General features: G+C 51.9%; 46 protein-coding genes and 1 pseudogene (2 of these 47 running past the window's edge). 8 read left to right on the forward strand and 39 right to left on the reverse strand.

Features of this window, described 5'->3' with window-relative positions:
* The 9 genes from ACE5KN_RS13705 to ACE5KN_RS13745 form a co-directional block, all read right to left on the reverse strand.
* Window positions 1-723: the 5' portion of an ABC transporter permease gene (locus tag ACE5KN_RS13705; RefSeq protein WP_375524815.1), read on the reverse strand. The gene continues 102 nt to the left of window position 1, outside the view; only the first 723 of its 825 coding nucleotides appear in the window; the start codon lies at window positions 721-723; the stop codon falls past the left edge of the window.
* Window positions 724-762: 39 nt separating this feature from the next.
* The gene (locus tag ACE5KN_RS13710; protein ID WP_375524814.1) at window positions 763-1,707 is read right to left on the reverse strand and encodes an ABC transporter permease; all 945 of its coding nucleotides are present in this window, start codon (window positions 1,705-1,707) and stop codon (window positions 763-765) included.
* A complete protein-coding gene (locus ACE5KN_RS13715; protein WP_375524813.1) occupies window positions 1,700-2,707 on the reverse strand; it encodes an ABC transporter ATP-binding protein in 1,008 nt (335 codons plus the stop codon). Before ACE5KN_RS13715 ends, ACE5KN_RS13710 begins: the two co-directional genes overlap by 8 nt.
* Window positions 2,704-3,696: an ABC transporter ATP-binding protein gene (locus ACE5KN_RS13720; protein ID WP_375524812.1), complete on the reverse strand. Its 993-nt coding sequence runs from the start codon at window positions 3,694-3,696 to the stop codon at window positions 2,704-2,706. The genes ACE5KN_RS13715 and ACE5KN_RS13720 overlap by 4 nt, the downstream gene beginning before the upstream one ends.
* A gap of 439 nt (window positions 3,697-4,135) precedes the next feature.
* The gene (locus ACE5KN_RS13725) at window positions 4,136-5,881 is read right to left on the reverse strand and encodes a hydantoinase B/oxoprolinase family protein (protein ID WP_375524811.1); all 1,746 of its coding nucleotides are present in this window, start codon (window positions 5,879-5,881) and stop codon (window positions 4,136-4,138) included.
* Window positions 5,882-5,883: 2 nt separating this feature from the next.
* Window positions 5,884-7,953 (reverse strand): hydantoinase/oxoprolinase family protein, encoded by a 2,070-nt coding sequence (locus ACE5KN_RS13730; protein ID WP_375524810.1) that lies wholly within the window; start codon window positions 7,951-7,953, stop codon window positions 5,884-5,886.
* 32 nt (window positions 7,954-7,985) lie between these two features.
* Complete coding sequence (locus tag ACE5KN_RS13735) at window positions 7,986-8,990, reverse strand: SIS domain-containing protein (RefSeq protein WP_375524809.1); 1,005 nt, start codon at window positions 8,988-8,990, stop codon at window positions 7,986-7,988.
* Between the two features lie 31 nt (window positions 8,991-9,021).
* Entirely contained in the window at window positions 9,022-9,870 is an 849-nt protein-coding gene (locus tag ACE5KN_RS13740; RefSeq protein WP_375524808.1) for a PfkB family carbohydrate kinase, read from the reverse strand.
* A gap of 333 nt (window positions 9,871-10,203) precedes the next feature.
* Complete coding sequence (locus ACE5KN_RS13745) at window positions 10,204-11,076, reverse strand: sugar phosphate isomerase/epimerase family protein (protein WP_375524952.1); 873 nt, start codon at window positions 11,074-11,076, stop codon at window positions 10,204-10,206.
* A 263-nt stretch (window positions 11,077-11,339) separates the two neighbouring features.
* Between ACE5KN_RS13745 and ACE5KN_RS13750 the strand changes: the two genes are divergently transcribed.
* Both ACE5KN_RS13750 and ACE5KN_RS13755 read left to right on the forward strand, forming a co-directional pair.
* Window positions 11,340-12,125, forward strand: coding sequence for a HipA family kinase (locus ACE5KN_RS13750; RefSeq protein WP_375524807.1), 786 nt, complete (start codon window positions 11,340-11,342; stop codon window positions 12,123-12,125).
* A gap of 14 nt (window positions 12,126-12,139) precedes the next feature.
* Window positions 12,140-12,739, forward strand: coding sequence for an AarF/UbiB family protein (locus tag ACE5KN_RS13755; protein ID WP_375524806.1), 600 nt, complete (start codon window positions 12,140-12,142; stop codon window positions 12,737-12,739).
* Between the two features lie 55 nt (window positions 12,740-12,794).
* Here ACE5KN_RS13755 and ACE5KN_RS13760 read toward each other — a convergent pair whose 3' ends face one another.
* From ACE5KN_RS13760 to ACE5KN_RS13795, 8 genes are all read right to left on the reverse strand, one after another.
* Window positions 12,795-14,195: a carboxypeptidase regulatory-like domain-containing protein gene (locus ACE5KN_RS13760; protein ID WP_375524805.1), complete on the reverse strand. Its 1,401-nt coding sequence runs from the start codon at window positions 14,193-14,195 to the stop codon at window positions 12,795-12,797.
* A 214-nt stretch (window positions 14,196-14,409) separates the two neighbouring features.
* Entirely contained in the window at window positions 14,410-15,477 is a 1,068-nt protein-coding gene (locus ACE5KN_RS13765; RefSeq protein ID WP_375524951.1) for an ABC transporter ATP-binding protein, read from the reverse strand.
* A 304-nt stretch (window positions 15,478-15,781) separates the two neighbouring features.
* The gene (gene map, locus ACE5KN_RS13770; protein WP_375524804.1) at window positions 15,782-16,528 is read right to left on the reverse strand and encodes a type I methionyl aminopeptidase; all 747 of its coding nucleotides are present in this window, start codon (window positions 16,526-16,528) and stop codon (window positions 15,782-15,784) included.
* A 223-nt stretch (window positions 16,529-16,751) separates the two neighbouring features.
* Complete coding sequence (locus tag ACE5KN_RS13775) at window positions 16,752-18,773, reverse strand: alpha-L-arabinofuranosidase family protein (RefSeq protein ID WP_375524803.1); 2,022 nt, start codon at window positions 18,771-18,773, stop codon at window positions 16,752-16,754.
* 22 nt (window positions 18,774-18,795) lie between these two features.
* Window positions 18,796-19,701 (reverse strand): carbohydrate ABC transporter permease, encoded by a 906-nt coding sequence (locus tag ACE5KN_RS13780; protein WP_375524802.1) that lies wholly within the window; start codon window positions 19,699-19,701, stop codon window positions 18,796-18,798.
* A gap of 14 nt (window positions 19,702-19,715) precedes the next feature.
* Complete coding sequence (locus tag ACE5KN_RS13785; protein WP_375524801.1) at window positions 19,716-20,672, reverse strand: ABC transporter permease; 957 nt, start codon at window positions 20,670-20,672, stop codon at window positions 19,716-19,718.
* 33 nt (window positions 20,673-20,705) lie between these two features.
* A complete protein-coding gene (locus tag ACE5KN_RS13790; RefSeq protein WP_375524800.1) occupies window positions 20,706-22,292 on the reverse strand; it encodes an extracellular solute-binding protein in 1,587 nt (528 codons plus the stop codon).
* A gap of 112 nt (window positions 22,293-22,404) precedes the next feature.
* Window positions 22,405-23,268, reverse strand: coding sequence for an AraC family transcriptional regulator (locus ACE5KN_RS13795; RefSeq protein ID WP_375524799.1), 864 nt, complete (start codon window positions 23,266-23,268; stop codon window positions 22,405-22,407).
* Window positions 23,269-23,420: 152 nt separating this feature from the next.
* Here ACE5KN_RS13795 and ACE5KN_RS13800 point away from each other — a divergent pair, with 152 nt between their 5' ends.
* The gene (locus tag ACE5KN_RS13800; RefSeq protein ID WP_375524798.1) at window positions 23,421-24,959 is read left to right on the forward strand and encodes a sulfatase family protein; all 1,539 of its coding nucleotides are present in this window, start codon (window positions 23,421-23,423) and stop codon (window positions 24,957-24,959) included.
* Between the two features lie 129 nt (window positions 24,960-25,088).
* On the opposite strand, the gene ACE5KN_RS13805 is transcribed toward ACE5KN_RS13800, so the two are convergent.
* The 7 genes from ACE5KN_RS13805 to ACE5KN_RS13835 all read right to left on the reverse strand — a co-directional run bounded on the left by ACE5KN_RS13805 (window position 25,089) and on the right by ACE5KN_RS13835 (window position 30,246).
* Window positions 25,089-25,745 carry a DUF4310 family protein gene (locus tag ACE5KN_RS13805; protein WP_375524797.1) on the reverse strand — a complete coding sequence of 219 codons (657 nt, stop codon included), beginning with the start codon at window positions 25,743-25,745 and terminating at the stop codon, window positions 25,089-25,091.
* A 2-nt stretch (window positions 25,746-25,747) separates the two neighbouring features.
* A complete protein-coding gene (locus tag ACE5KN_RS13810) occupies window positions 25,748-26,533 on the reverse strand; it encodes a DUF4311 domain-containing protein (protein WP_355326065.1) in 786 nt (261 codons plus the stop codon).
* 26 nt (window positions 26,534-26,559) lie between these two features.
* The gene (locus ACE5KN_RS13815) at window positions 26,560-26,898 is read right to left on the reverse strand and encodes a DUF4312 family protein (RefSeq protein ID WP_375524796.1); all 339 of its coding nucleotides are present in this window, start codon (window positions 26,896-26,898) and stop codon (window positions 26,560-26,562) included.
* Window positions 26,899-26,901: 3 nt separating this feature from the next.
* A complete protein-coding gene (locus ACE5KN_RS13820; protein WP_355326071.1) occupies window positions 26,902-27,267 on the reverse strand; it encodes a glycine-rich SFCGS family protein in 366 nt (121 codons plus the stop codon).
* A gap of 1 nt (window position 27,268) precedes the next feature.
* Complete coding sequence (locus tag ACE5KN_RS13825) at window positions 27,269-27,643, reverse strand: hypothetical protein (protein WP_375524795.1); 375 nt, start codon at window positions 27,641-27,643, stop codon at window positions 27,269-27,271.
* A gap of 393 nt (window positions 27,644-28,036) precedes the next feature.
* Window positions 28,037-29,941, reverse strand: coding sequence for a BglG family transcription antiterminator (locus ACE5KN_RS13830; RefSeq protein ID WP_375524794.1), 1,905 nt, complete (start codon window positions 29,939-29,941; stop codon window positions 28,037-28,039).
* Between the two features lie 47 nt (window positions 29,942-29,988).
* Window positions 29,989-30,246 carry an HPr family phosphocarrier protein gene (locus ACE5KN_RS13835; RefSeq protein ID WP_375524793.1) on the reverse strand — a complete coding sequence of 86 codons (258 nt, stop codon included), beginning with the start codon at window positions 30,244-30,246 and terminating at the stop codon, window positions 29,989-29,991.
* A 417-nt stretch (window positions 30,247-30,663) separates the two neighbouring features.
* Here ACE5KN_RS13835 and ACE5KN_RS13840 point away from each other — a divergent pair, with 417 nt between their 5' ends.
* The gene (locus ACE5KN_RS13840) at window positions 30,664-31,107 is read left to right on the forward strand and encodes an Hsp20/alpha crystallin family protein (RefSeq protein ID WP_375524792.1); all 444 of its coding nucleotides are present in this window, start codon (window positions 30,664-30,666) and stop codon (window positions 31,105-31,107) included.
* 552 nt (window positions 31,108-31,659) lie between these two features.
* On the forward strand, window positions 31,660-31,971 hold the full coding sequence (locus tag ACE5KN_RS13845; protein ID WP_375524791.1) for a hypothetical protein: 312 nt from the start codon (window positions 31,660-31,662) through the stop codon (window positions 31,969-31,971).
* A 181-nt stretch (window positions 31,972-32,152) separates the two neighbouring features.
* Here ACE5KN_RS13845 and ACE5KN_RS13850 read toward each other — a convergent pair whose 3' ends face one another.
* The 4 genes from ACE5KN_RS13850 to ACE5KN_RS13865 all read right to left on the reverse strand — a co-directional run bounded on the left by ACE5KN_RS13850 (window position 32,153) and on the right by ACE5KN_RS13865 (window position 34,502).
* Window positions 32,153-32,716: a dihydrofolate reductase family protein gene (locus ACE5KN_RS13850; RefSeq protein WP_375524790.1), complete on the reverse strand. Its 564-nt coding sequence runs from the start codon at window positions 32,714-32,716 to the stop codon at window positions 32,153-32,155.
* A 30-nt stretch (window positions 32,717-32,746) separates the two neighbouring features.
* The gene (locus ACE5KN_RS13855) at window positions 32,747-33,220 is read right to left on the reverse strand and encodes a VOC family protein (RefSeq protein WP_375524789.1); all 474 of its coding nucleotides are present in this window, start codon (window positions 33,218-33,220) and stop codon (window positions 32,747-32,749) included.
* 91 nt (window positions 33,221-33,311) lie between these two features.
* On the reverse strand, window positions 33,312-33,770 hold the full coding sequence (locus ACE5KN_RS13860) for a winged helix-turn-helix transcriptional regulator (RefSeq protein WP_375524788.1): 459 nt from the start codon (window positions 33,768-33,770) through the stop codon (window positions 33,312-33,314).
* 243 nt (window positions 33,771-34,013) lie between these two features.
* Window positions 34,014-34,502, reverse strand: a complete 489-nt coding sequence (locus ACE5KN_RS13865) for a GNAT family N-acetyltransferase (RefSeq protein ID WP_375524787.1) — start codon at window positions 34,500-34,502, stop codon at window positions 34,014-34,016.
* A gap of 367 nt (window positions 34,503-34,869) precedes the next feature.
* On the opposite strand from ACE5KN_RS13865, the gene fabV reads away from it, so the two are divergent.
* Window positions 34,870-36,057, forward strand: a complete 1,188-nt coding sequence (fabV, locus tag ACE5KN_RS13870) for an enoyl-ACP reductase FabV (RefSeq protein WP_375524786.1) — start codon at window positions 34,870-34,872, stop codon at window positions 36,055-36,057.
* A 152-nt stretch (window positions 36,058-36,209) separates the two neighbouring features.
* Here the strand turns inward: fabV and ACE5KN_RS13875 are convergent, their stop codons facing one another.
* Complete coding sequence (locus ACE5KN_RS13875; protein WP_375524785.1) at window positions 36,210-36,944, reverse strand: MORN repeat-containing protein; 735 nt, start codon at window positions 36,942-36,944, stop codon at window positions 36,210-36,212.
* A gap of 171 nt (window positions 36,945-37,115) precedes the next feature.
* Between ACE5KN_RS13875 and ACE5KN_RS13880 the strand changes: the two genes are divergently transcribed.
* Complete coding sequence (locus ACE5KN_RS13880; protein WP_375533090.1) at window positions 37,116-37,985, forward strand: AraC family transcriptional regulator; 870 nt, start codon at window positions 37,116-37,118, stop codon at window positions 37,983-37,985.
* A gap of 657 nt (window positions 37,986-38,642) precedes the next feature.
* On the opposite strand, the gene ACE5KN_RS13885 is transcribed toward ACE5KN_RS13880, so the two are convergent.
* Entirely contained in the window at window positions 38,643-39,545 is a 903-nt protein-coding gene (locus ACE5KN_RS13885; protein WP_375533091.1) for a transposase, read from the reverse strand.
* A gap of 626 nt (window positions 39,546-40,171) precedes the next feature.
* Here ACE5KN_RS13885 and mgrA point away from each other — a divergent pair.
* A complete protein-coding gene (gene mgrA / locus ACE5KN_RS13890; RefSeq protein ID WP_375528558.1) occupies window positions 40,172-41,161 on the forward strand; it encodes an L-glyceraldehyde 3-phosphate reductase in 990 nt (329 codons plus the stop codon).
* On the opposite strand, the pseudogene ACE5KN_RS13895 reads toward mgrA, so the two are convergent.
* The 9 genes and pseudogenes from ACE5KN_RS13895 to ACE5KN_RS13935 all read right to left on the reverse strand — a co-directional run.
* Window positions 41,151-42,041: pseudogene (locus ACE5KN_RS13895) on the reverse strand (NAD(P)-dependent oxidoreductase); the annotation flags it as partial. The gene mgrA and the pseudogene ACE5KN_RS13895 sit on opposite strands and share 11 nt — an antisense overlap.
* A gap of 44 nt (window positions 42,042-42,085) precedes the next feature.
* Window positions 42,086-44,437 (reverse strand): helix-turn-helix domain-containing protein, encoded by a 2,352-nt coding sequence (locus tag ACE5KN_RS13900; protein ID WP_375528557.1) that lies wholly within the window; start codon window positions 44,435-44,437, stop codon window positions 42,086-42,088.
* Window positions 44,438-44,714: 277 nt separating this feature from the next.
* A complete protein-coding gene (locus ACE5KN_RS13905; protein ID WP_375533092.1) occupies window positions 44,715-46,787 on the reverse strand; it encodes a hypothetical protein in 2,073 nt (690 codons plus the stop codon).
* A gap of 23 nt (window positions 46,788-46,810) precedes the next feature.
* The gene (locus ACE5KN_RS13910) at window positions 46,811-48,322 is read right to left on the reverse strand and encodes an extracellular solute-binding protein (RefSeq protein ID WP_375528555.1); all 1,512 of its coding nucleotides are present in this window, start codon (window positions 48,320-48,322) and stop codon (window positions 46,811-46,813) included.
* 63 nt (window positions 48,323-48,385) lie between these two features.
* Window positions 48,386-49,267, reverse strand: coding sequence for a carbohydrate ABC transporter permease (locus ACE5KN_RS13915; RefSeq protein WP_375528554.1), 882 nt, complete (start codon window positions 49,265-49,267; stop codon window positions 48,386-48,388).
* A gap of 56 nt (window positions 49,268-49,323) precedes the next feature.
* Window positions 49,324-50,277, reverse strand: a complete 954-nt coding sequence (locus ACE5KN_RS13920) for an ABC transporter permease (RefSeq protein ID WP_375528553.1) — start codon at window positions 50,275-50,277, stop codon at window positions 49,324-49,326.
* Entirely contained in the window at window positions 50,274-52,310 is a 2,037-nt protein-coding gene (locus ACE5KN_RS13925) for a family 10 glycosylhydrolase (protein WP_375528552.1), read from the reverse strand. The genes ACE5KN_RS13920 and ACE5KN_RS13925 overlap by 4 nt, the downstream gene beginning before the upstream one ends.
* Window positions 52,311-52,346: 36 nt before the next feature.
* On the reverse strand, window positions 52,347-52,481 hold the full coding sequence (locus ACE5KN_RS13930; protein ID WP_375528551.1) for a hypothetical protein: 135 nt from the start codon (window positions 52,479-52,481) through the stop codon (window positions 52,347-52,349).
* 139 nt (window positions 52,482-52,620) lie between these two features.
* Window positions 52,621-57,671, reverse strand: partial view of a S8 family serine peptidase gene (locus tag ACE5KN_RS13935; protein ID WP_375528550.1) — the 3' portion only. It continues 436 nt past the right edge of the window; only the last 5,051 of its 5,487 coding nucleotides appear in the window; its start codon lies off the right edge, out of view; the stop codon is at window positions 52,621-52,623.

Genomic DNA, 57,671 nt, shown 5'->3' on the forward strand with positions numbered 1-57,671 from the left:
ATACATCGGATTCAGGGTGATATAACCACGTGATTGGCCGATCATCTGTCCCCAGGAAGGCTCTGGCGGAATGACACCCAGCCCGAGAAAGCTGAGCCCGGACTCCAGCAATATGGCTGCTGCAATCGTCAGGCTGATCTGAATAATCAGTGGAGGAAGAATATTAGGCAATATGCAGCCGGTGATAATCCGAGCATGCGAAGCGCCCAGCGACAGCTCGCTCTCCACGAACTCCTGCCTTTTGATCTGCAGGGTGGATGAATAAGCAATACGGGCGAAATGGGGGGCATACACAATACCGATGATGACCATCAAATTGGCAACCCCTGCGCCCCACATCCCGACAACCATCAGAGCAAGCAAAATGGGGGGGAAACATAAGAGGATATCTACGCCCCGCATGACGAGCTTCTCCATGAAACCCCGAAAATAACCCGAAACGATGCCGAATGCAAGACCAAGCATGAAAGCGAGCAGCGTGGAACCAAGAGCCACGGCAAGGGACGGGCGAATACCCAAAATCAGCCGGCTGAGAATATCCCGTCCAAATTCATCGGTGCCCAGCGGATAAGCTGCAGACGACGGACTCAGAACCTGGTTGGGATTAAGCTCAAGCGGGTCATGGGGAATGATCCAGGGTCCGATAGCCGCAATGATCAGAATGGGAAACAGCACAGCAAAGCTAAGAACGAAGGTTTTGTTTTTCAAACACCGTTTTAACATCTATCGTTGCCTCCTTCCTATCCAGCTTCGTTCCATGCCTTACCGCACACGAGGGTCCATGAGACCGTATAAAATATCGACCAGCATGTTGACGACGATGAAAAATGTGGCCATCACGACGATACAACCCTGGATCAAGGGATAATCCCGATTGCCGATGGAATTTACGAGCAGCGTGCTCATTCCCGGCCAGTTGAACAAATATTCGACCAGGACGGTTCCACCGATCAGATTGCCCAGCTGCAAACCGATAATTGTAACTACCGGAATGATCGCGTTGCGAAACGCATGCTTGAACACAACGGACCACTCGGGAAGCCCTTTGGCCCGATGTGTCTGAACATAATCCTTTCCCAGCGTTTCCAGCATGGAGGATCGTGTCATTCTTGCGATGGAGGCCGCAAGGCCGAGCGCCAGCGTGATGGCCGGCAGTGCCAGCCGTTGTATATGCTTCGCCGGGTCCTCCGAGAAAGGGGTAAAACCTCCTGCAGGCAGCAGCTGAAGCTGGAAGCTGAACAATATAATAAGGAACGCCCCAAGAACATACACAGGGAACGAAATGCCCAGTGCGGCCGTGGAAGAGAGCAGCAGATCGAGAAAGCTTTGCCGCTTCAGGGCGGCGGCAATCCCGAGCGGAACTCCGATGATTACTGCAAGAATGATGGAGACCACCGCAAGCTCAATCGTGTTGGGCAGTCTCTGAGCGATAAAGGTGCTTACCGCGGTTTGGTCAAACAGCGAGTTGCCCATGTCCAGCCGGACAAAGCTGGAAATCCAGCTTATGTACTGCTGCAGCAGCGGCTGGTCCAGTCCAAGAGTCTTCCTCATTTCAGCCAGCGCCTGCGCGTCAGCCCCCCGTTCTGTACCCAGCACCAGTGCCGCGGGGTCGCCCGGCATCAGATGAATCAGCATAAAAACGAGTGTCGATACGACCCATACCTGCAAAATCAATGTATACAGCTTCACACCGACAAACCTAGCCATCCTGACTTTCCCCCTCTCCGTTTACCGCCTGATCGGTATATAAATGACAGGCCACCTGATGCTGAGCGGAAATGGATACAAACTCGGGACTTACTTCACTGCACACAGGAAGCGCCTCGGGACACCGCGTACAGAACCTGCAGCCGGACGGAGGGTTGACCGGGCTGGGTACATCGCCGCCGAGCACAATACGTTCTTTCTTGGCATCAGGGTCGGCGATGGGGATAGACGAAAGCAAAGCCCGGGTATACGGATGCTTCGCTCCCGTGTACAGTGACTCGGCACTGGCGATTTCGACGATTTTCCCCAAATACATGACCGCAATGCGATCGCTCATGTATTTGACGACCGAAAGATTGTGGGAGATGAACAGGTAGGTTAACCCGAACTCCTCCTGCAGCGAGTGCAGCAAATTCAATATCTGAGACTGAATGGATACGTCAAGTGCCGACACCGCTTCATCACAGACGATCAGCCTGGGATTGATGGCAATCGCCCGGGCTATTCCAATCCGTTGCCGCTGTCCCCCGGAAAATTCATGCGGATATCTGTCGATATATTGCGGACTAAGCCCTACGAGCTCCAGCAGCCGCCGCACTTCACGCTTCCGGTCACTATGATTCAAGACCCCATGGATTTGAAGAGGAGCACCGATGATGTCTCCGACGGTCTTGCGCGGATTCAAGGATTCAAACGGTTTTTGAAAGACCATTTGAAACTGCTTGCGCTGCCTTCTCAGCGCATTGCCCCTGAGAGAAAGCAAATCCTGTCCGTCGAAAAGAATTTGCCCTTCATCCGCGTCAATCAGACGCATGATCACGCGGGACAATGTGCTTTTGCCGCAGCCAGACTCTCCGACCAGTCCAAAGGTCTCCCCTTTCAGGATGGAGAAATTAACGTTGTCGACAGCCTGGACAAAACTTTTATTCTTGGAGAAGGGGGACTTGTGAAGCGGAAAGTACTTTTTAACCCCTCTTACTTCAAGCAGTGTATCTGTCATCCCACCGTCCCCTCCTTCGACTGTTCTTCTGCTTTCCAGCATCGCACGTTGGTTCCGGCGCCTGAAGTGATTAATCCCGGCTCTTGCTGCCGACAAAGATCGTTTGCCAGCGGACAGCGGGGATGGAATCGGCAGCCGGACGGCATGGATGCGATGCTGGGCACTGATCCGCTAATGCTGTACAATTTCCCGTCTTTCCGGTCCAGATGGGGAATGGATCGAAGCAGGCCCTGGGTATAGGGATGCTGGGGGTTTTTAAAAACCGAACGGACATCGCCTTCTTCCATAACTTTGCCTGCATACATTACCGCTACCCTGTCCGCGACTTCAGCCACCACGCCAAGATCATGAGTGATGAGCAAAATACTCATATCCATCTCGTCCCGGAGCTGTTTGAGAAGCTCCAGAATTTGCGCCTGCACCGTGACATCAAGCGCTGTCGTCGGTTCATCTGCAATAAGCAGCTTCGGGTTGCAGGAAAGCGCCATGGCAATCATGATACGCTGGCACATTCCGCCCGACAGCTCGTGCGGATAAGAATCAAATACACGCTCCGGGTGGGCAATGCCTACCCGCTGCAATAAATCCAGCGCTTTCTCCCGCGCCTGCTTGCGCGGCTGGCGATCATGCATCAGAATCGCCTCGACGATCTGGCTTCCGCAGGTAAATACCGGGTCCAGCGCTACCATCGGGTCCTGAAAAATCATTGCGATTTTTCCGCCCCTGATCTCATTGATCTTTTTCTTGTTTTGCTTAAGCAAGTCACTGCCTTCAAAGCAAATCTCACCTGAGGTGATGCTGGCAAATGACGGAATGAGCTGCATTACAGAAAGGGAGGCGACAGTTTTGCCGCTGCCGCTTTCACCGACGACACACACAATTTCGCGTCTGCCTACGGTTAAGCTCAATTCGCTGACGGCGGGGAACACGCCCTGGTCCGTTTTAAACTGGGTCGTCAAATCACTGATTCGCAGCAGTTCTTTTTCCATAGGCTTCACCTTTCCCTGTAGTACGCTTTCGCCACGCATTGAAGATAACTATAATGACACAATATTTTTGCAAAAGAAGTGAAGCGGCAGTTTCGTGTTATTGATACCGTTTTCTTTTTGCTGATATCTTAAGATGATTATAATAAAGTGTTATATTTTATCCCATGTATGGATGAGCGGTTTTCACGGTAAATTCATACGGTCTTTGAGCGTGGCGCCCTGATCGACGGAGTGATTTCCGTTCTGGCTGCAGTTAAAGGGAAATTTTTATGATTTTTCTGTATTTTTGTCCTGAGATCCTTCTTTCGCATGCCTAAAACCCGCGGTGGCTTATATGGCAAAAGGTCGAGAACAGAAGTAAAATACTCTGTTCTCGACCTTTAAGACTCCATAACCTTACATGTGCAGGCGGATCTAGTCATCCTGAGCAATGTGCCCGTTATGCTCTCACTGCCGTTCTTACGGCTTCGGTTGCAGCTTCGTCCACTTCATAGCCTTCTTCAGTTCGCTTCAGGACGATGCCATATTCATTTCTGCAGGCTGCCAGGGAAATCTTGCCCTCTCTGAGGTCATTTAGAACAAGCTCGGGCTCTCGTTCATAAGGATGCCCATATCCGCCAGCGCCCGGTGAACAGACGGTAACCAGATCTTCATGATTCAAAGTGATGCCCGACACCTTCGAGCCCAATACTTCCGTATTTCCACCCTTTCTTGTCAGCATAAACTGCCCGGGACTGCCGGCTTTACCCTCGCAAAGCCCCCATGGAGCAAATTTATGCCGGTCGCCAAGGCCCGTGTAGCTCAAGCCGTCATGCAGGATGCGAAAGTCCCTCCGAATTCCAAGTCCCCCGCGAAACCTGCCGGCGCCGCCGGAATCCTCGATCAGCTGGTAACGTTCCACCATAACCGGATATTCACGCTCAAGAGCCTCTACAGGCAAATTGGACGTATTCGTCATGTGCACTTGAACACCGCTGAGTCCATCCCCCCTGTGATGAGCCCCCGAACCCCCGGCTATGGTCTCCAGATAAACGAAATATTGATCGGTAGCCGGATTCATTCCGGAAAAAATTGCCGAGGTCACTACACTGTTACATGCGGCTAATACACGTTCCGGCGCGATCTGAGCCAGAGCGCCCAATATGACGTCAACTACCCGTTGAGCCGTATCAATCCGTTGTCCAACCGGAACAGGCAGCTTGCAGTTCACAATGGACCCTTCAGGAGCGGTCACCTGGAGCGCCCGGTAAATCCCGTGATTCGCAAAGATGGTTTGTCCGGCCACTGCCTTAAAGCAATAAAACGCTGTCGTCAAAAGTCCGGAATACGTCATATTCAAAGGGCCCGGCACCTGGGGGCTTGAGCCTGTAAAATCAAGCTTTGCCGTTCCGTCATCAATGGTGACCTGTACACGAATGGGAATCGGTGTCTCGGAGTTTTCCCCCGCATCATCCAAATAATCCTCAAACGTGTACGTTCCGTTTGGAAGCGTGCGGATACCTGCTCGCATGAGCTGCTCGGCGTAATCCAGCAGCGCATTTGTACAAGCCGCAAAGTAATCGGGTTGATACTTTTGTACCGCCTCGGCCATTCGTTTCGCTCCCGCGAGATTGGCGGCGATCTGGGCATTCAAATCTCCGGCCCGTTCATAAGGAGTACGGGTGTTCAGAATAATAAAATCATATGTCTCCTGAACAAGGGTTCCTGCCCGGCAGATTCGTCCGAGCGGAATCCGGAGCCCCTCTTGAAAAATATTGTCCGAATGGGCCGATACGCTTCCCGGCACCATGCCTCCAATATCGGAATGATGAGCGATATTGGCTACAAAGGCCACAAGACGATTCTCCACGAATACCGGCGTAACCATCGTAATGTCCGGCAAATGCGTACCCCCGCCGGCGTACGGGTCATTCGTTACGAAAACATCCCCGTCTTGAAGAGATTCCCTGGGGAACTTGGTCAGCACCTCGGAAACAACACCCAGCATGGAGCCAAGATGCATAGGCACGTATTCCGCCTGGGCAATCATATTGCCCTCTGCATCAAATATGGCAGTAGAGCAATCCTTGCGCTCTTTGATATTCGTGGAGTACGCCGTTTTAACGAGCGTTACCCCCATCTCCTCTGCCACCGAAAGCAACAGATTCGCGACGATCTCCAGTGTGATTGCATCGATCCGTTCCATCGTTAGTCCTCCTCACTGAAGGTATGAATAATCATATTTCGGTACGGGTCCACCTCCATCGTTTGCCCCGGCAAAACGAGGATGGTTGAATCCATCTGTTCTATGATCGCCGGCCCTGTGAGCCGGTCTCCCGGCTGCAGATCGGTCCGGTTGTAGACAGGCGTCGCACAGGTTTCTGCATGACCGTTCTCGGCGAAGTAGACGTCACGGACTACAAAGGGAACAGGCTTGCCTTCGCGATGTTCCTCTGCTCTCTTCAGTGCAGCCTTCGGCAGCATGCCCAATGCCGTCACCCGATAGTTCACAAACTCAATTTGCCCGTTTCGGTTGGAGTAACCGTAATTTTTTTCGTGCATTTCATGAAAGCGTTCGAGAATTGCGGCTATGCCGTTCGGAGTAAGCTCAGACCATTCGACCGGCACAGTCAGCTCATAATTTTGTCCTTTGAAGCGGGTATCCAATCCCAGGACGAATTTTCGGTTCGGTACGGCAATTCCTTCTTTCTCCAGCATCTTGTTCGCTTCCCGTTCCATCTCGGCGTACAATTCCTGGATCACGTCCAGTCCGCTGGCAGTCCCGGGCTGCAGTGAAGAACGCACAAAGTCGAAACGAATATCGGCTACAAGCAGACCAAGCGAGCAGAAGGTGCCGGGAGAAGGCGGAACCAATATGCGCGGAATGCCCAGCTCCCGTGCCAGCGCCCCACAATGCAGGCCTCCGCCGCCACCGAATGACACCAGTGTGAATTCCCGCGGATCATACCCTTTTTCGATGGAAATGAGACGGATAGCACGTGTCATGTTCGCATTAACCACGGACAGGATGCCCATGGTTGCATCCATGAGCGACAAGCCGGTTGGTGTACAGATATGCTCCTCCACCGCTCGTCTGGCGCCTTCCACATCCAATGACATCCGTCCGCCCAGAATGCCGTCAGGGTTGAGTCTGCCCAGAATCGCGTTGGCATCGGTGACGGTCGGCTTTGTACCGCCGCGTCCGTAAGCAGCAGGTCCCGGCAAAGAGCCCGCGCTTTCAGGACCCACCTTTAAGGCACCGCCCGCATCAAGCCAGGCGATCGAACCGCCTCCGGCCCCGCACGCGTGAATGTCCAGCATGGGGATGCGCGCAGGGAAACCTTCCACTTCACGCTCCATGGAAACCTTCGGCTCGCCGTTCTCGATCAGGCTGAAATCCGCCGACGTGCCCCCCATATCAAATGTGATCATATTTTTATAGCCTGTCAGCTCTGCCAGCCGCGCAGCCGCGACGACACCTGCGGCCGGACCCGAAACCGCGGTGCGGACGGGGGCTGCGACCGATTCCTGAATAGAAATAATCCCGCCGCTCGATTGGGTTATGTAAGGATCCACAGGAATCCCTGCTTCCCTGACAGACTGCTGGAAATTTTGCATGTACTGCTGCATAACCGGGCCGAGGTAGGCATTGATAGCTGTTGTGCTCAGCCTGGCATATTCGCGGAATTCAGGCACTACTTCCGACGAGGCGGAAACGTACACTTCAGGGAAAAGACGCCGGATTTCCTCCACGGCTTGCCTTTCATGCTCGGGATTCAGGTATGAAAACAGGAAGCATACGGCGATAGATTGCACACCCGACTGCTTAAGCTCTTCGATCGCCTTGCGCAGACTGTCTTTATTAAGCTCTTTTCGCTTGCTGCCGTCCGCATACAACCTCTCTTCCACTTCCAGACACAGCTGCCCGGGAATGACCTGAACCGGTTTTTCCTTGAAAAAGTCGTACAGACCTGGACGAGTCTGCCGTCCGATCTCCAGCAGATCCCGGAACCCTTCGGTAACGAGCAGGCCTGTGACAGCCCCTTTACGTTCAATGAGCGAATTGGTTGCGACCGTGGTGCCATGTGCCAGATACATTACCTGGTCAAATGGCACGTGGTTCATCTCCAGTATTTGCCTGATGCCCGCCATAATCGCTTGCGAGGGATCAGCCGGAGTCGAAGGTACCTTATGATTCACGATTTCAGCGGTAACCGTATCTACAAGCGTCACGTCCGTAAACGTACCGCCGACGTCCACACCTACCATAAAACGCATTTACATCCCTCCCACAGTTTGGTGTATCCCGATCAGTAAGGAATCTTGAACATGTAGCGTCTCGTTTCCAGCGGGTGGTTTCGTTCCTTGGACAGGGCCAATGCATACATCCGCAGGACAAAGTTGATGGCGAGCGGCGCAATGTAACCTCGAACCTCTTCATCAATGCCTGTCAGATCAAATGTCTTGGCATCCAATACGAGATTTTTTTTGCCATGCTTCTCAAGGAAAGCAAGCGCGCGTTCCTCAAGCGGACGTGTCTCGTCAAGGCCCATAAGCAGAATGAAAGGCACATTTTCATCCAGAATTTCAAAAGGTCCGTGGAAAAATTCCCCTGCATGTATCGCGTGCGAGTGAATCCATTGCATTTCCATAAGTATACAAATGGCGAAAGAATAAGCCATGCCATAGTTGGAGCCCGATGCCATCGTATAGATGATTTTCTCATCTTTAACCTCTTTGGCATAAGCCTTTGCTTTTTCCGCATACGTTTTCATGAGCTTCTCAAACACGGTGTCCAGATGCTGCAGGCTGCTTACGAGCTTTTCATATTTCCGGTTGCCTTCTTTCACATACAGGAGTCCCATTGCAAGCTTATAAAGGATGGCATAGTTCATAATTTCCGGGTTTGGCTCCATGTTGCCGGCCGAGATCCAGCTGTAATTCACGATAAAATCCGATTCCTCCGCAAGCGGGGCCGTTTCCACATACATAAGCGATACCACCAATGCGCCTTTGGCTTTGGCGAATTTGGCTGCTGCGGTCGTTTCAGGCGTTTTCCCTTTATGTGAACAAAGAATGACGAGAGATTTCTCTCCCAATGACATTGGATTACGATGAATAAATTCATTGGAGTTGTAGATTTCTGCGGTAATATTTTTCGATTCCCGATCCAGGAAATATTTACTCGGGTACATGAGGGCCGAAGAGCCGCCGCAGGCGACATAAAAAACCCGCTGAATTTCCCTCTCCTTAAATGCCTCAAAAATACGCTCCAATTGCTCCTCCGCTTTTGTATAAGCTGGTACTTGTGCCATCTGTTCTTCCTCCTCTGTTTTAGTTATGCAGTTACCGGGCCGTTTCTCGAACGGAATCAGCCGCCTGCGTCCCATATCCGAAAGAACCGTAAAATCCGCAGGTGACGGAGGCCGAGTAAGCCGCTTTTCGCAAAGCCTCAACCATATCGCGGTGCCCGTGATACGAAGCGAGAAAGCTACCGATAAATGAATCCCCTGCCCCCATCGTATCCACCACATGTGCAGGCAGCGGCGGCTGCCGATACATTTGTCCATGTTCGAAAAACATTGCGGGTTCACTGCCTTTGGTAATTCCGACCACCTTCACGCCATACACAAGCGTTTCTTCAACAAGGCGAAAGATTTCATCATCGTTCATGTCGGCTCCCGAAAAAAAAGCATACGTAAGATGAGGACATACGGCCTGCAAATACGGTGATGTCCATTTCTGCTTTGTCGAAAAATCAAAGGAGACGGACTTGTGCGACAAACTCGGAAGCTCATGCTCAATGCTGCTGTTCACACTGGTGTGGATGACATCGAAGCGGTTAATGTAGTCAAGGTCTTCTTTTGTCAGGCGTAAACTCAGCAGCGACTGAACACGCATTTCACGGTTTGTTCCGGTAAATATGCGGTCACCTGCCTCATTCAGGGCGACAGATGCACAGGCGTTAGGACCATAAGCGCGTCTCATCCGGGCTGTTTCAATGCCCTCCGATTGGAGACACTTCAGCACATAATCCCCGGCTTCATCGTCACCAACCAACCCCAGGTACGCACTGTGTTCCGCTCCATTTCGCTTGGCTGCAACGGCAACGTTCAAAGCGTTCCCTCCCGGATACATCATGGACTGATCCTGATAATAGTCGACGACATTGTCTCCGATTCCGATCAGCTTCATCCGGACCTCTCCTTTTCATGAAATGTAGGTATGCCGCTTTCTCGCCTTTGATTTTATAACTGAGTGAAGCTTCATCCCATGTCTGGAAGTATGGTTTGAAGGTAAATTTATACGCAATTTGAAACGAGGCAGAAACGAGGCGGTTACGGAGAGGAAATAGTTGCAATACTTCATGTTTTCCCGGTAATTCTATCCGATAAAAAAACTGCCCTCACAGAGTAGTGAAGGCAGTCCGGTCATATATTATGAAGCAGTTGGCAGTTCGCTCAAGCCCTGATCTGATAGCCCGCTCTCCAAAGCGGCTGTTGCCAAGAGTGGAGATGTGTCATCATCCTAACGATCGCGGTGGCTCTGGATAAACTTCACGGCTGCCCGTATATCGTCTTCCGGATGTTCGCCAACCTCCCTTTCCACCGTCAAATAACCGGTATAGCCGATAGCCTGCAGCGCGGCAAAATAAGCCTCAAAATCAACGCTGCCTTCTCCAAGCGGCACCTCCCGGAAACCGGCCCCGCCCTCAGCCATGACCGCGATCTGCTCGTGGTCCAAAACTCCATATACGTCACGGGGATCGACCTCACGCAGACGCACGCCGTCTTTTACATGGGTATGTACAATATAATTACGCAGCGTATACACGCCCTGCACGGGATCATCGCCGGTGACCATCACCATATTCGCCGGGTCAAAATTAACCGCCACCCCTTTGGAGTCCAGTGAATCCAGAAATTTCTTCAGACGGTCCGCCGGCTCCGGGCCGGTTTCAATGGCAAAATATCCGCCGCGCGAGGATGCATATGCCGCCAGCTCGTTGCAGGCCTTCTGCATGATGGCATATGCAGGATCATCGCTGCTTTCCGGTACAATTCCGATATGGGTAGTCACGATATTGGTCCCCAGATCGAAGGCCAAATCGAGCACCTTCTTCGATTTTTCGATTTTCCAGCCGTTCTCTTCCGGATTTTTGAAGCCATGGCCGCCGTAATCCGCACATAAAGCCGATACCTCAAGACCGAGCCCGGAAATGTACGCACGCAGCTCTTTTCTGTCCTCTGCCGTCAAATTGTCAGGCTCCATTTCACCGGCAATGGCCCAGATCTGCACACCATCAGCTCCGATTTCCTTCGCTTTCTTCAGATCCTCCCTCACGCCAAGACCAAAGCTATCCGAAATAACCCCGATTTTATTCGTTAATCCCACGACCATCATCCTTTCTTTTCCATAAATACATAATAAATATATCTGAGCACAATCTGCCCGCAGCCCACTGATACTCGACTCGTTGGCGTTGTCCATATCATAGTTAGTATTCAATATCCACTGCACTACTCCTGCTCCTCCCGTCGAAGAGGCGACTCAGTAAATGCCAGATTGCCCTGTCCCAGTATCCTTCTGCTCATATACTGAAACATAACACATTTCAAGGAGGTCATCTGAATACCGGATTAATTCACTTTGGAGGGGTATCCATGTTACAGGCTGTCACCTATGTCCGCTCTCTTTTTGGATGGAGTAAGCCTCATCTGATGCAATGCAGCGATGGTAATTTATATGTAGTCAAACTATCAAGTAACCCTCAGGGGATACGGGCTCTCGCTAACGAGATGATCTGCTGCAGACTGGCAAAACTGTTGAACCTCCCCGTTCCAGATGGACAGGTCATCCATATTCATGAATCGTTAAGAACACAGTTCTTGGAGTTAGGCTTCAATATCGGGGATGGTCCGCATTTTGGCAGCAGATATATTTCTAATAGTACGGATAATCCCTCAGACGAAGAGCTTGGCAGCTGCATCAACATTGCACAGGCCGCAGATATAATCACATTTGACTATTGGCTGGATAATAACGACCGTTATCTATGGCGGGATTATGGACAGAACATCCTTGTCTCACGGGGATCTGATTCACAGATATGGATGATTGATAATGCAAATATCTTCAACGGTCCGAATTGGACCCCGGAATCGGTGTTAGATTCAGTTTCCGAATACCGAAAATTTTGGGGCCCGTTGTACGCCAAGTTTGTCCCCTATTTGGACGGTCCCAACCCGTTTGATTCAGCAATAGCTGCCATCAACGCACTGCCGTCAAGTGATTTGCTCGAAATTACTGCCGATCTGCCGGCTGAATGGGGCGTTACCCGTGCGGAACTCGTAACATTATCGTTTGCACTGGATTGCCGCAGGTGGAATCTGTCGAATTGGCTTCTCCAGCTCAAGGAACACTTTCCGTTGTGGAGAAGCATACCATGAGGGGGTGAAAAACTGTGGCATATTACAACATCCAAGTGTACCCTGGCATTCATACACCCGGTGAAGCTTATAAGGTCCAATGGTATAATCCGACAGGTTACCCCTTTCTCGGAGCAGGAGCGCAAGGAGCCGTTTTTCAGCTCTCTGCCGCTGCGTGTGTTAAGGTCTTTGCCCACGAAGCAGACGCGCAACAGGAGGCTGTTACCCTTGGCCGTGCCTCTTCCGCATCATTCATCCCCCAAGTATTCGAAACCGGCCCCAATTATATCGTCATGGAATTTATTCAGGGACAGGGGATTAAAACATTTCTTTCCGAGCAGCAAGCATTCCCACATGACCTTGCCGAAAAGCTGCTGACAATGCTTTATGAAATGAAGCGTGTTGGATTTACACGGATCGATACTGCTTTGCGTCATGTGTACATTACTCCGGAACGACAGGTCAAAGTGATTGACCACGTGAATTCGTATCAGGCAGTACAGCCCTATCCGGAAAGAATGTTAAGAAGTCTTGCCAATATAGGATATCTGGCTCCCTTTCTTCACTATGTCGAAAGGCAGGATCCGGCGATGTATGCCGAGTGGAAGCAGGCATCTGTGATTCCTTATGCTTAATAGAAAGAGGCCGTTCCTTGGTGTGGAACAGCCTCTGCTTGCTTCTGCTTATGGCTCAAGCCCTGATCTGATAGGCAAAATGATATAATGAATCGATATTTGCGCTGACCTGTTTGTCCCCGCTAAAGAAGACAATTGGGATAATATCATAATAGTGAATGCTTAACCCGTTATTATAGTAAGAATAATTGCCAGCCGCCGAAGTCAGGTTGTTAAGGGAAACCGAGAAATAACCCTGACTGTCCGTTGTGGTGCTGGCCTGAAAAATTTGCTGGTTGATCGTCACTCTCAAGGCAGCCGTCACAGGCGCATTGGCAACCGGATTGCCTGAGGCGTCAAATGCCCGGCCGGAGATCGTAATGTTGTTTTTGATCCGCCATTTGTCCCCGTATCCGTAGTTAATAAATCCCTGAACTCCGCCATCCGAAGTAATATTGGTGATGCTGACACGGGTCACATCGGCTGCCTGGTAGCTTACGGACAAAGTATAAGGAGTCGTAAGATCAAAGGAGGACGGAGCCCAGACACGGATGTAGTAGTCCCCTGCCGGAAGTTGAACCTGCCCTTGGGAGTTTTGTCCAAGGTATCCGAGGCTGTTGAGATTGGCATCATAAAGGTCCAGCCGGTATTCACCGTAGGCTGAAGGATTGTTCAGAAGCAATCGGACAGGCGCATTTCTAGGCAGACTGATTTTGGTCCAATCTTCATCGAGAAAGTTATCTATATTCTGGCTGCTGCTGAACGTCTTGGAGCCTTGATTTTTCGCAAACCAGGGATTGTCGTCAGGCTCATTGGCATCGTAGCTGTCAGACAGTCCGACATAAAGCGTGAAAGGGTTAAGCGTGTCTGATCCGACATAGGATTGAACAAGCACAAAATAGTACCCTGGATCGGCTACGTGGCTTAACTGTTCGTACTGTCCGTTTCCTTTCTGCGAATAGGAGACCCGGGTTAGTATTCCCGTGGCTTCGTCGAGCTTGTACAGGGACAGGTCATAGTCAACGGCAGCCCCCGGATTCATCAAAGCGGTAAGCTTCAGCGGGGAATCAACATTAGTCAGGAACCATCTGCTCTCGCCTTCTGCCGTGATATAACCGGATGTCTGCGTTCCCGGCGCAATGTAAATTGCCCCATCAGGTGAGGTATTGTCATAGGTGGCAGCTGTTGCCGAATTGCTGTATGTCGCGTCCGTTATCGAAAATAACCTGTTATGAGAACTGTCAAGCAATACTTTTTCATCCATCTCAGATGCTGACTTGCTGCCCAGCTTGCCTGCTGACGCTGCCGGAATTGCTGATGTATGTATACCGCCAAGATCTGTATCCGCAAGCTCCTTCAGTTTGATGCCGGCAGCAGTTCCATCATCCGGGGAAAAGGCCGCATGCAGCGGTAAAGCCCACGTCAAACCTGCCATGAAAAACAAGGCGCCCAATAACACGATAACTCTTCGGACCATTCTACCATCTCCTTTATTAAGTTTTACAAGTTTAATATAATCCTCCTTTCACATCTTGTCAATTACTGTAATTCAATGAATAGTTTACTTTTTAAATTTATTTTTTCCTTGTATTTATTTAGTAGCTTCATACGATTAGAAAATACAAAAAAAGCGCCGAACCTCCAATCAGGTTCGGCGCTTTGATTACATGATATTTAGCTGTTGTCCTGGACTAGGCCTCGTAGCTGTCCACCATAACCGGCTGCTCATACGCATTCTCCAGCTTGCGTATTTTGCTCTTCACCACTTCAGGCGGCTCCACGGCAGGTGACATCGGATGCAGCAGCCACGATTTGACATAATGAGTATCGGACACCTTGTAAATAGGCGGTTCCTTCTCAAAGTCAATTTTCATCGCATAAGTGCTGCGCAGCGCAAAGGCATCTCCCTTAGGCGGATGCAGCAGATCGGGAGGTGTGCCCGGAATCGCGGTCAGCTTCTGGCCTTTGCTCTCCAGATGCGGCATGGATGCCAGCAATCCCCAGGTATACGGATGCTTCGGATCATAGAAGATTTCGTCCACCGTGCCGGTCTCGACGATCTGGCCTGCATACATAACAGCTACCCGGTCCGCCATCTTCGCCACTACGCCAAGGTCGTGGGTAATGAAAATGATCGCTGTCCCGATCTTCTTCTGAATCTCCTTCATCAGCTCAAGAATTTGCGCCTGAATCGTCACGTCCAGTGCGGTTGTCGGCTCATCGGCAATCAGCAGCTTCGGATCTGCCGCAAGCGCCATGGCAATAACCACCCGCTGTCTCATCCCGCCGCTGAATTCATGCGGGTACTGGTTAAAGCGCTGCTCAGGATGCGGAATTCCAACCAGCTTGAGCAGTTCTATCCCCCGCTTGTAAGCGTCTTCTTTGGACATCTTCTTGTGCTTGAACAATACTTCCGTAATCTGCTTGCCAACCTTGATCGTCGGGTTCAGGGAAGTCATCGGGTCCTGAAAAATCATTCCGATTTCGTTGCCGCGGATGCTTCGCATTTCCTCTTCGGTCTTGCTGATAATTTCCTTGCCGTCAAACAGAATCTGACCGCGCTTGTACACAGCCGGCGGCGAAGGGATCAGCTTCATGATGGCCTGTGAGGTTACGCTCTTGCCTGATCCGGACTCGCCCACAATCGCCAGCGTTTCCCCTTTATTGACATGAAAGCTTACACCGCGGATGGCTTGAAGCTCTCCCCCACGCACTTTAAATGAAATTGCCAGATCTTTAACTTCCAGGAGCTTGGACATTATATCACTCACATTCATTTATTCTGATGATTATTATCATACAATTCTACCATACATGTCCGAACAGTCAAGATAACACGGCTGGTAAGGTACATAAAACAACGGTTTGATATACTGTTATTGGAAATTCAGGTATGATGCGGCCGCTCCCGGAATATCAGAGCCCCGTCAGGCCCCATTTTAGAGGATGCATTTCAGCGCTTATTGTTGCGCTGCTTATCGCGTGTTTATCACGTGTTTATCGCGTGTTTATCACGTGTTTATCGCGTGTTTATCACGTGTTTATCACGTGTTTATCACGTGTTTATTGTGCGGTCAGAATCAGCGGCCCGTTTCTGGTGATTGCCACGGTATGCTCATATTGAGCGGACAGCATACCGTCAAGCGTTCTGGCTGTCCAATTATTGTCATCCATCTTGCTGTGCCAGGTTCCTTCATTGATCATCGGCTCGATCGTAATGACCATGCCTTCTTTTAATCTCAAGCCTCTGCCCGGCGTGCCATAATGCGGAATTTGCGGCTGCTCATGCAGTGTGGGCCCGATTCCGTGGGCAGTGAAGTCACGGACGACCGAGAAGCCCAAGGGTTCGACATAACTTTGAATAGCATGGCCGATGTCCCCTAACCGGTTGCCCGCTACCGCTGCCTCAATACCTTTGTACAGCGACTCAAGCGTTACATCCAGCAGCTTCTGCGTATGCTCGGGAATGTTGCCCACCGCATACGTCCATGCCGAATCAGCCAGGCCGCCGTGCAAATTGACCACCATGTCGATCGTGACGATATCACCCTCTTGCAGCGGCTCTTTGCGCGGGAAGCCGTGGCAAATTTCATCATTAATGGAAGCACAGGTCGCATACTCGTATCCTTTAAAGCCTTTCTGCTCAGGGGTCGCACCGTGCCGGGCCAAATAGTCCTCAACAAAACGATCGATTTCCATGGTTGTAATCCCGGGGCGGATGATTTTTGCAATTTCACGGTGGCATGCGGCCAGCAGCTTTCCTGCTTCGTGCATCAGATCTATTTCGCGTTCACTTTTTAAAGTAATCATCCTTGGCTCCTCCATTAAAGTTATCCAAGATTTTATAACATTGTATGCAGTAAAATCCAGTTCATCTTCCTGAATTGAAAATAGTATGCATTGATATGTACATCTTAAACGACAAAAAAAGCTGTTTCAAAAGCGATGCAAAATCCACTTTTGAACAGCTTCCAGTTACCGCCTAGTCACCTTTTCGCGCCTGATTGCTTTTTCGATTATCGCCAGGCATTTCTCATGATACATACTTTCCCTTGATCTCAAGCGCATATACCGAAGCCGGGTGCAGCAGAAGACCGCGCTGCCATGCCTCTTCCGGCACTGTGCTCACCTTGCAGGTGATGCGATCCGGAGCAAAGACGGAGTTGATCTCTTCGAAGGAATCGCCCGTGATTTCATGGAGAAGCGCTTCCCCGGACACTTCCAACCCGCTCAGACTGAGCTCTGCTGTTACCTCCTGCAGGCTGCGGTTCACGATAAAGACAGTGACCGTGCTGCCTTCTTCATTGATGCAGGCTGCCACGTCCAAATCCGGCAGTGCGTCAAATCCGGCAGGAGTCGGCTTGTGGGAGAGGACGGAGAAGGAACCGCACGCCACATCGACAGATAACATGCGCCGAATGTCCCGGTTCGCATACAGCTTCAATACTTCATAAGTCGGCGTACCGTACACCGTCAAGGGATGGCCGCTCCAGCCGGGGATTTTGCCGCGGTATTGGTCGGCATAATAATCCCCCACGCGGATGCAGCCCCCAAGCCAGCCGTTGACGAGATCAGAAAAGCTGCCGATGTGCACCAAATCACTGGAGCGCAGAAATTCATTGAGATTGGCAGCATTCGCCACAGCGGCCCCCAACGTGTGCTCATCCGGCAATCCTTTTCTGCCCGTGTTCGGATAATACATTGTGTTGTATTCGGTAATAGCCAGCTTGATATGGCGGTGCTTCGCATTCGCGCGGATCTGCTCCGCCGTGCGCCGGATGTCATCGCGGGTCCACTCGGCGAAAGCAGCTATCGCTTTATAGCGCTCCCCGGCAGGTGTATTGCGGTTCATCCCAAAGCGCCCCAGGCCGTGATATAAATGCAGAGTCAAATAATCGATATGCTCCCCCGCGATATCAAGCACCGCCCGATTCCAGGCTTGATCGGTATGCCCGCAGGCCAAAATAACGAGCGACGGGTCTGCCGCCTTCATCGCTTCGGCAAAAGCGACGCACCGCTCCGCAAACTGGTCCGCAGAACAGCTGCCCACCTGCCAGTCTCCCCATACTTCGTTGCCGATTTCCCAATACTTTACATTATATGGCTCGGAGTGTCCGTTCGCCGCCCGCTGCGCGCCCATCGGCGTATCGATGCCACCATTGCAGTATTCCACCCACTGGGCGGCTTCCTCCGGTGTTCCGGAGCCATCGTTCACGCAAATAAGCGGCTCAACACCAAGCTCCCGGCAGAACTGAATAAATTCATCCGTGCCGAAATATTTGCACGTCCACCCGCCCCACGCTTCGTTGTACATGACAGGCCGTTCCAGTACAGGACCGATGCCGTGCTCAAAGTGGTAAGCGCTGATGTAATTGCCGGCAAGCCGCATCATGCCTGCGTTCAGATCCCGCGTCATCTCCATCACTTCGCGCTTCACCCCGCCGATGCTGTCCGCAGGCAGCAGGGACACATGATCGAGCCATAGCATGCCTGTGGATACTTGATCATGCCATCTTGGATGATCAGCCGGCACGTATACCCGGATTTCAGCATCCGTGCAAGCGCGGGAGACGGACAGCTTCGCCTCGTATTCCTGCCAATTATGGCTGGACAGGTCAATACGCACAAGCCCGATCCGCTCCTCCATGCGCCGGTCTGCCGCCTCGACCAGCACGTATTTAAGCTCGACGGAAGCCCGGGCGACCAGCTTGACCGTATAATCCATCGGTCCCTTCAGCGCTGCTGTCTGCGTTATCCCGGCATAAGCTTCATCATCGCTCAGAATGCGGATGCGCACGGCACGGCCCGAATGTCTCAGAGCCGGTGCCTCCAGTGCGTATGTTGTATTCCGCCCGTTCGTGTAGTGTCTCCAGTCCCCCGGTACGCCCGTCTGTCCCGCGGCTTCACTTTCAAAATCCATATCCTTCAGCGGATAGGCCAGCATGGCCTCCATGTGGTCACGAATATCCTCGACGAAATGCCCAAACAGATAGGGGTTGACCGTATGATCGCTTGCCCGGCCGGCATCAATGGTAATTTTTGCGTTAGCAGTCAATTCGTTTCCCTCCTTCACAGGTTTATCCTTTGATTGAACCGATCATGACGCCTTTTACAAAATGCCGCTGCACGAACGGATACATGATGAGCACCGGCAGACTGGAGACGATAATGACCGCATACTTGATACTTTCGGCCAGCAGCACCTTGTCCTCCAGCCCGACGAGGCCGTCCACGGCGTCCGATTGGCTGATCAGCAGAATTTCGCGCAGCACCAGCTGCAGCGGATACAGCTCTTCGCTCCGGATATAAATGAGCGCATTAAAAAACGAATTCCAGTGGCCGACGGCGTAGAACAGGACCATCACGGCCAGGATCGGCTTCGATAGCGGCAAAATGATGCTGACGAGCAGCCGCCAATTGGAGCAGCCGTCGATATGGGCCGCTTCCTGCAGCTCCCAGGGAATGCTGGACTGAAAGTACGTTCTCATGACGATCAGATTGTACGTGGAAATCGCGCCCGGAATGATCAGGGCCCACATCGTATCGACCATCCCCAGATCCTTGACTAGCAGATAGGTCGGAATCAGCCCGCCGCTGAAAAACATGGTGAACGTCACCACCAGCATCAGCCCTCTGCGCAAGGGAAGATCCGGCCGCGAGAGCGGATATGCCGCCAGCAGCGTCATAACGATATTGATGACCGTACCGACCGTTGTATACAAAATCGAATTGGCATATCCGGTCCAGATTTGATCATCAGCCAAAATATTCGCATAGGCGTCAAGCGTAACACCCTTCGGCAGCAGCCACACTTCCCCGCCCAGCACCTTCGCCGGATCGCTGAACGAGGCGCTGACCACAAACAGCAGCGGATACAGCACAATGATGATGATCACCGCCGCGACCAGGTACAGAATGATATCAAACCAACGTTCGTCCTTAGGACCGTTTGACGTCTTTTTTGCCACAGATGGCTGAGACATGTTCCTATCCTCCTTTACCATAAGCTCGTCTCCGACGTTTTGCGGGCAAAACGGTTCACCATCAGCAGCAGCGTCAGATTGATCACCGAGTTGAACAGCCCGATCGCCGCGGTGTAGCTGTACTCGCCTTTAAGAATGCCTGTTGTATACACGAACGAGGAGATCACGTCGCTTGCTTCGAGATTCAGATTGTTTTGCATCAGCAGTATTTTCTCGAATCCGATGTTCATAAATTGCCCTACGTCCAGAATCAGCAAAATGACGATGACGGGAACGATTCCCGGCAGGGAGACATGCCAGATGCGCCGCAGCCGGGAAGCTCCGTCCATCTTGGCCGCTTCATATAGCTGCGGATTAATCCCGCTAAGGGCCGCGATATAGATGATCGACTGCCAGCCCATGTTCTGCCAGATGTTTGATCCGATAAAAATCGTTTTGAACCAGCCTGCCGCCTCCATAAACCGGACCGGCTCTCCGCCGAACGCATGAATCAGCATGTTGACCGGACCAGTGGGGGCGAGCATGACTGTGAGAATTCCGACGATGACGACGACCGAAATGAAGTGCGGGATATAAGTGATATTTTGCAGCACTTTGCTGAAGGCCTTGCTGCGAAGCTCATTCACAAGCAAGGCCAGCAAAATAGGGATGGGAAAAGCGATCAGCAGGGACAGCAGGTTGATGGACAGCGTATTCCACAGCAGCCTCCAGAAATAATAGGAATCGAAAAAGCGCGTGAAATGATCAAAGCCCACCCATTCGCTGCCGAGAATTCCCTTCGCCGGATTGAAATTTTTGAACGCGATCTGCAGCCCGTACAGCGGAACGTAATGAAAGAGCAAGTACCACGCTACCGGTAAAAGCAGCATGAGATATAAGTCATATCTTTTCACGATTTGCCGGACCAGATTGCCCCGTTTGAGACGACTCCGGTGCACCGCTGCCCTCAAAGGGGCCTCCGTATTGTTCATGAGCATCTACTCCTTATCCAAAAAGGCTTACGCTTATTTCTGCATTTTGTCATAGGCTTCCTGATACAGCTTTTCCAGCTCATCGATCCTCATTTTCTGCAGCGTGGAGCGGAATTCATCCCATTTATCAAAGCTGAGCGTCCCGGCAATGAATTTCGTGCTTTGCTCTTCGTAATATTTATCAATGTCGGTACGCAGAATATTGACCTGCTGTGCCGTTTGCTCGTCAAACATCGGGGCAGCATAACGGACCTTCGGCATATAAGGATCCAGCTTCTCCTGCGCCTCCTGCACCTGCGGAGGATTGATGTAGGATGCGACCTTGTCGCTGATCAGATGCGGCGCTCCACCTCCGGCGTACGGGGTGATTTTCGGCTGAGTCTCCGCAGTGGAGTATTCTTCTTTATAGTAAGGAATGCCGTCCTTCAATTCATAATGCTCGCCTTCTCTTCCGAATCTGAGTAAGGTTGAACCTTCCTCGCTGTAAAAATAGTCGATCCAGCGCAGTGTAGCTTCCGGATGCTTGTTGACCGAAGTAATGGCAAAGGCTCCAAAGTCCCGTGCAATAGGCGCTCCCTGGCTTTGCAGCCGATCCCCGTGCGGACCTTCAAGGGGAGCGATTCCCGTATATTGATCCGCGATTTTCAAGAAAGGATTGTTCGTTTGGTCAAAAAAGAAGCCAGTCTTACCCGATGCCTGTTTGGCGAGATATTCTGCTTCTTTATGCGAAAACAGCGCAGGATCAAGCAGTTTTTCGGCATACAGCTTATTGAGGTACATCAGCATTTCTTTGTTGCGCTCACTGCCCATCCAGATTTCCACTTTGCCGTCAACCAAGTTAATGTTGTAGCCAAGCTGCTGGTCCAGGCCAAACGAGCCGCTCATCATATTTACAATCGGCAGTCCGAGCCCGGGCTGCCCGGCGCGGGCGGTCATCGGAATTTCGTCCTTCTGCCCGTTCCCGTTCGGGTCGCGGTCGCGGAAGGCCACCAGCACGTTATACAGATCGTCCGTCGTTTGCGGTTCTTGCAGATTCAGCTTTTTCAGCCATGCCTGATTGATCCATTTTTTATCTGTTCGGGCAGCGTCCAAAGTAACGACTGCAGGAAGAGCATAAATATGGCCTTCCGGAGTCGTGATTGCCGAGCGGATTTCGGGGTACTGATCCATTAGTTTTTTAAAGTTCGGCGCGTAGTCGTCGATCAGCTTTTCGAGCGGAATCAGTTGACCGGCCGTTCCGTAACGGATCGTCTCAAGCGGGGTAAGACCGGAGCGAAACAATGCATCGGGAAGCTCATTGGATGCGAACAACAGATTCTTTTTCTCCTGAAAACCGTCCGTCGGCGCCTCGATAAATTCCACCTGCACATTGCTCATTTTTTCATAGTCCTGAAACACCGGCATATCCTTAAACGGGCCGTTGACAGGGGCAATGCGTGAGAATATCTTAAGTTTAATCGGTTCCTGCACGATGGGATATCCGGTTTTGTTCACGACAGTCCCGGATTCCCCTTCAGGATTGGCTTCGTTATTCGTGGGGGCACCTGAATTGCACCCCGATAACACAAGGCCAAGCACGAGCATCGTCCAGATTGCACTTCTTCTCCACGGTTTACGCATACATTTTGCAACTCCTTTTAAACCAAAGTATTCAAAGATATATAGTGGGCATTAAGAGTTGCATTTAGCATAAAGTAACCTAGTGGAAATAGAAATGACATTTCGTTGTTATTCATTTGGCATTTCGTTGGGAAAGTAATTGACGGCGGTAATAGGTAGGAGAAATTCCATAGTAAGTGCAAAAAGCCCTTGAGAACGTATACAAGTCCGTGTATCCGAGAGAAAGTGATATTTCCGTAATCGATAACGACCTGCTTTGCAGCATTTCCACCGCACGCTCCATCCGCAGCTTTATCAAAAATTCTCGGGGACTCTTACCGGTACAACGCTTGAAACTGCTGGAAAAATGAGAGCGGTGCATACCGATAAACCGTGCGACATCCGAAACGGTGATGCCTTCGGCATAATGTGTTTCCATATACCGCAAACAAGCGTTTAACCAATCATTGTCGTTTGCAGCCTCGGGAAGCGGACGCGATAATAATTCAAAGATCCGGTACAGGATGATCTGCAGCTGCAAATCCCCGTCTTTCTCCCGGTTTTCGATCTGTTTCATGGAGGCCCTCAGCAATTCGGCCAGCTCGTTCGTGAGTTTGTTGCGTAAATACGGTTTACGCTCCGAAATTCCGATTCTTTTTACCAGCTGTTCTGCCTGCGATCCATGAAACGCCAACCAATGCATGCGAAGCGGAGCTCCGGGGTCATATTGCGATATCCAGTAACTGTGTTTCACATTCGGGAACAGGCAAAACATACTTCCTTCCTTTAAAGTTACCGTATCCCCCAAACTCGACAAAGTCACCTCGCCGCTGAGCACAAAATGAAAGGAAAAGCATTCTATCACTCTCGGTCCTACACTATAATTCTCTTTCGCCACATTATGCCCGGTTCGCAGCGGCCAAAGTCCGCCAAGCTTCTCAAACTCATTTGGGGCGTAATAAAAAATGTCCGCATATTCATGTCCGTAGTCCTTCATCTCCCTCACCCCCGCTAAAAAGATTTTAAATTTGATTATACTATTTCCCCTCTTGGTAACGTCAAGAAAAACAAAATGCCATCTATATATAACATTAGGACATTTTGAAAACACCACTCTTTCAATAATATGGTACTAGGAGGGGATCATGCTTGACGAAGAAACCTAACATTTTACTAATCACGAGCGATCAGCAGCATTGGAACACGATCGGAGCATTTCAGCCTGAAATCTCCACGCCGAATTTGGACCGTCTGGCTCAGCAAGGAACCATGTTCGGCCGGGCCTATTGCCCGAATCCGACCTGCACGCCCAGCAGGTCCTCCATCATTACGGGGATGTATCCGAGCCAGCACGGCGCCTGGACACTGGGTACGAAACTGCTTGAGGACCGCCATACCGTAGGGGAGGATTTCAGCCAGGCAGGCTACCGGACCTCGCTGATCGGCAAAGCGCATTTTCAGCCTTTGACATCGACACCTGAACACGAATCGAAGGAAGCTTATCCGCTGCTGCAGGACCTGGATTATTGGCGGAGCTTCCACGGTCCGTTCTACGGGTTTGACCATGTCGAGCTGGCACGGAACCATACGAATGAAGCCCATGTCGGCCAGCATTACGCTTTGTGGCTGGAAGAGCGGGGCTGCGCCAATTGGCGGGATTATTTCCTGCCGCCAACGGGAACGATGGACCCTGCACAGACGTATAAGTGGCCGATACCGGAAAAATATCATTACAACACGTGGATTGCGGAGCGGACGAATGCCCGTCTGGAGCAGCATAAGCAATCGGGTGATCCTTTCTTCCTATGGGCCAGCTTCTTCGACCCGCATCCGGAATATTTGGCGCCTGAGCCCTGGGATACGATGTATGACCCGGAGAAGCTGACCATTCCTTCCCTTGTGCCTGGAGAGCATGACCGCAACCCGCCGCATTTCCGCTTGACACAGGAGGAAAACCCGGACTTTTCCGCTCTAATGGAGACAGGCTTCGGCATTCACGGCTACCGTTCCCATCATTATTATGAGTACGGGGCAAAAGCGCGGCTGACGGAATACGACAAAAAGAAGCTGGTCGCCGTGTATTACGGCATGATCAGCCTGATGGACAAATATATCGGCAAAATTCTCGATAAATTGGACGAACTGGGATTGGCGGAGAATACCCTCGTCGTGTTCACGACGGATCACGGCCATTTCTTCGGCCAGCATGGCCTGCAGGCCAAAGGAGGCTTCCATTACGAAGACCTCATCAAGCTTCCGTTTATCGTCAGATACCCGGGCCATGTCCCCGCCGGCCGGCGTTCGGATGCGATTCAATCCTTGGTTGATCTAGCGCCCACCTTCCTGTCCTTCTGCGGTCTGCCAATTCCCCCGTCCATGACCGGGATCGACCAAAAGGAGGTGTGGCTCGGCAGAAAGGAACAAGTGCGGGAGCATGCCATTTGCGAATTCCGGCACGAACCGACCACCATTCATCAAAAAACCTATGTCGACACGCGTTACAAAATCACGGTTTATTACAATCAAACCTACGGAGAAATCTTCGATCTGCAGGAGGACCCGGGAGAGCTGCATAACTTGTGGGACGAACCCGGCTGCGAGCAGCTCAAGACGGAGCTGCTGCTCAAATATGCATGGGCCGAGCTTGGCAAAGAACCGCTGCCCATGCCGCGAATCCATCATGCATAGGCATTGGAGGTCCGGGATGAACCCGACCGTTAAAGGACAGCCAGCCCCGGCTTGATTGTATGTTACGGAGAGCAAAAAAAAGAGGCCTCAGCCATCTAGAATACGGTTGAGACCTCTTATTTTACATCATTATTGAGGAATTTCGATCGGGAAGAATGCGCCCATGATCATGGCACCGATAATCGCTCCGCCGGCAATCGGCTTTTTGAAGGCGTAAAATATGGCCGCTCCGATGGTTGCTCCGATGCCGACAGGAATGGAAGCCATGGCGGCAGAGATAATAATCAGCGGCCCGAGATAACGTCCGGCCGCATTGCCCGCTCCCATCATAATATCCGCACCGAAAGTGGAGTTGGAGGCGTTGATGGTAAATTTGCGGATCATAATGATGATAAATCCGACCAGGAATCCCAGCACCGCTCCGGTCAGCAGCGCAAGCGGGAAGGAGGTCAGCGGCGCGGTCAGCCCGGCGCTCAGCAGCAGCGCAGGAACGCCGATGCCAAGACCTGTCTGCAGCGCCCCGCCGATATCAAGAATGCCGACGAGCGGACCTTCCAGAATACGTGCGAACAGGAAGCTTGCCCCGAAGGCGGCGGCAGCGCCATAGCTCCCGCCCTTGATCCCTGCTTCCAGCATGGCCACAATGGCAATATCATTAAAAGCCCCTACATGATATACATAGTACAAGTGCGTTCCGGCGAAAATGCCTGAAGCCAGCAGCGCGACGAACAACGTAAACGCCCATTCCGAATACCAGAATCCAGTTTGCAGTTTTGTATTTTCCATCATTAACCCACCTCAGATCCAAAAAGTGCGTGCAGATCAATAAGCCACTGCGGAATTGTCATATGCATGCTCTCGATCAGCTTCGCGTCAAAGCCGCGGAAGAAGCCACTGAACAGGAAGAGCAGCACAACCGCTACAACGAGTGTTTTGGTAATACGGTTCCAGCCGCTGTCGTCAACGCCTTTGCCGATCAGGATGCCAAGCACAATGCCCGGCACGGCATTGCCCATCACGAGGTGTGACAAACCTCCGAGCACCGTCGCCCACACTCCCGTACGCTTGCCCGCATCCATCGCCGCCGTCCAGAAGACGATCGGCATGATCGGGTTGATCAGCCAGTTCGCCGCCGGCACCAGCACCTGGGTAGCGACAGCCTGCAGTGAAGCCGGAATGGCGGCTGCGGTAGAATTCAGCACCGTGACGACAACCGCGCCGACTACGGCACCCGTCCATGCCATTTTACGCGGATCATGAAGCGTTTCTTCCACGTTTTTATTTTTGAACAAGAGAGTAGCGGCCGCCCAGTTCGGAATAATGCGATGATCCACATCCTGGGTCAGACCGCCGGCCCCAACGACGGAGGCCCAGGCATTAAACAGGAAGCCGAGACCAAATGAGAAGTGAGCCACCGGGTCCCCCTGGCAGGCATTCAATTCACCGAAGGTACGAAACGCCCCCATGCCCTGCACTTTCGGAGCGTGGAACATTCTGGCGGCGCCCGCCCCCACGCCAAAGCCGACAAACAGGCCGATCACGATTGATTTTAAAATGATTTCCAACGTCTCCATAGCTTCCCCCTTAATTCAGCAAGCGCCTATCGCATGCGCATGACATGCTGGATTGCAGTCTGTTTTTCTTCATGGACCTCGTATTCGATTTTGGACAAATCCATATATCTGAGCATCACAGTAATAGTTGCCTTGATTTCATAGCGGGTCCGTGTGCGTGGAAACAGAATGCCCAGGAACTTCTCTGTACGCACCGTCCTGACGGCGGACAAAACCTCCATGTTGCGCGGTTCAATCTGCAGCATCATGTCCGCTTCATTACGGGTCACCTGCTTTTTCATTTCATTTAAAATGTGCTGAAAAGCGGCGCGCTCGCTCTCTCCTGTTCCCGTCAGAGTCAACGTTACTTCCTTCTCCAGGTACATGGCTTACCTCCCGTGCGTCTGAATATAAGCTTCCGTAAGTCTGCGCCCCAGCTCCTCGGTATCCATGAAACCAAAGCCGATCACCTTCTTGCCGCTTCGGATGGCCGTTACCCCTGCATCAACAGAACGAAGGCCAAATTCCATCGGATATTTGTATTTGGTGTTGGCAGTCACCGCACCCGCGCCGCCGCTGCCGCAGAAGGAAATGCCGAAATCGGCCTGCTCCTCATGCATGACATCGCCAAGCTTCATGTCAGCACCGATGCCAGGGATTACGATAGCGATTCCTCCAGCCGCCTCCACTCCTTTGGCAACGTTTTGCCCTTTGCCCAGACGGTCGCCAATTACTACTTTCACCTTTTCACTCATTTCAGTTTCCTCCCATATTTGCCTTTACGGCTTCAAAATGAACTGCAAGATAAAAAATTTCCGCCGTATCCGGCTCCTGCGACTCCGCTCCGGGAACCAGCTTCAACAACTTACGGCTTAAACGCTCGTACTCCGGGCTGATTTCCGTCAGCATTTCGTCCGGAATTTCCGGCAGGCGTTCTCCCTGGTCAAGCCGTTTCAAATAGGCAAGCAGGTGGATGCCAATCACGACAGCCTTGTCGTGGCCGATTTTCAGTCCCGCTTCGGGAGCGTACTCCTGAAGCCGGGGCAGCCAATCTTCCAATTTGCTTTGCGCTTCCTGGTCTGCAGTCGCTTTCTCTGTAATGTCCCTCAGGACGCTGCTGGTAATAAACATGTTAGACATCTCCGATATTTTTAGATTAAAGAGGCCCAATCTAGAAATCGGTGTTTGACCCATGGGCTTGCCTCGAATGAATAATCTAATCCGGTACATTTCTTTGCTAACGGTTGTCAGAGCGCTTATTCGGCCGAGAAAAGGAAGATTTCTTTTCTAACAGTTGTATGTGCGCTTATTTAGGGGAAACAGCCCCTTCACCTACAAAAAAATGAAAATAAGCTCACCTGCAACCGTTAAATCTTGTAACTCCCGATTTTTACTTAAATAGCGTCGCTCATAACCGTTAGAATTTTGCGCTTTTATACGCACTCGCACCTATTCACCAATCAAGCACCGATTTCGGTTTTGAACCATTAAAAAGTGTGCACATCTCTTTAATATTTGCGGGACTCAGTCCTCCGACGGCTGCTCCAGATATTTGAGGATTGCCTGCAGCTCCGCCTCCGAGACCTTTAATCCTCTTTGCTCAAGAATTCTCAGCAGGCGTTCACGGCCTGTCTGAGGGGGCGCCACCGCAAGAATGGCAGTTTGATCCTCGTACTGGGTGTGCAGAGCGATTCTCTGCATCATGAAGATCAGATGCATCTTCAGCCCTTCCAGCCGGTCGGGTGTCAGGTGGCTGCCCAGCTCATCGGCAATTTGCCGGCCCAGCTCAAAACCCCTGAACACCAGTTCCTGAAACCAGGACTGCATCACTTCCGGGTCTTCTACCTTCCCCGTGGTAGGCGGCAGCGGGTTGCCGGAAGCCTGCGGCGCATCAGCCTTTGCGGGAGCGATGGCGGCGACCTTCTCCTGAATCGCCGCAAAGTCCCGCTTCCCGGGGATGGGGCTGACGACAACGGACGGTATCGGTACATCAACGGGAAACACGCTGACCACCAGATCATATTCGCTTTCCAGCAGCGTTTTGTTCAGCTCCATCACCGAACAGCTGCCGTCGATCCTGAGATTCGGGATTTGCTTCTCGATCACGGCCTTCAGCAGCCTGCTCGTCCCCTTGCCCGTACCGCATACAACAAGTCCGCGAATGCTCCGCTGCTCATTCAACCGCTCATAGGCGAGCTGGAAATAAACAACGATATAACCGATATCCGAATCTGTCAGGTAAATGCGGTAAGGACCGTACACCTCTATGCTCGCGCTCTTCACAGCATCGAACATGCCGCGATAGACGCTGATAATATCCTGAAGCATGGGATTGGGCTCAACGATACCGTAGCTGTATTGGGTCAGCTTGCGTGAGGTATGGTCGAGCAGATGGCTGAACAGGTCCGGGTCCCTCGCCAAAGCCGGATCAACAATGCGGCTGACCGCTTCGATTAACCGTCTGGTAATGACCAGTGCATCCGGAAGCAGCGGCTCCCGTCCTGCCCTTGAATCGACAGATACCGGAATTCTGCTGATTGCCTGCAGACAGATGAACCAGACATCCTGATCGGCAATTTCTTTGCCCGATGTTTGGAAAAATCCGGTCAGAACCCGCTTGAAAATACCGAATATCTCTGCTTCATCCCCTGGCATCCTGTTATACTCCCGGGGAGCTTCGCCGGTGCCGCCGGAGGATATGACGATACACAACCTGATAAATATCCCGATGATGGCCTGGTCGGACAGGAGCACTCCGATGCTGCCCTCCGTCTCCTTCACCAAATCTCCAACCGCCGCAAACACTGCGTTAAGGTCGCCTGCCGGCTGCAAAAACTGCTCCAGAATGGGGGCGAAATGAATGCGCGGTTTCTGTCCCGATGCTGCGCCCTGCACAATTTGCAGCATATCGCTGCCATCAAGCAGACGGTAAACGAGCTGCTCCAGCATCCGTCTTTTCTGTACGCCTGAACCGTTAATTTTCACCCCTTTGCGTGATCTTTCCAGCTGCAGATGCCATTCCTGCAGCAGCAGTTCCACTTGAGCCAGATCGGATAGAGCCGTATTGCGGGTGATGCCCAAATGGGAAGCGATCCGTCCAATCGTGGTCTCTTCAACACGCAGCAGCAGCTCCATGGTCACATATTGGATTCTCTCCTGCTGACTCAGTACGGTGTGATCCTTATCCGCATCCATTTTGCGCAGCAGATGGTCCCGTTCCTCTTCCGGACATTCAATCCAGATGCCTGTGCTGGGCTTGGACTTGATCTCGACTCCTTCACCGGTAAGCCACATTCGGATGCTTTCGATGTCATATTTGATCGTACGCTCACTGACGCCAAATTCAGTGGCACAATCCTTGATTCGTACCGGATTCGGGGTATACAGTATTTTTTTCAGCAGTGCACGGGTCCGGGTCACCATGGTCATTTCCCAACACCTCCTGTTTATCCGCAAGCCAGTGCAGCCGCTTTCTCTTACTCGAGATCGGATTCCAGCAGTTCCCCGAGTTCCTTTAGCGCTTCCTCCTCCTGGTCTCCCGCTGTGATTAGAAGAATCTGGTCGCCGTATTTCATTTCAAGAGAAAGCACGCCGATAATGCTCTTCGCATTGACCTCCTTGGAGCCCTTGACGATCTTTACATCGCATGGATACTGCAGCGCTTTTTTGGTAACCGCTCCGGCCGGCCTTGAATGGATGCCAAGCGGATTTTGAATAGTCAGCTCTTTTTGCATGTCATAATCTCCTTGAATTTTGTAAATGGTCAGTCCCGCTTGATGTGATATATGTCACATTTAGTAACATTCACAAAAATGTAAGCGATTTATTTCGGACCACCGTGTTTTAAAAGCAATTTCATTTTGAAAATAAGTTAATTAAATTAACATCACATTAACGGTTTTAGCCCGATCTGACTAGATCAAATTTCTTTCACCAGCAATGGTGCAGTTATTTACACACAGTTAATGGAAGCTCCTCACAATTGGTCAAACAAAGTCAAAATCAAAGAAAGTCAAATTTGGTGCTCTATAATGAGCTCTTTTCAGGAAAAACGGCGATATTTACATAATTACAGCTTTTGCTGCACAAACTGTTGAAGCATATAATAAAAGCGTAAGTAAAATAATCACTATACAGGAGGACTGAGACGTATGTTTGATCTGGTTCCGTTCCGCAAACGCAGTGAAGAACTGTTCGATCAGATGACGAAGTCGCTCAGCGATGCGATGGACGACAGCGTGTTCTCTTCGTTTAATGGTGCTACCCAGCCGTTCCGTATCGATATAAGAGAAATGAATGATAAGTACGTTGTCGAGGCCGAGCTTCCCGGTGTAGCCAGAGAGGATATCGATATTGATGTTGACCAGAACTATTTGACCATCCGTGCTAAACGCAATGAACTCAAGGAGCAAAAAGACGACAACAACCGAATCATCCGCAGAGAACGCCGGACAGGTGAATTCGTTCGCCGCTTTTATGTGGAAAACATCGTCGATGATGCCATTAGAGCCACGCTGCAGGACGGCATCCTCAAGCTGGAGGTCCCAAAACGGGTGCCTAGCACGTCGCAGCGCAAACGTATTAATGTTGAATAAACCGGCTACAGGCGCTTGGCCCATTCTGTTGGGCCGGGCGTTTTTTTGTGTTGAAGCACCGCCAGGATATCAAATAGGCGGGCACTTCAGAGCGATCTTCACAGGCATGTCTCAACTCAACCTACTCAACCCGCTTGGGTGGCGGGTGTACCGCTGTGAACGCTGAGCGATTTGCTCCCACACCATCGAGCAACCGAATCTGCGGCCGCGAACGTCTCGGCAATGTATTGCTCCGGATCACTCTGTCTTGCATTACAGCAGTTCAGCTGCAGTAACGACCAAGTATTTCGGTCTCTTTCCCTATCTAAACAGAAAGCCCATATTTCGTCGCAGTGAAAAAACGAAACACGGGCTGATTTACGGTTATCGTTCAAGTTCCTTACCAGATTTCCTTTTCTTTTTCAAGTAATCAGTTTATTTAAAGAGGTCGGTGTCCCTTTAAAAGAAATCAATTGACTATAAGGCTACAAAGAGGCACTGATCGAGAATCCCCCGATCAGTGCCTCTTTGCCTTTTGGATCTCCTTATTGGGACAGAGCAAGAGGTGTAGCTTTGGAAAAGCAAAATTTAGGTTGCCCACAGATCAAACATTCTTGTTGCAAACCAGGTCAAGCCAACTGCCATATAGGCCGCTTTGAAAGTGATAAATCCTTGATCGGGTTTCAGGCGAGTATCTCCATTCATGAAGGATCGCTGAAAGCTCAGTTGCTGGCATGGTTCGATGAATGTGCCGAGCAAATGACGGAGCCGGGATCGCGCTTGTCCTTTTTTGAAGCTCTGACTGAATTCCCTAACCCCAACGATCGGGCCCATCGGCTTTCGGTCGAGCACGAGCGAGCATTACTCATCTGTTTTTTCTTTTAAGTCAGCAGGCCGGGGCGCGCGACCCAGAGGAGTTAGCCGATCAATTGCTTTTGGCCTGCAACGGGGCGCTGACTACCGCCCTCATATACGGTCCTGAAGGACCTGCGACACAACTCAAGAAAATCGCCGCTCATCTCATCGATACCAAGAAATCAGGGAGAGGCGTTTCTAGAACGCTCGATCAGCCTTTCTGGTAATGCAATCCCAGTACGCCGTTTTGGTACGTTTTGCTCTTGACCAACTTCAAAGGCTGTTGCGCATTGGCGAGTGCAAACAGCTTGTCTCCCTCGGCGGCGATCACGGGATGAACCAACACCCACAATTCATCGAACAGTCGATGTTGGATGCATCGTTGCCACGTTTTCACACCGCTCTCCACGGAGATTTTCCCGAACTTGTTCTTTAACTTCTCCATTTCACGAACGAACGAATCGTCATCGGTAACGGTGACCGGCTCCGAATTGCGCCAAGTGAGATCGTTTTCCGATCGGGTGAATACAAATTTGCGGTGATCGTTCAGGCTCTTGGCTACTGCACGTTCAATGGGGGAATCGGAGGAACTTTCCGCATTTGGCCAATACTGCGCCAGCCCTTCATACGTATTGCCTCCGACCACAAGCGCATCCACCGTTTTGTAGTACTTCAAGTAGTCTTCCAAAATTTCGTCGCTTAATAACATCCAGCGATCTTCTTGCGAGACGACGCCGTCCAACGACATTTGCATGGTGATGATGATTTCGCCCATTCGATAGAGTCCTCCTTGAAATGGCCTTTGCTACGAGCCTGCGTAAGCGTGTTTTAAGGTTTCAATATCGATCTTTGTCATGCCGTCGATGGCGTCCATCACCCGCAGCGCTTTTTCGGGATCGGGGTCATTTACCATCTCCCACGAAATGGTGGGATTGATTTGCCAATACACACCGTATCGATCCCGCAACCAGCCGCATCGTTCCTTGACACCGCCAGCAGATAGTTTTTCCCACAACTCGTCGATTTCTTCCTGCGTTTCGCAATTGACGTACAGCGATATCCCGTCGCTGAACGTAAAGGACGGTCCTCCGTTGACGGCGATCATCTCCTGCCCGTCCAGATGAAATCTTACGGTCCGAACGGCACCTGCCATCGCTCCTACGTTGTCGGTATAGTACGTCTTGTTAAGAATCGCGGAGTTTTTGAAAATGGAGACGTAGAACTTCGCCGCTTCCTCGGCCTGGTCGTTGAAGACCAGATGAGGGGTGATCCTGGGCATGGAAATCCCCACGAACTACCCACCTCCTTTCACTATGATCATGATAGTTATCATAGCAAAACTCACTATCATAATCAAACTGAAAGTGAAATTATAGTCCCAACTTGCTTACGACACTATCCGGGCCGAGGAAAAACGAGCTTCCGGCCTGAATGGCCTCGCGCCATAAGCGAACGACTATCTGCTTGTCGAACTCGAGCGATTTGAACCAAACATCCGGCGCGTCTGGATCCGGACTGTGTCTGGAGCCATACACTGCGATTTCGTACAAAATCGGAATGACGTCGAGGCCGTTTTCGGTGAGCGAATAAATAATTTTTCGTTTGTCGGTCTCGCTTGGCCTTTTACGGATAATCCCCTTCCTTTCCAAATGAGCGAGCCGATCCGCCAGAACGCTAGGTCCAATGCGCTCCTCCGACTCCAAAAATTCGCCAAACGTTTGCTTGCCTAGGGCCGCCATGTCACGCACGATGAGCATGGACCAGGTATCGCCGAAAATTTCCACGGTAAAATTGATCGGGCAACGGGATTTGTTTTCTTCTCGTTTCATGACTGCATTGTATCACAAATATAGTTTGATCATCAAAGTGAAATATGCCATATCGCTTTCATTATCACAGTAAATAAAAAGATCGCACGGCACTACTACTGTGTACGACCAAAGGAGTTTACGGTTTGCGGCAAGATGATGATGGGTACCGAATCGATTGAAGTGCTGATATCCTGGCTTCTACTCCAACTACACGAAAAATAATTATTGATCAGATTGCTGTGCTTCCAAGCTTATGATAGCTTAATGGGACTGAATATCGAGTTTCATGGTCCATGAAGTTCCGGAAAGGCCCCAATAGACAAATCCTAGTTTCTGATATAACTTCACGGCGGAAGAATTTTGGGGGTCAACGCTCAAGGAAAGTGATTTGTATCCATCGCTCTCTGCTTGCTTGACGATTTCATGCATTAAGATTCGTCCGATACCGCTTCCTCGATATTCTGAATGTACTGCGATGCCTAGCTCCGGTGTATCGCTATCGACGAACCCGTAACCCATATTCGTTTCGTCGAACAATCTATACCATACCGCCCCAGCAAGATGATCATCCTTCAGAGCAACTAATGCCCGGTCTCCTTTTCGCCCCCAACCTTCATGATATTTCTTAAGATGTGGAGCATTAAGAAGCTCGTGCTTAGCCGGCTTCGCCTGCAAGATGTGAATAGACTCGTAGTGCATATCCATAAAAAAATCAAACTCATGAGGTTCTAGTGGTTTAACCGTAATCATTTAAAATCACCCCAGCTTTGTAAGTTATAAATATCAATTTTACCATAGGCTATTCAAATACGGTCCAGCAGGCTTGATCGGCATTTTCCAACAAAACATAGGAACAGCCGAGATACATGAGTAGTACCAACAAAGCAATATAATAAAGGTTCTCGAAAACAAACTTTTTGGTAAGGGCATATGTAAGTGACTCGCTAAAATGGCAGTTGGCACGTTTAAAATGGTAAAAATATGGGCTCTTATTAGTCTCCAGCGTACCATTGGAAAGCTACGGTTTCCGTTTGATAAAAAAATAGGTAAAATAGGAAGGTGTATATATGCTTTTACAAGCAAAATGAGCAGAGATGAAGAAAGGAAATCCATCGACATGATTATTAAGCCAAGAACACGCGGTTTTATTTGTACAACGGCACATCCGACAGGCTGTGCGCAGCAGGTGCAGAACCAGATCAATTATGTGAAAAATCAGCCGCCCGTTAAAGGGCCGCGCAATGTGCTGGTAATCGGGGCATCCACGGGTTACGGCCTCTCCTCGCGCATCGTAGCCGCCTTTGGTGCAGGAGCCAACACAATCGGTGTGTACCGGAACGGCGAATCCGTCAAAGGACGCACCGCATCGGCAGGCTGGTACAATTCCGCAGCCTTCGAAAAAGCCGCCCAGGAAGCCGGACTGCACTCCATCAGCGTAACGGGCGACGCCTTTTCCGAGGAAACAAAGCAGAAAACGATCGATACGATTCGGGGCGAGCTGGGACAAGTTGACCTGGTAATCTACAGCGTTGCTTCTGCCCGCCGCACCGATCCGCAGACCGGGGAAGCGAAGAACTCCGTTCTGAAGCCAATCGGCAAGCCATATTCCAACAAAACGGTGAATTTCCACAACGGCGAAGTCAGTGAAGTAACCATTGAGCCTGCCACCGAAGAGGAAATTGCCAACACGGTCGCCGTCATGGGCGGAGAAGACTGGCAGATGTGGATCAACCGCCTGCAGGAGGCAGGCGTGCTTGCTCCGAATGCGATCACCATCGCCTATTCTTACATAGGCTCGGAAATTACGCAGGCCATTTACCGGGAAGGCTCCATCGGACGGGCCAAGGATCACCTGGAGGCAACTGCCCGTCAGCTGAACGAGCAGCTTGCCGCTGGAGGAGGCCGGGCATACGTCACAGTCAGCAAAGCGCTGGTGACTCAGTCCAGCTCCGCAATTCCGGTTGTGCCCCTGTATGTTTCCGCTTTGTACAAGGTTATGAAGGAAAAAGGGCTGCACGAAGGTACGATTGAGCAGATGTACCGCCTGTTCGAGCTCCTGTTTAACCAAAGCGAGACCCCTGTCGACGCTGAAGGACGCATCCGCATCGATGACTGGGAGCTGCGTGCGGACGTTCAGGAAGAGGTGGCCAAGCTGTGGTCTGAGGTGACAACGGACAATATTTACGAGCTGACCGATCTTGAGGGCTACCGCCGCGAATTTTTCCAGCTGTTCGGCTTTGAGACCGAAGGTGTGGATTATGAAGCGGATGTGGATCCGGAGGTAGAGGTTCCGGGAGTAAGGTAGGCTTCAGGTTGTTGTAGAGGGTCTGAGGCGCTCCGAGAACGAAGCATTCCTCCAATCGCTCTTGCCCCCAAATTTCCTGATTATGATTTTCTTGCAGCCAAAAAAAAGCAGCGGAAACCAATTTCCGGCTGCTTTTTTACTCACCAATAGAACTATTTTAACGGAACCTGCTCGGACAAGCGCTGGAATGTCTGCAGATGCGGCTTCATTTGTGGAAGAATGCTTTGCAGATAGCTGAGAGCGGCTTCGTTTTTCTCTTGTGCGGCTGCACTGTCCTCCGGAATGATCGAGTATTTTTTCACCACTTTGCCCTTGGTGTAATCAATTGTCAGAAAGCTGCCTTTCTCCCAGGCTTGGACCAGATTATCATTGGAGCCGTACATTTGCACGGACATGGAGCTGTCCTTGTAGTTATAGCTGAAATCCGGGTCCGCCACGGCGTGGATGACTGTATATCCTGCACTCAGCTGATCCTTGGCAAAGGTGCCTGTCTGGATCAGATGGTAGACAACCTCATCCGTCTGCTGATCCACCCGTTTCTCCGTCAGCTGTCCTTCGCCCGATTTACGGTCATTTTTCCAGCTCCCGCTGTAGACCATTTTGCACCATTGTCCGTCTTTCTCATACAGGCTTACATATTTCCCGCTGCCCGAGCGCTGGCCTGCCACCCAATCACCGGAGTAAGACTTGTCATTCGACCATTTCATGGTACCTTTCCCATGCGGCCTGCCGTCCTTGACCTCCCCGTAATACACGGCATTCCCCAGCTCAAGTGTTTGCTTTTGTGCAGCAGCTTCCGCGGCCTTGGCCGGCTGTGCAGGCAGCACCGCTGCAACCAAGGACAAACCAAGCGTGAGTCCCCATACGATCAATAAGCTCTTCTTCATGTTAGCATCCCCTTTATGTTAGGAAAACGAAATGTTGGCATGTTCCTTTCCTTGCAAGAGGTTAGACTCCTTTAGGGTCCAAAAAGTTCCACCTTAGTACGAAAAATAAGCCTTTCGAACGAATGGAGAGCAGGAATGATATAATGTCCCTTAATACCACACGATGAAAGCGTGATCTATTTGCGAGTTGACTATTATAACCGTGCCCGGCCCATGCATGAGCCGGACAGTCTGCACCTGATTTTTTGGGGCAGGGAGTCCTGCGCTCCCAAGCATTTCTTCGGCCCCGGCATGCGCCAATTTTATAAGGTTCATTTTGTACATTCCGGACAGGGTATTGTACAGACAGAAGGCAGGACGTTTGAGGTTTACCCGGGCCAGGGATTTTTGTCCTACCCGGATACGATGTTCTACTATGAGGCGGATGCGGGGAATCCATGGACCTATTCCTGGATTGCCTTCCAGGGCAAGCAGGCAGAGGAAATTCTGTCGAGAACCGCACTCAACAAGGAGCAGCCTGTTTTTCCGATGGATGTCATGCTGATGCCCAAGCTGTATGACACGCTCGTTCAGCTGCAGCAGCAGTCTTCTTCCGGGGATTTGCGCACCCAGATGGCTTTGCTCGATTTTTTGTCCACCTTGATTGAGATCTTCCCGGCATTCCCGGCTGAACGGGTGCAGCCGCGAACGCAAACAGATTACATTCAGCGCAGCCTGGAATTTCTCCATGCCCACTACAATGAACAGATTTCGATAGAACAGCTTGCCTCCATGCTGGGACTGGACCGGAAGTATGTGTCTGCCCTGTTTAAAAAGGAGCTCGGCCTGCCTCCCCGACAGTACCTGCTTCAATACCGGATGAATCGTGCATGCGAAATGCTTAGAGAAGGGCGCTACACCGTCGGTGAAGTAGCCCATTCGGTGGGATATCAGGACATCCCGTTGTTCTCCAAAATGTTCAAAAAAACGATGGGCATATCACCCAAGAGCTATAAGGAAAACGTCTATCGACGTAATTCAAAGAAGCCAGACTCCGTTTAGCGGCAGTTTTTCTTGCGATTACTGAATTGCTCAGCTCCGCTATGAACTTATAACTCAACTTTCGCAGAGCACAAATTCAATTAAACCTCTGTAGTTGCTGGGTTCTGAAGAATTCGAACCCCTCCTTACAAGTTTGCCAGTTTCATACTGCGAAAGTTAAGTGAACTCAATTTATGGACTCCACCTAATCATCCGTGCTTCAAGCCGACCGTCGACCGTGGCAAGGCATGTGAACTCGCTGTCCGGAAGCTTTGCACCATTATCCCATTGGATCAGGTAAAGAAAAACAGAAAACCGGGAACCGAAAATATACTTTAGGCACGTTAAAGAAAATAACGGATCAAGTGAGGCACGAAAATGCCTGTTGTTACGCTATTCAAGACCATCGAATGGGTCTATTATTTTTTTGATCGTGCCTTATGGGCAAGCAGATCGATTCGAGATTACGAGGCGATCTTAGGAGAAAGCAGAGCGTTTAGGTGATGTGAAACCGACCGAGAGAGAAGGAGGGGGAGCGGAGAAAAGCCCTGAAAAAATAAAATATCCTGGTCCTCGTTGCCGCTTGAACCTGAATTTTTCCGATGTCCTCATTCATCCTAACCCACACCGTTCAAGCCACGCCCATCATACTCGCTTTTCCTCGTTCAAACCCTGTGATCAGGACGCAGCTGCAAGAGGCTGAAATGGTTGGCGCGCGATCAGTCGGCGGTAAAGGATCGCCGGAATCGCCACGACCATGGACAGCAACTTCTGCCACATCGGTTCTTCCGCTCCGGGCCGGCGCAGTCGGCGGCGTATGGTGTACTCGTTGAGGTACGCCTGCAGATGTTTGGTGCCCAAGGCAATATATGTACGCTTCAGCGATGTCCACGCCTCACTCACGACTTTCCGCAAGGGTCTGTACAGCCGAAAGGCTTGAGGGAACGACTGTACCGCCGATGCACGGACATCTACCTGTTCGTTGATGAACGCAGCGAGTTCGAGTCGATTCGCTCCGTTCCCATCTCCCCTCATCTGCGGGACCAGACGGATTTTGACCCGCTCCGGCTCGCCCGATTCCGTAACCGTGCATCCCGCTACGACCGCCGAAGCATACGGTTGAGGAAACTGTGGCCGGGCCGGATTACGCCCATACAGGTCGCTGTTCACCTTCACGACTCCGCAGAGCAGCTCCCGGGCATCGAACTCCCCGATGGCATGGCGGATGCGGTGCAGCATCGTCCAGGCGGTCTTGTAGGTGACCTGGATCACCTGGCTCAGCCGCATCGCCGAGATGCCGTCGGGCAGCAGGAACAACTCCAGCGCCTGGAACCACTTGGTCAGGGGGAGATGGGTTCGTTCAAAAATCGTGCCGACCAAAGCCGACGTTTGATGCGCACACCTGGCGCACTCGAACAAGGGAATGCGCCGGGAAGTCAGACGACTGCAGCGGGTGTGAGCGCAACGCGGGCAGACGAAGCCGTTCGGCCACTTCATCGCGATCAATGCCTCCATGCAGTCCTGCTCGTTGTGATAACGACTGCTAAAGGATTGAAGTTCTGTTTCCGTTTGGACTTCCATGTCTGCTCGCCCCCGAATCAATAAAATACGAACACATGTTCCTTTTATTATTATACCAAACACATGTTCCTGTTTCAAGCCGAACATCCCACTTGAGCGGCCTCTTTTTTTCGTATCTCTTTTCTCTTTATTCTTCCCCTAGGCTCACTTCAACCCCCGCATTCTGAGCAAACGGGATAATCATGCAAAGCTGTATGAAGAGGCATCAGGCAACGGACATCAGACACCAGACACCAGACACCAAACACCAGACACCAGATACCAAACACCAAACACCAAACACCAGACACCAGACACCAGATACCAGATACCAAACGCCAAACGCCATACCCTATAAGCACCCGTCTCACTCTGGATACTAGACTCTGAGCGGGGCGAATCCCCTTCTTCCAAGAAAGCTAGAAAAAAGATGTCTGCTGATTCAGCGTCAACCCCGGCTGTGGATCCCCGTTATGCCCAGTTACATCAAGGCCTGTTTGCCAATTTCATGCTGTGAAAGTTGAGTTATAAATTCTGTCATCGACAAAAATACGACAAAATGACAATTTTATCAGCCATGCTGCCATGGGAGCGCAGCGCGTAGTAGACTATAATGATCCTATCTTTCATAGGGAGGAACGTTGACGATGATATATTCCGCACTTGCTTCCAGATATGACACCATGAAATATAACCGCTGCGGCCGCAGCGGTCTGAAGTTGCCTGCCATCTCGCTTGGACTCTGGCATAATTTCGGCGGTATCGATAATTACGAAAATGGCCGTATGATGGTTAGAAGGGCTTTCGATCTGGGCATTACCCACTTTGATCTTGCCAATAACTACGGCCCTCCTCCAGGCTCGGCGGAGGAAAGCTTCGGCCGGATTCTGAAGAGTGATTTCAGTCCTTACCGGGATGAAATGATTATTTCCACCAAGGCCGGATATCATATGTGGCAGGGACCTTATGGCGATTGGGGCTCGAAGAAATACCTCGTTTCCAGCCTGGATCAAAGTCTGAAACGGATGGGACTGGAATATGTAGATATCTTCTATCATCACCGTCCAGACCCCGATACGCCGCTGGAAGAGACGATGGCCGCTTTGGACCTTATTGTTCGACAAGGGAAAGCGTTATACGTGGGCATTTCCAACTATAAGCCACGGGAAACGAAAGAGGCTGCGGCCATTCTCCGCGAATTGGGAACTCCCTGCCTGATCCACCAGCCCAACTACTCCATGATGTCACGCTGGATTGAAGACGGGCTGCAGGATGTGCTGGAGGAAGAAGGAATCGGCTCCATCGTCTTCTCTCCACTTGAAAAAGGCCTGCTGACAGACCGTTATTTGAACGGGATCGCCCCGGATTCGCGTGCGGCCGGACCGAGTGTCTTCCTGCGCAAGGAGGATATCAGCGAAGAGCGCATTGCTAAAATCCGCAAGCTGAATGACCTTGCTGCCGCAAGGGGGCAGAAGCTGTCGCAGATGGCCCTGGCCTGGGTGCTGCGCGGGGGCCGAGTCACTTCCGCCCTGATCGGCGCCAGCAAGGTTTCACAGATTGAAGATGCTGTCGGCGCACTGAACAATCTTGAGTTTACGGAGCAGGAATTAAGAAGTATTGACGATATCATTCTGTGATGTAGTAGTTATATAACACCTGCGTGCCTTTATCTTCATAACCGAGCGCGGATAACCGCTCGTAAATGGAATGTGCCAGGGCCAGTCCGGGCGTGTCCAGCTTCATTTCTTTGGCAGACTCCAGGGCGATGCCCATATCCTTGATAAAATGCTTCACATAGAAGCCTGGTTCAAAATCTCCGGCGATCATGCGCGGACCGAGATTGCTGAGCGACCAGCTCCCGGCGGCTCCGGTCCCGATACTGCCCAGCACGGCAGCCGGGTCAAGCCCGGAGGTTTTGGCATAGGCCAAGGCCTCGCATACCCCCAGCATATTGGAGGCAATGGCGATCTGATTGCACATTTTCGTGTGCTGGCCCGCCCCTGCCGGCCCTTGCAGGACAATATTGCTGCCCATCCGCTCCAGAATAGGCAGCACTGTATTAAAATCCTCGCCTCTTCCACCCGCCATAATGGACAGCGTCCCGTTGCGGGCGCCGATATCTCCACCGGATACAGGCGCATCCAGCGCATGCAAACCCTTGGCAGCGGCTGCTTCATGAATGCGGATAGCCAACTGCGGGCTGGAGGTGGTCATATCGATCAAATAGGCGCCGGGCGCCGAATGCTCGATCAATCCGTCCTTTCCGAGATAGATTTCTTCCACATCATGCGGATAACCGACCATCGTAATTATGACGCGGCATGCTGCAGCCAGACTGCCAGGGGAATCATGCCATACCGCCCCCTGTTTAACCATTTCCTCCGCCTTGGAGGCTGTCCGCGTGTATACATGAAGCGGGTAGCCAGCTTCCCTGATATGGGAAGCCATGCTTTTGCCCATGACACCAATGCCTATAAATCCTACCGCCGTATTTTCCGGTGAAAGCTGCATCCTTTTTTCCTCCCTGCCAAAATATGTTGTTCGTCTGACCTATCTTCCAATTATGACCTGAGTGATTTCCTGAACTGGTTCGGCGACATATTCACAAACCGCTGAAAAGCGCGGTTCAGATTCCGCTCCGAATATCCCACCTTTTCGGCAATTTCGTTGATCGTATAGTCCGTATCCTTCAAAAGCTGCTTCGCCTGCTGAACCTTGAAATTCATCAAATACTCGATAAATGAGGTTCCCGTTTCCTTTTTAAAGAGTCTGCTCAAGTAAGAAGGGCTGACCTCCACAATTTCCGCGCATTCCGTTAAGGTAGGCGTACAATGCGGATGGCTCGTTATATAGCTGCACACCCGCTGCACGATCAGCCGTGACGATTTGCTGCGGATTTCACTGCCGATCTCCTGCACGAGCGGAAACAGCGCACCGATAAACCAGTCATGCAGCTCACGGGAGGTCTGGTTTTCCTTCAATTGGTCAAACAGGTTCACCTTCAGCATCTCCCGGAATCCCGGCCCTTTGTCCTCGACGGATTGAATAATGGCTGAAAGCAGAACATGATAACACTGCATCATGATGTCATACGAGTCCGAAGAACGGGCGATCCTGGAGAATTCATGCAGCTCTGCCTCCGCCCGCTCCGGTTCGCCGTGCCACAAAGCCTCCACAATTCCGCTTTCCTTCTCCCGCGGATAGATGAAAACCGGATTTCGCTCGATAGAGATCATATCTTCATAAAATAATACGTCCTCCGTGTCCAGAAACAGACGGTACTGCAGGGCCAACTGAGCCTCCCTGAACGATTCCGCCGCTGCGGCAAGCCCTCCCGGCCGTCCGACGCCCACTGCCGCCGGAAAGGACAGGAATCGCTCCAGTGATTTGTGTATCTCCTCCGCATAACGACTCACATGCTGCCGGATTTCCCGTGCAGACAGCTCAGCGTCGAATCGCAGCAGAGCCACGGAATCACGGTCATCGATATCGACGATATAACCGTCAAGGCTGCCGCTTTGATCAAGCAGCTCGGACATGACATTTTTAACCGCAAACACAATGACTGGCCCTTCACTCGGCAGAAAGCGCTTTTTTCTCACCATGTTTTCAACCTTCACCACAAGCACGAGGAACTGCCCGGATAACGGGATTTCATATTTGGCACACCCCTCTTCCAGTGTGGACCGGCTCCAGGATGTGCCGGACAGCAGCAGCCTTTGCAAAAAACGGTCACGCAGGTCCGGCTGCATGCGGCGGATGTAACTGTTAAGCGACTCGGCCTGCTCATTCAAATAGCTGAGCGAAGAACGGATATACTCAATCTCATTTCCGGCTGGGGGGGACTCCGCGCCGTTTCTGCGCAAATGCTCCCCATACCGCAGCAGCTGCTGAATGGGATTATACGCCAGGCGTGATGAGAACCAGGTCAGCAAAATGCCAACCAGCACAAAAACCGAGACCGACAACAGGATCAATACTTTGATCCAGGCGAGCTGGCCGATCATTTCCTGCTCCGGCAGACGCGAAATATACATTCGGCCCATGGACGATTCATTAAAAGCCGCCAATTCCTTTCCTTCAGCGCCCTTCAGCATATACTGGCCCGACCGTTCGCCGCTGGCTGCAATTTGCCTGAGAACCGGGTCGCTCAGAGCGGACCTGCTGACTCCCGCAGGTCGAACCGGTCCGCTGCTGTCCAGCAAAACCTTATGATCCGCATCAAGTATCGTGAGCGTCTGCTTCTCCAGACCGACCGAGTAGCTGTTCAGCTGATTGCGCAATGCGGATTCCTTAATCTGCAGAATGACGGCTCCGCGCGGTTTTCCGAGCCCCATCACCGGCAGTCTGCGCACATACGAGATATACCCGGCCCGCCCCGAATCAGGCAGATATGTCCAGTGGCCTCCCTGATCTCCTGCGAGAGCCGCATCAATATCCCGTTTGCCGTAAAAGTCCTTCAGCCTTGCAAGCCCGTAATAATGGGAAAGCACAAGCTCCGTCCTGGCATCATAAAAAATCATTTCCTCAATTATACTGTTTGTGTTTTTGCTGAGCTGGAACAGCTGCAGCAGCTCCTGTTGAAGCAAATAATCGGTTGCATAGTCTTCTTTCTCCAGCGCTGTTCGGATCAGCGGCCCGCTCGCCAGTTGGAGCGATTCATGCTCGATATTCGTTAAAATGCCTTCCACACGGTCCTTCAACAAACGGAGCGATGCCATATTGTTCTCCTGAAACTGTTCGGTCAGCTTGATCATCGAAAAGTGGTAGTAAGCGCTTCCAGCCAGGACGACAGGAATGACGACAGAGATGCATCCCATCCAGATCAGCCGCTGCAAATAACCGTTGACTGAAAAGCAGCGGAGCATAAAGGATTTTGTTTTACGCAGTTTACGCTGGATGTTATCCTTCATGGATATATCGCCTCCGTATCGTGTCAGAACCAGCAGCTGTCCTTATAGAGGTTGTTCAAAAAGTCATCTTTTGATCACGAAGTAAATCAGGAAGCGGACTCGACTTCTAATCTTGAATTCAGCCGGGCCTTCCGGGGCTCACGTACCCCAAGTACGCTCCGCTCCTCAGTCCCTATCTTCATTCAACTCAAGCGTTTTGAAAAAACGCACTTCGGAAGCATTAGCTTCGGTGCTGAAAACCTGACTTTTTGAACTCGTAATTATTTCATCACTGCCATTATATCAGGCAGGAAACGCGCACACACTCCCAAATGTCCAGGCGGGGCAGTATGAACCGGATGCTGCCCTCTTCGTGTACCCCCTCCAGCTCGCCGCCACCAATCAGCCGCTCCACCTGTCCGGCCGCGCTTCCCGCAGGCAGCCGGACCTCCACTTCAATATTGTGCAAGGGCAGCACCGTGGCAAGCGGCCTTCTGCCTGCACCGTTGATCAGATGTATGAGAAGGCTGTTATCTTTGCGGAACAGCGTCACCTGCAAGCCCTGAAAGGAGGTCACCGTCACCATGGGCTTCCCGTCAAGCAGAAAATGAACGGCGTTGGAGAAAAGCCTATAATGCTCCTCCAGCTTAAATTCGTGAATCAGCTTGCTTAACGAAAATGGAAAATATAACGTTTTTCCGGCACCGTATTCATTCAGAATTGCCAGGGGCAGCTCCGTCCGTACCACGGGCAGTGAAGCCCGTTCGGGCGGCGCACCGACGCTCTCCAGCGGAGAGAACGGTGGCACAAGGGTGGCCAGCACACGCGCCGAATCTCCATCCGGGAAACAGTAAGTGACCTCTCCCCGATGCGGGATCAGCTCGGTTTCCTCCAGCCCGCTCTGCAGCGGATTGCTCTGCCCTTCGAACCGCAGGTAAGAAGCGTATAGATACTCGCTTTCTCCGCCATCACCGGATATGCCCAGCAGATCATGCAGATCATGAAGCCCCTGTCTATTCTCCGGCTCGGGCAGCTTGCCTTCGACCAGAATACAGCCTCCGCCCCGCACATACTCACGCAGTGAATCTATGAAAGCGGGGGAATAACTGCTGCCTTCCGGCAGAAGAAGGAGCTGCTGCCGCTCCGGCTGCAGCTTTTCCGCCTGCTCAGGCAGCAGCACATGAAACGGAATCTGCTTGTTGATCAGCGCATCCGCCCAGCCCTCTGCCGATCGGTCTGCATTCCACAGCAGAATGACCTGCGCTTCCGGCTGTGCGCCATCCATATGCGGAGCCACCTTGGCAGCGTTCACATTCAGCTCCCTGACCGTGCGCAGGATGCGTTTGTCCGTGATCGTGTCCGGAATGCCAGTGAGCGAATGCCAGATTTGCCCGCCGTTGGCCGGAATCTGCGCCAGCCAGAAGCCGTACTCTGCCGGAGGCAGACCGGTATGCCGCCAGTCCATGCCCGGGCAGGAATGTACGATGCCGAAAGGGTCGGTCCGACCGGGAACGGAGCGCCCCACCTTGATGCTGAGCGCCGGCTTCCACGCTTCGGGAATATGCGTATGCCCAAGGGACAGTATATCCTGCGGCTCCGTGCAGAGCATATCGGTGATCTGCAGCCTGTTCTCCAGATGATCCCGATACAGATTGTAGTACAGAATCATCGGCACCTCGCTGCGGATTTCCTTGACCGTCCGGTACATCGCCCCCAGATTGTCATCAAAGCAGCGCGCAGGGAAATCAGGCTCAAGCTCCATGGACACCTCTGGCAGTTCCTTGCCGTACAGGTCTCTATACTTGCGGCGGCAATGGGCACATCGGCAAAAGACATAACCGGGAGCGTTGAAAAACACACCATCGATGTCATAACGCTGCAGCGCTTCCTTCAGCACGGGAACGGCCACACCTTCATTGCGGTACCCGCCATTGATGCAGGTAGACATCAGCAGGGGCCAGGCCCCTGGCCGCTGTGCGCCGATGATGTCGGGGCTGCCGTCCTGTCGGCGCACAAACCAATAAGGATGCTGCAGGTAGACCGAGTCCTCCGCTTTGCTGAAATCAAAGCGGGCGATAAAACGGATGCCAAGCTTATGGCAGCTCCGGATCATTTCCTGAAGCAGATCCCTGCCCTCCGGCAAATAGCTGCTGACCGTATGAAAAGGAACGTCCGACCGGTACCAGGCATAAATGCCGCCGGTATTGAACACCATCGCGTTGGCCCCCAGCTCCTTCATCTGTTGCGCCAGCCTCTCCGGGTCAATACGACCCGTATCCTTCACCTGCATGTTCGGCTGAATGATCCGCAGCGGCTGCTTCCACCACACGAGTTCAGTATTGCAATCGTCAGACTGCATTTCAGCGCTCACCCCCGTCTCTTTTTTTCGATTTCTTATTGGTTGAATTGCTCGTAGGCCTTCGCCATTTCCTGGTACGCATTTTTGATATCAGGCTGATTGTTCAACTGATCCACATAGGCGCGGAATTCCTCCATTGTTGATTGTCCGACAATGGCACGCGTGACCATTGTATTGTACTCATCCTGATACTTCGGCCACGTATCGCGCCAGCCGTCGGAGGTGATCACCCGGTAAGGATCGATTTTTCCGATCTCGTCGAAGGTTTCAACCTCTTTGATTTTGGCATCGTTGTAGGCCTTGTCTCCCGAAGCGCTGATCACCTTGCCCCATTTCGCATAGGCCAGCACACCCGCTCCCTTGCTTGTGGTGTTGACCTCTTTAATGCCCTGCTCCGTCAATACCTTTTGCCCGTCAACGACGGTATGGTGCGTTCCTTCAATCCCGTAGTAGGCAAAATCCGTCATCTCCTGGGAGGCTGTCATGTCAAAATATTTAAGCAGCTGCTTCACCTTTTCCTCAGGCACTTTTTTGGAAATGTAGAATCCGCCGGCCACACCGGTTTCCAGAGCAACAGCCGGATCGCCGTTTGGCCCCGTCATGTTCAGATTCAAAATTTCGGCGTCCGGCTGGCCGGATTTCTTCATCGCCTGCTCCCATTCATGATCCCACCAGATCGGACGGCCGTAGGATGCGGCGCGGTTCGTCTTGAACAGCTCCTCCGCCTGGCTTTCCTTCATGACTGCATATTCCTTGGACATCAGGCCATCAGCATACAATCCTCTGAACCATTCGACCATATCCGCATACTGCGGCGTAAGTGCCGGACTCATTAAGCCCCCGTCCTTGTCGTAAGTCGGGTTGTAGACCCCGAACCCGGCCTGAAATCCGGCAGGCGCCGAATTGACATAGAGCAGGCCGACCGTATCCTTTTGCCCGTTGCCGTCCATGTCGCTGTCCACGATTTTTTTCAGGGCCGCTTTATATTCATCAAACGTCTTGGGCACGGGAATGTTCAGCTTCTTCAACCAGTCCTCGCGGATCTTGATACCCCCGTCCACCCGGGAACGGGACCGCGGCACGGCGTAGATTTTGCCATCTACAGACAAATACTTGAGAGCGTCAGGCGCCAGGTTTTTTTTGAGGTTCGGGTATTCGCTCATATCCCCCAGAAAGGGTGTCAAATCCCAGAAGGCCCCGTTTTTAATGGCTGTAATAAGCGTAGGCCTGATCGCATTTTGATATGCGACCACCTCGGGCAAATCGCCGGAGGCCAGCAGCAAATCCAGCTTGGAATCGAGATCGCCCGACGGAACCCATTCGATGTCAAGCTTGCTGTTCGTGCGTTTCTCCCATTCCTTCCAATAGTCATTGTCCATATCCGGGATTTCGTTATATAGGCCGGCAAACATTTTGATGCTTAACACGCCGTCATCACCGGCGTCCGCTTTTGTTCCATCAGGCTCGGCACCGCCTCCACATCCAGCCACAAGCAGCATCACCAGCGCCAGGCATATCCACGATACCCAACTTTTCTTCACCTTCATATCTGTTATCCTCCTTGTATGCATTGCAAGAATACGCTTACATGATTCTGTTTAACATGAGGCTTACCCTTTAATGGAACCGAGCATGACCCCTTTGGCAAAATGCTTTTGCAGAAACGGATACACCAGCAAAATAGGCAGCATGGCCAGTACAATGGACGCCATCCGGATCGTTTCCTGCGGAACGACGTTCTCATCGCTTGCGCCGGCCTGAGCGACGGCCACCGAATTGGAGTCGATGACAAGTGTCTTGATCAGCAGCTGCAAGGTCCACTTGCTGGAATCCGATAAATAGATGAGTGCGTTAAAATAGGCGTTCCAGTGCCCTACCGCAAAAAACAGCGTAAAGGTTGCAATCGCCGGCATCGACAGCGGAATGACAATGCGCATAAACACCTGAAAATCCGTGCAGCCGTCGATTTTGCCCGAGTCCTCAAGCTCCGCAGGAAGCGATTCCAGAAAGCTTTTGATCACGATCAGGCTCCAGGCGTTGGTCAGGTTGGGCCAGATCATGGACCAGTAGGAATTCAGCAGGCCCAGCTCTTTGACGAGCAGATAGTTCGGGACGATACCCGCGCTGAACACCAGTGTAAAAATCACGAGCCCCATCATCCATTTATGGCCTGGCAGCGATTTTTTCGTCAGGCCATAGGCCATCGTGAACGACACAATCAGATTGAGAATGGTGCCGACCACGGTGATGAACACCGTGCTTTTCAGCGAATTCAGAAAGCTGTTCGTCGATAAAATGTACCGGTACGATTCCAGCGACCATTTTTCGGGAAACAGGTAAAACTTCAGGGGCACATACACCTGCGGATCAGTAAATGACACGCTGAACACGTACAAAAACGGAAAGATACAGGCCAGCGAAATCAGCATGACCAGGCTGTAATTGACCCAATCAAACAGCGTCAGCCCCTTCCTGCGTACGACAAAGCTCATGGCTCCTTCCTCCTCTATCATGACACAGATGCCAAATGTACGGCATATTTTTGCCGTTAATATATTCCCTCATGCCCGAGCCTTTTTACGATCCGGTTAGCCAGCACGATCAGCACCAGTCCGACAAGCCCCTTGAACAGTCCCACCGTTACACCAATGCTGATTTTCCCCTGCAAAATGCCGTACGTGTACGAATACGTGTCGAACACCTCACCCACATTGCGCACCAGCGGGTTCATCATGAGCAGAATCTGCTCAAATCCGGTGTCAAACATGCTTCCCAGACGCAGGATCAACAGAATGATAATGGTAGGACGAATGGCCGGCAGGGTGATATGCCAGATTTGCCGGAAGCGTCCCGCCCCGTCCACTACTGCAGCTTCATAACGCTGAGGGTCCACCCCGGCCATGGCCGCCAGAAAAATGATGGTGCCCCAGCCTGCCTCCTTCCACATCACCTGTGCCGTCAGCAGGCCCCAAAAATAATTGGGTTCAGATAAAAATGAGATCGTTTCGCCGCCGTTTGCGGCAATAAGCTTATTCACAATGCCCACGTCCGTGGAGAGCAGAAAGAACGACATGCTCGCCACCACAACCCAAGAGAGGAAGTGGGGCAAATAAACGATGGACTGATTGAACCGCTTGAACGATTCATGCCGGATTTCATTCAACATCAGTGCAAGCAAAATCGGCAGCGGAAATTGAAAGACAAGCGCAATGATATTTATAGCCAGCGTGTTGCGCAGCATGATATAAAAGCTCGAGCTGGCGAAGAGATCAGCGAAATGCTTCACTCCCACCCATTCACTGCCCGTAAAACCGAGAAACGGGTTGTAGTCTTTAAACGCCAACAGCAGCCCCCACATCGGAGCGATCTTGAAAATCAGAAAAAAGAGCAGGCCCGGCAGCACGAGCAGGTAAATGGTACGGTGCTTCACGATGCGGGCAAGCAGGCTGCCGGTCTGTACATCCTTGGCATCTTCACGAATGAAAGCCCGCGACTTCATCATGTCTTATTCCCTTCTTTCACAGTGGCTTCAGTTGCGGAAAATTCAAGCACGACCGCTTCATAACGGTCCAGATATGGCAAGGTTAAACTGAAACACGCTTCACCCTCATCTTTCGCCTGAAAGGTTAGCTCTTCTCCTTTGCGGAGTGAATAGGCGCGTTCCGGCAGCTTGATTCCGTTAAAACGGAAATTCATTCGGTAAATTGGTATCGCTTTCAAATAAGTGGTGCCGTTAAAGCCGGATAAATTGATCAACTGTAGCAGACAATTCCCGTCAGGAAGACGGTTGAAGAAGAGCTCCACGCTTTCCGGAATATCTGTTTCCACTGTTAACGGTCCGGTCAAGCCTGCCAAAATATCCGTTACCGCATGTTTGTGATCCTCAAAGCCATGCTTTGCATACTGGGCTCCGGGATGCCATGCATAATATATTCCCGCCCCTTCCCCAGGGCGGCGGACGATCCCCAGTCCGGAAAACCGGCCAGTGCTGTGGCCGTACGCCCGCTCAGGGGGTCCGAACGTAGATGGCTCTATATAAGGCATAAGGCTGTCGGCTTCATCCGGATCGAAAACCATACGTGCAAGGCCGCCGCTTGCCGTAATCCAATGGCGATCCTTCAAGCTGGGAAAGCGCTGCTCATCCGACACGTCCAGATAACCGGCCAATCGGCTGTCTGTGCTGCCTGTGTATAAAGCCGCAAACAAGGCGGACAAGGTCTCCTCGTCTTCAAAAAAGCTGCAGCCCGTCGCCAGTATAGATACGCCCTGCCGCTGCAGATCACGCAGAATTTCCCGCATATCGGCATTTGTCTGCTGCAGGCCTGGCAGAATTATAGCTTTGACTCGGGCAAGCGCTATCTGCTTCGCCGGAATCTGCTCCTCCACGATGGTATCGAACAGCACATGCGACTCCTTCAGCATTTTGAACAAGCCCATATACTCCGTGGCAGCTTCCGGCGCTGCGGGCTTGATTAACACGACGTCCGCCAGCGAGATCAGGTTGCCGAAGACATGCTCATACTCGGCATGGAAGCGGAACACCTCCTGCACGGCAGGGAAGCTTTTCCGGTCCGGGTAGCCTGCAAAAGCGCCGATAATGCAAAAATCCAGCCCGGAGCCGTTCGCTATACTTTGGTACAGCCGGATTTCATTCTCCTGCGGGGACACCCCTGTAAAACGGTAGGTCAGATCGATCGCATTGATGCTGCAGTTGCTGATCAGCTTGTCGTCCCAGCTCTGCTCGACTGATGCTACATTCTCAGAAGCGGAGTAGAGCCACAGCGGGTAAGGGCGGGTCAGCGACGTGTTGGATTCCTTGCGTACAATATCGACCATGTATGGATGGTAGGTGCTGATGGCGACATCCGGCCGTTTGGCTTTCACAAAATGATGGATTTGGGCAAGGATGGCACGGGAGGTCTGCTCCTGAAACTTGCGGTACACTTTATGCAGAGCATGTCCCCGTCCCGTGTATTCTCCAAGCTCCTCACCGCACAGCTCCCTGAAGCGGCGGATGCAGTTGCCGCAGTAACAGGGACCGTAATGATTGCCGCTGTAATCCCAGTGCTGGTAACCAAACATGTTGAAGAAAATGCCGTCCACCTCGTAACGGTCCAGCACCTCGCCGATGCTTTCCAACGATTTCTCCTGCTGATATTCCCCGTTCAGGCAGGTATGGACGATGCCGAAATAATTGACCTCGCGCCCATCCCGATCCCTGTAAAACCATTCCGGGTGCGCAGCAAAGAGCGATTCATGCGCCTTGCTGAAATCAAATCTGGCGATCACCCGCATGTTACGGGCGTGGGCCTGGGTGATGACTTCTCCCAGCAAATCCTTTTTCAAATAAGGTGTTACAACCTGGTGCTCCAGGTCGGACGGATAAAAAGCGAAAATCCCTCCCGCATTGATCATCAATGTGTTCGCACGGAATTGCTGAAGCTCCTTCATCAAAAGCCCGACATCCAGATCCGCGTCCGTTTCGCGGAGATTGTTCTGAATCAGGCGCAGCTTGTTCGCTGTCCACCAGCTCATGCGTTTCATCCTCCCTCTGGCTGCGATACCCTCACTCTATACCTGACATTTCAGGCAGAACAGGGACATTTTTTGCTTCAGACCTGCAGGCAAAAATTGTCCGTTATGCAGATTGCGAGGAAGAGCGGAATCCTTATGCTGCTGCAGCGGAGCCGCAGCTTTCCGGGACATAGCGGGAGGGGTGAAGGACAAAAAATGTCCGTTTTATGCTGCTTCAGCGAAAGGTGCCGGGTGAACAGACATGAAGAGGCCCTTACGGCAATCCGCAAGGGCCTCCTGATTTTTCCTTTTTACTTTATAAACGCACCGATTATTGAATCGTGATCTGCTGAACCGTCGAACTGGTCGCGCCTTGATCATCCGTTACGGTCAGCTCAACCTGAAACGTTCCTCTCCGGTCGAATTTATGCTTGGCCGTGACACCGGACGCCGTATCGCCATCCCCAAAATTCCAGCGGTAGCGTACGATTTTCCCGTCCTCGTCATAAGATGCGCTTGCATCGAACTGTACTCTCTCCTTTCTTGCGGCTGAAGCCGGGAGGACAAAGGAAGCCACCGGCTTCTTATTTACAGACGGTTCTTCCGGTTCTTCCTCCCCGGCTCCCGCTACATACAGCTTGCCCGGCGCCTCAATTTCCGTTTCGTTGCCAGCGCGGTCCCGAACGGTGATGACAATCACTCCGCCATCCAGCACCAGAGAGTCAGGCGTGGTATAAGATCCTTCATAATGTCCGGCAGTGGTTTCGGTCAGCGGGATTCCCGTCCGTCCTGTCGAGCTGATCGAGAGCGGGAGCTCAATATGGAAGGATGCATCCAATCCCGGTGCGCTGTCGAAGGAGACTGTAACCGTTTCTCCGGAAGTGATATGCACATCCTCTGCCGGCAGCAAATTCCCGATCTCCGGCAGAGAGCGATTCACCACGATGGTTCGTGTAACGGTAGTTATATTGCCGGCCAGATCGGCTGCCTCTACGGTCAACGTGTTCTCGCCGCTATCGAGCAGAATGCGGTGGCTGAAGCTGCCGTCGCTGTCAATGCTCACTTCCGAGCCGTTCACCGTAACCACACCTGGATGCTCATCAATTACAGTGCCTGCTACCGTAAAATCCCCGGCATTGGTTTGTTCCCCGTCTTCAGGTGAGCTGATCGTGACGACGGGAGCCTCCTGATCCAATGTAATGACGACCGGCTCCGAACGATCCGTCGTTCCGCCGCCATAGACGGCAGCCTGAACGGTCAGCGCATTCGCACCGGGATGCAGTTCTACTGGCAGGCTGAACTGCTTGTTCTCCACGACGGCCGTTCCTGCCGGTTCATCATCGTTAAACAACTGGATCTCCACGCCATCTGCCGGAGAAGTTCCCGTTACTGTTAGCTGCGCTTCATTGGTATACGTATCGGTGACCGGAGTGGAGATCACCGGAACCGGGACCGCATTTTGGACAATAGCCCTGATCATATAGTTGCCGTCGTCCTCGGGAGCCGGAGACCAGGAACCGCTGACACGATACCAGCTGCGCAGGGCATTGGGACCATTCTCGTCTGTTGCAAGTCCCGGTGCCGACAGACCGGCGAGGGTCTGAATGTACACAATGTAGAAGTCGCCCTCCACGATAACCGGATCGGGGATGTCTACTGTTGTCCACTCTCCGTTGCGAAGCGCCGTGCCGTCATACGGTCCGGCGAGCAGACGGCCCGGACTTCCTTCCTCACCGGATGCGTCATACACCGCATACTGGAATGCTGTCCCGCCCGGTATAGGCCACGACGTATCCCAGAAACGGAAGGATGCTCCCGTAACCTGAACGGTATCCGTTTCAGGCGTCATCCGGACGGCCCAGGCGTTATTCGCCGCATTAAACGAGTGGGCATTCTCTGGTGTTCCGTCATCATAGGCAATTTCACCCGCATAACCGATGAACGGTTTCAGCGCTGCCGACGCATCTACAGTTTCACCACCTGGCACATCAACAGTAAATGAAGTACTGAAATAATCATGCGCGCTGATCGCCAGCGTATAGCTTCCTTCCAGCACATCCAGCGCAAATGAGCCGTCTGCTTCCGTGCGCGCCGGCGCCACATTGGCGTCCTCAAGCACGGTTACCGTTGCGCCGGCAATCGGTTCGCCGGTGACTTCGTTTGTAATCACACCACGGATAAAACCTTCCGGAATTTCTTCCAGACTGAAATTCACTCGTGTCGGAGCCTCGTTCAAGATCGTCACCTGTTTCGTCTGCGGATAGTATCCGTATGCTTCAGCCTTCAGCGTATAATCGCCGGAGGCGTGCAGCAAGCTGTACCGTCCGGTGGCCGAATCGGTCTTTACGGAGCGCTGCGTCTCAAGTACGGTAACGGTTGCGCTGGCCGGCAGGCTTTGCAGGCTGATACCTCCATTCTCTTCCGCCGGTGCTTTGGTCTGAGACTGTTTGAAATCCGTGCTGCTGGTCACCGAAATTTTGAAGAATGGAGCAATATCATCCACTTTTTCCTTATCGGATGAACGCTCGAAGGTAATGCTTTCCGTATCCTCAATGTCCGCCGGTGTACCAACCACCCGGAAGTCGTCAATATACCAGCCTGCTCTTACAACAGAGCTGTCAGTCTCAACGCGGAAGCGGAATTTCACTTCACTTCCGGTGTATTCGTCCAGATTGTAATACACCGGACTCCACTGCTTGCCTCTGTTACTGTCCGAGAACTGTCCCAGAACAGACCAGGATTGTCCATCATCATTTGAAATCTCAACATATCCGTGGTCATAACCGGTCTCCAGTTCAAACCAATGGTTAAAGAATAAGACTGCGTTATCAACACCGGTTAGATCGACAATCGGAGAATACAGTGAGAAATCGGCGCTGTTTTCATAATTGCTGTCCAGATCGGTTCCCCACACATTCGGCTCCGAAGCCGCACTCGCAGGGCCAAATGCAGGAATTCCTCGTTCCCATTCGTCCCTCGTCCCCGAATGTGTCCAGCCGCTATCCGACGGTCCGTCAAAGGAATCACTGTAAAAGGTAGGAGGAACCCGGACGGACACAACCGCCTCATTGGACAAATCGCTCAAATTGCCGCTGTAATCCTCGGCAGCAACCGCATAATAGTATGTTGCTGCTCCGACGGATAACGCATCGGTAAATGTCAGCCCGGAAGTAGTTCCGATCTGCTCATAGTCATTATTGTCGTAGGTGGAGCGCAGCACGCTGTACTGCTTTACATCCTCATCCGCCGGAGCCGTCCAGTCAAGCTTCACATTGCCTATCGGATCAGACTCTGCTGTCAGCCCTTCCGGCGGAGACGGCGGCGTATCATCCGGCAGCTGTACGGAGAAGTCATCAAGATACCAGCCTGCCCGCTGAACAGATGTATCGCTGGTCAGGTTGAACATGATATAGACATGCTGGCCCGCATAAGGCTGCAAATCCACATATTGTGTAACCCATCCCCCGCTGCTGCCGGTAAAGGCCGTCACAGGCTCGAATGCATAATCGCTGTCATCCGATGCAATGTATAGCGTGACCTCGTCCTTATTTTGCTCAAGATCATACCATTGCTTGAAGCTTAGAAGCGCACCTTCAGAGCTTCCGGTGAGGTCAATCGGAGGAGCCGCAAGATAAGCGTTCGCATTGGCCTTGTAGGTCCCGTTGAGATTCGTGGCAAACACCTTATCACCCGAATAAGCGGATTCAGGGCCGCTCTCCGGCTCACCCCATGCCCAGGTGCTGTTTTGTCCGCCGCTGTTAAAGCCCTGGACGTCCGCCTCAAAATCCTGAACATACCCGGGTATAACACCTGAAGACACAGGCACTTGATAGACAGGAGAGCTGAAGCCGTTATTCCCGTAATCATTAACCCGGATATAATAATCGACGCCTTCAGTCTCGACAAGAAACTGGGGAATGGTGCCCACGTATGTACCATCCTTGCTGTCGCCCGCCGCCCGTTCCATAGGCACATATACATAATGCTCCGTCCCGCTGGTTTTCGCATAAAGCTCAACTGCAGTAACTCCGATATTATCCGTTACCTGAGCGGTAATGGGGATATCCACTCCTTTATATGCTGCAGCTACAGGTGTATGCTGCAGCACCGGCTCCTCCAGGTCGTCCCCGCCTGTAACCACTCTGCCGGACACCGATCCCAGCTCATCCGCAACCGAGCTCACCGCATTCAAGGCATTAATAATTCCGTACCCGTACCCGTTGTTAGGTGCAGAAGGGAATTGGCTGTCTGTACGCGGCAGCGCAGAATTCATAATAATTCCCTCAAGATCATCCACGGTCAGTGAATGATTGGCCTGCAGCAAAAGCGCGGCAAGTGCAGTCGTATGCGGCCCCGCCATGGATGTTCCGCTATTCAGCGCGTATCTGCCGCCAGGTACGGAAGAGCGAATATTGACACCGGGTGCGGACACCTCCGGCTTGATTTCACCATACGGAGAAGGCCCCTGCAGAGAGAAATCCGCCAGATTTTCATCGATATCCGTCGCTCCGGTTGCGAACGATTCAGGATAGTTGGCCGGATTCGCTACAGAGCCGGGTCCTCCTTCAATCCCCCGGTCCAAATCCACGTTGCCTGCCGAAAATTCGGGAAAGATTTGCGCATCCCGCCATGCCTGCACAATCGGCCGGAACCATTCGTCTATTCCGGGTCCTCCGCCCCACGAATTGTTGATGACATCAGGAGCCATCTCCGGGTGCAGGTTGCCCTCGGAGTCAACAGGGGCAAGCAGCCATTGTCCACCTTCCAGAATGATCGCATCACTGGTGGACGGATTAAAGATCCGCACGGCAATCCACTTGGCTCCAGGCGCGACACCGATATGATTCTGCCCGTTTTCCTCGGCCCCGACCATCGTACCCATCGTATGCGTCCCATGGCCGTTCGTATCTGCCGGCAGATCAGCGCCGCTGTGCGGATCGAACCAGCTGAGCTCGGGATCTGCAATATTGCCTGACGCATCATACCCGCGCCACTTGCTGCTCAGTGCCGGGTGGGAGAGCTCTACCCCGGTATCCATATTGGCAACGACGATCCCCGTACCGTCAATGCCTTTTTCCCATACCTCAGGCGCATTGATCTGAGCAATATTCCATTCCACTGTCTCGGGGTCCACTTCAGTGGTCACTGCTCCAGTCGAATCAGCCGCTGAAATACGGTCCTCATCCAGTACAGCTGGTGCCGCTTCTGCAGAGCCCGCTGTTCCCTTGGTATCAGCCTCTGCCGCCGTCGTTTCGTCTTTGATTTCGACTGCTCCAGGACTAGGTGCATGCAAATACCGTGTTTCATTCGGCAAAATTTTGTCCACTTCCGGCTGCAGGGCGATTTGCTCCATCACTTCCTTGGTGCTCGTAACCGCCATGG

The organism is Paenibacillus terreus (assembly GCF_042138595.1).
Lineage (GTDB): Bacteria > Bacillota > Bacilli > Paenibacillales > Paenibacillaceae > Paenibacillus > Paenibacillus terreus.

What these genes read in the sequence shown, in the direction of transcription:
- ACE5KN_RS13760 (WP_375524805.1), bottom strand. Translation starts at nt 14,195, where the DNA reads ATGGTCCGAAGAGTTATCGTGTTATTGGGCGCCTTGTTTTTCATGGCA.
- fabV (WP_375524786.1), top strand. Translation starts at nt 34,870, where the DNA reads ATGATTATTAAGCCAAGAACACGCGGTTTTATTTGTACAACGGCACAT.
- ACE5KN_RS13720 (WP_375524812.1), bottom strand. Translation starts at nt 3,696, where the DNA reads ATGGAAAAAGAACTGCTGCGAATCAGTGATTTGACGACCCAGTTTAAA.
- ACE5KN_RS13805 (WP_375524797.1), bottom strand. Translation starts at nt 25,745, where the DNA reads ATGGAAAATACAAAACTGCAAACTGGATTCTGGTATTCGGAATGGGCG.
- ACE5KN_RS13855 (WP_375524789.1), bottom strand. Translation starts at nt 33,220, where the DNA reads ATGCCCAGGATCACCCCTCATCTGGTCTTCAACGACCAGGCCGAGGAA.
- ACE5KN_RS13835 (WP_375524793.1), bottom strand. Translation starts at nt 30,246, where the DNA reads ATGCAAAAAGAGCTGACTATTCAAAATCCGCTTGGCATCCATTCAAGG.
- ACE5KN_RS13820 (WP_355326071.1), bottom strand. Translation starts at nt 27,267, where the DNA reads ATGAGTGAAAAGGTGAAAGTAGTAATTGGCGACCGTCTGGGCAAAGGG.
- ACE5KN_RS13745 (WP_375524952.1), bottom strand. Translation starts at nt 11,076, where the DNA reads ATGGTCGTGGGATTAACGAATAAAATCGGGGTTATTTCGGATAGCTTT.
- ACE5KN_RS13735 (WP_375524809.1), bottom strand. Translation starts at nt 8,990, where the DNA reads ATGGCACAAGTACCAGCTTATACAAAAGCGGAGGAGCAATTGGAGCGT.
- ACE5KN_RS13750 (WP_375524807.1), top strand. Translation starts at nt 11,340, where the DNA reads ATGTTACAGGCTGTCACCTATGTCCGCTCTCTTTTTGGATGGAGTAAG.
- ACE5KN_RS13785 (WP_375524801.1), bottom strand. Translation starts at nt 20,672, where the DNA reads ATGAACAATACGGAGGCCCCTTTGAGGGCAGCGGTGCACCGGAGTCGT.
- ACE5KN_RS13885 (WP_375533091.1), bottom strand. Translation starts at nt 39,545, where the DNA reads ATGGAAGTCCAAACGGAAACAGAACTTCAATCCTTTAGCAGTCGTTAT.
- ACE5KN_RS13710 (WP_375524814.1), bottom strand. Translation starts at nt 1,707, where the DNA reads ATGGCTAGGTTTGTCGGTGTGAAGCTGTATACATTGATTTTGCAGGTA.
- ACE5KN_RS13875 (WP_375524785.1), bottom strand. Translation starts at nt 36,944, where the DNA reads ATGAAGAAGAGCTTATTGATCGTATGGGGACTCACGCTTGGTTTGTCC.
- mgrA (WP_375528558.1), top strand. Translation starts at nt 40,172, where the DNA reads ATGATATATTCCGCACTTGCTTCCAGATATGACACCATGAAATATAAC.
- ACE5KN_RS13915 (WP_375528554.1), bottom strand. Translation starts at nt 49,267, where the DNA reads ATGAGCTTTGTCGTACGCAGGAAGGGGCTGACGCTGTTTGATTGGGTC.
- ACE5KN_RS13825 (WP_375524795.1), bottom strand. Translation starts at nt 27,643, where the DNA reads ATGTTTATTACCAGCAGCGTCCTGAGGGACATTACAGAGAAAGCGACT.
- ACE5KN_RS13780 (WP_375524802.1), bottom strand. Translation starts at nt 19,701, where the DNA reads ATGTCTCAGCCATCTGTGGCAAAAAAGACGTCAAACGGTCCTAAGGAC.
- ACE5KN_RS13810 (WP_355326065.1), bottom strand. Translation starts at nt 26,533, where the DNA reads ATGGAGACGTTGGAAATCATTTTAAAATCAATCGTGATCGGCCTGTTT.
- ACE5KN_RS13765 (WP_375524951.1), bottom strand. Translation starts at nt 15,477, where the DNA reads ATGTCCAAGCTCCTGGAAGTTAAAGATCTGGCAATTTCATTTAAAGTG.
- ACE5KN_RS13790 (WP_375524800.1), bottom strand. Translation starts at nt 22,292, where the DNA reads ATGCGTAAACCGTGGAGAAGAAGTGCAATCTGGACGATGCTCGTGCTT.
- ACE5KN_RS13730 (WP_375524810.1), bottom strand. Translation starts at nt 7,953, where the DNA reads ATGCGTTTTATGGTAGGTGTGGACGTCGGCGGTACGTTTACGGACGTG.
- ACE5KN_RS13865 (WP_375524787.1), bottom strand. Translation starts at nt 34,502, where the DNA reads ATGATTACGGTTAAACCACTAGAACCTCATGAGTTTGATTTTTTTATG.
- ACE5KN_RS13725 (WP_375524811.1), bottom strand. Translation starts at nt 5,881, where the DNA reads ATGGAACGGATCGATGCAATCACACTGGAGATCGTCGCGAATCTGTTG.
- ACE5KN_RS13795 (WP_375524799.1), bottom strand. Translation starts at nt 23,268, where the DNA reads ATGAAGGACTACGGACATGAATATGCGGACATTTTTTATTACGCCCCA.
- ACE5KN_RS13900 (WP_375528557.1), bottom strand. Translation starts at nt 44,437, where the DNA reads ATGAAGGATAACATCCAGCGTAAACTGCGTAAAACAAAATCCTTTATG.
- ACE5KN_RS13910 (WP_375528555.1), bottom strand. Translation starts at nt 48,322, where the DNA reads ATGAAGGTGAAGAAAAGTTGGGTATCGTGGATATGCCTGGCGCTGGTG.
- ACE5KN_RS13830 (WP_375524794.1), bottom strand. Translation starts at nt 29,941, where the DNA reads ATGACCATGGTGACCCGGACCCGTGCACTGCTGAAAAAAATACTGTAT.
- ACE5KN_RS13715 (WP_375524813.1), bottom strand. Translation starts at nt 2,707, where the DNA reads ATGACAGATACACTGCTTGAAGTAAGAGGGGTTAAAAAGTACTTTCCG.
- ACE5KN_RS13860 (WP_375524788.1), bottom strand. Translation starts at nt 33,770, where the DNA reads ATGAAACGAGAAGAAAACAAATCCCGTTGCCCGATCAATTTTACCGTG.
- ACE5KN_RS13840 (WP_375524792.1), top strand. Translation starts at nt 30,664, where the DNA reads ATGTTTGATCTGGTTCCGTTCCGCAAACGCAGTGAAGAACTGTTCGAT.
- ACE5KN_RS13930 (WP_375528551.1), bottom strand. Translation starts at nt 52,481, where the DNA reads ATGTCCCGGAAAGCTGCGGCTCCGCTGCAGCAGCATAAGGATTCCGCT.
- ACE5KN_RS13815 (WP_375524796.1), bottom strand. Translation starts at nt 26,898, where the DNA reads ATGTACCTGGAGAAGGAAGTAACGTTGACTCTGACGGGAACAGGAGAG.
- map (WP_375524804.1), bottom strand. Translation starts at nt 16,528, where the DNA reads ATGATTACTTTAAAAAGTGAACGCGAAATAGATCTGATGCACGAAGCA.
- ACE5KN_RS13850 (WP_375524790.1), bottom strand. Translation starts at nt 32,716, where the DNA reads ATGGGCGAAATCATCATCACCATGCAAATGTCGTTGGACGGCGTCGTC.
- ACE5KN_RS13740 (WP_375524808.1), bottom strand. Translation starts at nt 9,870, where the DNA reads ATGAAGCTGATCGGAATCGGAGACAATGTCGTCGACTATTATCAGGAT.
- ACE5KN_RS13920 (WP_375528553.1), bottom strand. Translation starts at nt 50,277, where the DNA reads ATGATGAAGTCGCGGGCTTTCATTCGTGAAGATGCCAAGGATGTACAG.
- ACE5KN_RS13925 (WP_375528552.1), bottom strand. Translation starts at nt 52,310, where the DNA reads ATGAGCTGGTGGACAGCGAACAAGCTGCGCCTGATTCAGAACAATCTC.